Raw genomic sequence first — 57,671 nt, forward strand, 5'->3', positions numbered from 1 at the left:
GCCCAGCCCAGCCCAGCCGTCATCATTCCATTAAAAAATTACATATCTAGTGATAATTAATTCCCCTTATCAATGTAAGGAATTGTAAGTAATAAGTTGCACTAACTTGGGTAGCGTATCACTTACTGACAATTGTTTGACCGAAGACTTTAAGGCTCTAGCCCAACATGTTTCTTATTCATAAAGAATGTCGCCAATAAACTGCCTATATCATTAATTTAGCCAGAAAATAAAGGGCTTACAGTGGCTTACAAATTGAAAAAATCTATACCGTACAATCACTAAGGATTAAACGGAGGGTAAGACATGAAAGTAAAGCTTATTGCATTAGCTCTATTAACAACGAGTGTATATGCAGATGAAATTGAAGTAGATCTAGAACGTTTGAGTAATGTATCAACGGTACAGGCAATGAATTTGTCTATTGAAAGCGAATTTATTGGTTATGAATTAGACGAGGGTAAATACCGTTACGCAAGAGATGTTGAATTAGACGGTCTAGATTGGGCTTTTTGGTACGGTGATAAACAGTCGGTTAGTAAGCCAAGTACTTATATGATCAGTGATGCGGTTGAGGTAGGTGAAATAAAAACAGTCGTATCGGATAGCTCTAAAAATGCTACTTCGAACCGATACTTTTGGCAAGGAGGCGGATCGGAAGATTACCTGAATCAACTATCTTACGCAGGGCTAATACAGAGGAATGGCGGTTTTTCATTTCAAGTTCAGCCTGAATTTAACGGGAAATACTCACTTGAGCTTTACACACACAATTGGCTTTCTTCTGCTGATGTTACAGCTTGTGTAGCAAATGAATGTATCACTATTCAAAATGATATTTCATTTCATATGACCAGTATTAAAAACACCATTATTTTTGAAATTAAGAACCCCGATGAAGTGGTGGATATCACATTTAAAAGACATTATAGACAGTTTGATTTTGAAACCTCGCAGGGTTATCACGGCTTAGAAGCAATCCAACTAAAAGAGGTTCAGTAATATGAGAACAGTTATTCTTGCATCCGCTATTCTGACCGCTTTTTCTGCTCATGCTGGTTTAGGTAAAATGGACCGTTCTGTCAGCCAACATAAAGCATTTGCGCTGCAGAAGCAGTTTGATTTTGCATGTCACATGAACGCAGGTTCAGCTACTTTGATAGACCCTTACTGGGTTATTACCGCGAACCATGTGTCTGGGGCTAAAAGTGAAGGCTACGAAAATGCTGTGACTTGTTTTTCTTACGAGAAAGATGAAGAAGGTAAGTATAAAGTTGTTCATACATCACGCGCTACTACCGATCCGAAAGGGGAGTGGGGTGAGTATGAATTTACGGATGGATTTTATGATTTCGCACTTGTCCGTCTAGATACACCAATTACCGGTATTAAGCCCGCTAAGCTGCCTGAAAAAGGGATGTTTGATCACTCAGAAGTCTATGAAGTAAATAGTGTTGGTTTTGGTAATTATAATGGACGTAATGGTGGTCAAAAATTTGTTAAGTACAACGATACTGATAAAAAATGGCTAGCGGAGTACAAATATGATCCAGTGATTTTGCCTCAAAGTGATTTGCAATGGTTGATTATCCATGGTGATTCAGGTTCAGGTATCACCATTGAGCGAGAAGGTGAGTTCTATATCATCGGTGAAATTGGCTTACAATATTATGGTGAGCTTGGCTGGCAAGATACATTTGATGATGTAATTGGTCGGTTAGATTCACTGAACCATGATATGAAAAAACATGGTTTCAGCTACTCTGAATCGGTTGAACTACAGAAAGTGAAATGGACATCTACCACACAGAATGATGTTGAAAATCTTCATGCTTTCTATAGTTATTGGAAAGCGAAAAATATGGATTTCAATAATACATATTGGACGGAAGATGGAGGTATTTACAATACCGCTTACGCAACGTCAGGGGCGAAATACACTTTTGAAACTGTGATTCCTGCAAATCCGAAAGCACCTGCGTTTGATGTGTTTGTAAATGGACGACAAGTCGCTCATAACATTAAAGCAGATAAGGAAAGTTTATTCCTTAAAGTGAATGCTTTTGAGCAAAAGGGTGATCAAATGGTGATTGAGTTTAAACCGTTAGAAAAGACGAATGAGAAGATCTTGCTGGATCACTTCTTGATCCGTACTGCTGAGTAGACGTAGATTAAACCTCATTTTTAAGCTTGTATCATAGGCTTTTATTAAATAAGACGTATAAAAAACCTCCGTATAAACGGAGGTTTTTATTTATCTGTTACTGCCTTCTTTAGGTAAGAATCAGCCGATATTAGAAGTTCGCAGAGCGTGGTGTACGTGGGAACGGGATAACGTCACGAACGTTACCCATGCCAGTTACGTAAGACACTAGACGCTCAAAACCAAGACCGAAGCCTGCGTGAGGCACTGTGCCGTATTTACGTAGGTCGCGGTACCAGCTCATGTGCTCAGGGTCGATACCCATACCAATCATGCGCTCGTCTAGAATGTCTAGACGCTCTTCACGTTGTGCACCACCGATGATTTCACCGATACCTGGTGCAAGTACGTCCATAGCTGCAACTGTTTTGCCGTCATCGTTTAAGCGCATGTAGAAAGCTTTGATGTCTTTCGGGTAGTTCTTAACGATAACAGGAGCTTTAAAGTGCTCTTCAGCTAGGTAACGCTCATGCTCAGAAGACATGTCGATGCCCCACTCAACGTCAAATTCAAACTTCTTACCAGAGTCTAGTAGAATTTGGATTGCGTCAGTGTAGTCAACTTGTGCGAAATCAGCGTCTACGAATTGCTCTAGACGAGTAATTGCTTCTTTGTCGATGCGAGAAGCGAAGAACTCAAGGTCATCACGGCGCTCTTCAAGAACAGCGGCGAAAACGTACTTAAGCATGTCTTCAGCCAGCTTCGCTACATCGTCAAGGTCTGCAAACGCAACTTCAGGCTCAACCATCCAGAACTCAGCTAGGTGGCGGCTTGTGTTTGAGTTTTCAGCACGGAACGTAGGGCCGAACGTGTAAACCTTGCTTAGTGCACAAGCGTAAGCTTCAGCATTAAGTTGGCCAGATACTGTTAGGAAAGTTTCTTTACCGAAGAAATCTTCGTTGAAGTCCACTTTGCCTTCGTCAGTGCGAGGTAGGTTTTCCATGTCTAGCGTAGATACGCGGAACATTTCACCAGCGCCTTCTGCATCAGATGCAGTGATAAGCGGTGCTGAAGTCCAGAAGAAGCCTTGCTCGTGGTAGAAACGGTGAATCGCTTGAGATAAGCAGTTACGTACACGTGCTACTGCGCCGATCACGTTTGTACGTGGGCGTAGGTGAGCAACTTCACGAAGGTATTCGATAGAGTGACGTGTCTTAGCCATTGGGTAAGTGTCAGCGTCTTCAACCCAGCCAACAACTTTAACGTCAGTTGCTGCTAGTTCGAAGTCTTGACCTTTCGCAGGAGACTCAACAATCTTACCAGTTACTTCAACAGAGCAGCCAGTTGTTAGCTTTAATACTTCGTCTTCGTAATTATTAAGATTATTAGGAACCACGGCCTGAATCGGGTCGAAACAAGAGCCGTCATAAATGGCAAGGAAAGAGATTCCAGCTTTGGAATCACGACGTGAACGGATCCAGCCGCGAACAGTTACTTCACTGTCTACCGCTAGCTTGCCGCCAAGTACGTCTGTTACAGGCGCGTAAGTCATGTTGATTTCATTCTCCATTGAGGGACAAATTCAACCCAAAGTTTACAGCTCATCAGTAAATGCGATCACATTTGACCAAAAAAAAGCCGAAACATAGAGTTGTGTAAATATTTAAATCGATAGAACATATTACCTGTCATAACGATAGCTTCAACCTTTATTCTTGCTTGTCGAAAGAAATATTGTCTCTACAGGCGATAATAACCTTTAAGGGTTTGTTTTTTGTTCGATTTGGTTGTGGTATTGACGCTCGAACGGCTTGCAAAGAGCGCTAGCAAGATGAGCCGAGGACTAACTGGGTAAAATTCTCACAATGAGTTGTATCTTAAAGACTTAACCATTACACGCGTCAACGATATCTGAAACCTTTGTTTGCAACTTTGGATGTGTGATTAAACTAGGAGTCCCTCTATATTGTCCGCCATTCAAATGGTGTGATGAAATTATCCATAATTTCACACGAAAATTGGAAACTAAATAACAGAGGAGTTTAATATAAACGTGTTAATTACGCCGCCTTAACCCAAGCATTCTCTATATCTCCCGCATTTTTCGAGCACTCGCTCATCTATAAAAGCAGTTACCTAAATTATGTCTGAATAAGGCAGGGGCTACTGTACAAGTAAAAGAGAAATACATGCTTAAATATTTAAAAAATCACTGGTTATCAAATGTAAAAGGAGACGCTTTGTCTGGGGTTGTAGTCGCACTTGCACTTATCCCTGAGGCTATCGCATTTTCAATTATTGCAGGTGTTGACCCTAAAGTTGGTTTATACGCTTCCTTTTGTATCTGTGTTGTAACCGCGTTCGTTGGCAGCCGACCAGGAATGATCTCTGGAGCTACGGGCGCAATGGCGCTGTTGATGGTCACGCTAGTAAAAGATCACGGTTTAGAGTTTTTGCTTGCCGCATCATTCCTTGCTGGGGTTATTCAAATTGTGGCTGGATACCTTAAGCTCGGCAATCTCATGAACTTCGTTTCAAAATCAGTTATTACTGGTTTTGTTAACGCGTTAGCTATTCTCATATTTATGGCTCAGCTCCCCGAATTAATCAATGTATCCTCAAGCGTTTATCTTTTAGTTGCTCTAGGGTTAACCATTATTTATTTACTGCCGTATTTCCCCAAGCTTGGCAACTCAATACCTTCACCTTTGGTGGCAATTGTGGTGCTCACAATAATTAGCTTACTGTTTGATTTAGATGTTAGAACCATTGGTGACATGGGCAGCCTCCCTGACTCACTTCCCGTTTTCTTGATACCCAATATCCCTTTTAATTTGGAGACGCTAGCAATAATACTGCCTTATTCTATCGCTTTATCTGTAGTCGGTATTTTAGAATCGTTGATGACGGCCACTATAGTTGATGACATTACGGATACTGAAAGTAACAAGAACAATGAATGCAAAGGACAGGGCATAGCGAATATTGTGTCTTCATTATTCGGTGGGATGGCTGGTTGTGCGATGATCGGTCAATCGATTATTAATATTAAATCTGGAGGGTTAACGCGTCTTTCTAGCTTGATTGCGGGTGTTCTTTTGCTATTTATGGTGGTATTTGTCTCGGACTGGTTGCAATTGATACCGATGGCAGCCTTGGTATCTGTGATGATTATGGTTTCAATTGGCACGTTTTCATGGCGATCGATTGTTGAGCTTAAGGACCATACTCTTCCAACTAATATAACGATGATTTCGACGGTCGCTGTTGTGGTCTTTACACACAATTTAGCGATTGGTGTCGCAGTTGGAGTCGTGCTGTCGGCGTTGTTTTATGCACACACCAGTAAATCTATGGTCTTTATATCTGATGAAGTGGCAGGTAATGATTTACATACGATTCACCGAGTGAAAGGTCATGTTTTTTTCGCTTCTTCTGATGCTTTTGTAGAACTGTTTGAGTATGACAAAACGACCTCTTTAGTGACGATTGATATCACTGACGCATTCTTTCTTGATAACACTTCAGTTGAAGCGCTTGATAAAGTGGTCTTTAAGTTCCGGAAAAAAGGGGCTTATGTAGAAGTGGTTGGAATGAATACTGTCAGTGAAAATCTAATTTTTAAGCACGCTATGTACTATAAGCATAAAGACTTAACTGCGGTTTCGATCACCCATTAGGTTATTCTTTGATTAAAGATTAAAGATTAAAGATTAAAGATTAAAGATTAAAGATTAAAGCATAGGCTTGTTCTGAAAAAGCGCTCCGAGGAGCGCTTTGTTATGAGCTAGACATTTATTGCGTTGTCCATAACACGCTTATAAACCTAGTGTAAGCGTGTCGCTTCACTTATGATTTTTTCTGAATGTTCGAGAGCGTGAACTGGTTAATCAGTGATTCTAAGTGAACCGATAAATCTTCTAAGCTATGGCTGATGTCTCTTGTTTGGCTTGCCGACTGTGACGTGTTATCGGCATGGGAAGAAATCATCTTCACCTTATCTTGCACTTCCTTAGTAGCGTGAGTGGTTGACTGGGTTTGCGTTTGTATATTCTGCGCATGTTGAAGAACTTGCTGCATTTCATCGACCACATTGCTCATCTCTTGTGATAAAGCATCAATATCTGCCGAATTTGAATGAGCTTTAGCACATACATTGTCAGCTGAAACAAGTGATTCTTCACTTCCCTTTTGGAATTGCCCGATGATGGATTCAATACTTCCTGTCGCTTCTGCAGTGCGAGAAGCTAACTGTCGAACTTCATCTGCAACTACCGCAAACCCTCTGCCTTGTTCGCCTGCTCGAGCGGCTTCAATTGCAGCGTTCAATGCTAACAAATTTGTCTGTTCAGCAATGCCTCGAATGACGCTCAATATAGAAGATACTTCACTTGTTTGTTGATTGAGCGAAGTGATTTTATCTTTTACTTCCTCGATGTTACCTACTAAATCTTTAATATCTTTACTGGCATGCTGTGCTTGGCTGGAACTTTTTAATGCAACATCTGCTGTATGAGATATCAATTCAGAAGCGGTTACTGTTGCTTCTTCAACGTTAACCTGTTGAGCTTGAATACCTCCCATATTGCCTTGCACTTCACTGGTTTCTTCTTGTTGGTTGCTAGCTGCATTTTCTGTAATTTGAGCTACGCCAGTCAATTGATGAGCAGAAACATTGAGTTTGTGAGATGTATTTTGTACTTGTTTAAGGCTATCAGATACGGTTCCCATGAATGAATTAATCGAATTTGCTAGAGTGCCAAGTTCATCTTGTTGGGTCGCTTCTAAGCGCTGTGAGATATCTTTATCAACACTTACTTGGGTCATAAAGCGTGACGTTTTCTGAATAGGGCGGACAATTATTTTTCTAATTAAAGTCATCGTCAGAATAAACCCGACAAGAGAAATACCCGCCATGATGCCAATCGCAGTGACTGTTTGGGTATTGATCATTGAATTGACGTGGCTAAGGTTATATTCCAAGCGGATTGCGCCTAACACTTCACCTTCAGGTGCCATGTGGCAGGCCACACAGTTGGTACCCCGATAATTCTCACTCGACTTCATCGGCAAGGCGACAACAATTCCTTTACCCCATTCACCATTAAAAGGTTCAATGACCGTTTCGCCTGCTAGGGCTCGTCTGTCTATGTCATCTTGTGGTTGCTGGTTTGTGTTACCGGCTCCATAAAGCTTACTGACCGTGTCTGAACGTAGGACTCGAACTTGTTCAATACCATCTTGAACTAAGGCTTTTTGACGTAATGTTTCTTTTTGAGCCATAGTTCCGGTCAGCATCATCATATTGAGGCTGTCGAAATAATTACTGGCTTTGTCGTGCAATTGTTCACTTAGAACGGAGTTAACCAGCTCTTTTTGTTGGGTATATTGAAAATAAGTAGATATAACTAATAGAAGACTGAAAACGATGACGAGAGCCACCAAAATTTTTGACGTTATAGTTGAGCGCATAATAAGTTTTTATAAATGATATTTGACAAGCGATACTGTAGCCCTAAAAACACGTACTACCTAAGTACTAGTTTCATTACTGTGACCACACTCCCGTTGTGGTTATGTATATGTGATGTAGCAGTTATGTGATAATTATTTGACGATAATAGTGTCAAATAATTATGCCTAAATCGGAATGAATATCTCAGCTATCGTCAGTCTTGATATTTATAGATCTTGTAGTCATGACGGCTTTTACGTAAGATTGCGTGTCATTTTTTTAGCCTGAGAAACACAATGAGAACAGAGTTATATAAAGAGTTTATGTTTGAAGCTGCACACCATTTACCACATGTGCCAGAAGGGCATAAATGTGGTCGTTTGCATGGTCACTCTTTTCTTGTTCGTTTATATGTTGAAGGTGAAGTTGATCCGCATACAGGCTGGGTGATTGATTTTTCAGAAATTAAAGCGGTATTTAAACCTATTTACGATCGTTTAGACCATTACTACTTGAACGATATTGAAGGTTTAGAAAACCCAACAAGTGAAGTATTAGCGAAATGGATTTGGAACGAGCTAAAACCTTCTCTTCCTCTGCTTAGTAAAGTAGAGATTAAAGAAACATGTACTGCTGGTTGCATTTACCGCGGTGAGTAAAGTTTAAGGCTAGCCCTTATTTTTACATCAAATCTATAGTTCTTCTTATAGTCTGATAATAAAGCGCCAATTATTGGCGTTTTTTGTATCTAAATTAACCTGATTACTTATTAATAATTGTTAGCCTTTACCTTGAATGGGTTTTTATTCTGAATTGGCATGTTGAATAGTATTTAACAAAGTAGAAACCTGAGATGTTAACAAGAAAGTGAGAACTCAGGTGTTATACACTTTTTATTGTTTTGGCATTGTATTTCGGTGTTCCTTGTATAAGATAAAACGTCTTCCATAAGGGAGAGATGTGGCAATGGATTTGTCACCTGTAATAAAATGGAATGTGACAACTGGACACATACATGAAATTCAAGATAACGTCTCCAATTATTGAGCCTACAGAAGGTTCACCCCATCGACTAAGTCTAACCTCATTCGATACTCTACAACCTCGCTTCTCCCCTCTGCTTCATGCTTTATTTGCACGCTTTCTGCCTGCACACCATTCTTATTATCGGTCTTATTAACTTTATTACACTCTGAGTTTTCGGTATCTGCACGATAGCGATGCTGACGCACATTTAAAAATCAAATAAATAAGTTAAAGACTATGAATATTAAAATGATAGGGAGCTCCCTAATTATCGCTGGTACTGCTTTAGGTGCCGGTATGCTTGCCATTCCAATGGTTCTTGCTCAGTTTGGGCTAGTTTACGGAACCTCACTGATGGTTCTTATCTGTTTTGGAACAACTTATGCGGCGTTGCTTTTATTGGAAGCGACGCTGAAATCTGGTGGCGGTCTGGGTTTAAATTCTGTAGCAAGAGAGACGCTCGGAAAGAAAGGTCAATTCATCACTAACGGGTTACTGTACGCGTTACTTATCTGCTTATTAATGGCTTATATCTTAGGCGCCGGAGATTTGATCAGTAAGCTGGCAGCAAGTTTAGGTCTAACTCTTACGGCTGTTCAAAGCCAAGTGTTATTTACGGTATTAGCCGGCGCGATTGTCGCTTGTGGAACGGGAGCGGTAGACAAGCTCAATCGGCTGCTATTTTTAGTTATGCTATGTAGCTTAGTTTTGACATTGGTATTTCTTATGCCAGGTGTGTCTACCTATAACATGCAACAAGTAACGAATAATGACCACGTTGAATTAATCAAAACCAGTGCCATTCTATTTACCAGTTTTGGGTTTATGGTGGTTATCCCAACATTAGTTTCTTATAACCATGAAGCGACAGACAAGCAACTGCGCAATATGGTCATTATTGGATCTTTAATTCCTTTAGTCTGTTATTTATTCTGGCTATTTGCTGTTGTGGGTAATTTAAGCCCTGAACAGTTCAGAAGCTTTCACAATGTATCCGACTTAATGGCTGCGTTTGAAGCTCGTTCTCCTTGGGTTGGCAGTATATTAACTACGTTCACAGGTTTAGCGTTATTGACGTCATTTTTTGGTGTTGCGATGGCACTATTCAACCAAAACAAAGACATGTTTAACCAGAATACCGCTGTGACTTACGGTATTAGTTTTATATTGCCTTTGGCGGGGTCATTGCTGGCGGCGGATAAGTTTTTAGCAGTATTGAACTACGCAGGGATCATTTTAGTTTTCTTAGCGGTTTTTGTGCCGTTGGCTATGGTCCATAAGCAACGATTCATGAAAATAGCTGAAGACAAATACCGAGCAGAAGGGGGCAATGTAATGTTGATGTTCTCGTTGGCTTTTGGTTGTTTCCTGCTTATTTCGCAAGTGATTTAGCTAGCTACGGCAGTAAGCGTCTAAGAAAAAGTCATCTGTGATATTTAGACGCAAAACTATGCTATTTAGACACAAAAAGTTAGATACAAAAAAGGAACGCATCGGCGTTCCTTTTTATTATCTGCTCGTTATCAAGCAGACTGAGTTAAGTTTTGGCTTGTTAACTGATACTGGCCAATAAATTAATGCTGACTAGCAAACTAATGTTAACTAACAAACTAATGTTAACTAACAAACGAATGTTAATTAACAAACAACCTTAACAGCCAAGCCACCTTGAGAAGTCTCACGGTATTTAGCGTTCATGTCTTTACCTGTTTCTAGCATTGTTTCGATAACTTTATCTAGAGAAACAGTAGGAGCAGAAGAGCGACGAAGTGCCATACGAGTTGAGTTGATTGCTTTAACTGCAGCAATACCGTTACGCTCGATACATGGTACTTGTACTTGGCCAGCAACCGGGTCACACGTTAGACCTAGGTTGTGCTCCATGCCGATTTCTGCAGCCATACATACTTGTTCAGGGCTACCACCCATAAGCTCAGCAAGACCAGCAGCAGCCATAGAACATGCCACACCAACTTCACCCTGACAGCCAACTTCAGCGCCAGAGATAGAAGCGTTACGCTTGTAAAGACCACCGATCGCGCCAGAAGCTGCGAAGTAACGGATGTAGTCTTTCTCTGTAACCGTTTGGATGAACTTATCGTAGTAAGCCAATACCGCAGGGATGATGCCACATGCGCCGTTTGTTGGTGCCGTTACTACACGACCGCCAGCTGCGTTTTCTTCGTTTACTGCGAACGCAAACATGTTCACCCAGTCAACAACCGTCATTGGATCGTTGGTTGTTTTTTCTGAAGTGATCAGTTGTTGGCGAAGTGCTGCTGCACGACGAGGTACACGCAGTGGACCAGGCAGGATACCTTCAGTATTCATACCGCGATCCATACACTCACGCATCGTTTTCCAGATGTTAGCGAAGTAAGTGCGAGACTCTTCGTCTGAGTGGAAAGCCGCTTGGTTTTTCATAACCAATGTACTGATAGAAAGACCGCTTTCTTTACACTGATTAACCAGCTCTTCAGCTGTTGTGAATTCGTAAGGTGCTTTGATTGGGTTTTCTTCTTCTTTTCCGAAGTTTTCTTCGTCAACGATGAAACCGCCACCAATTGAGTAGTACGTTTTTGAGTAAGCTACTTCGTCGTCAACCCAAGCATGAATGCTCATGCCATTTTCATGCAATGAAAGGTTCGAAGTATGGAAATTCATTCCGCCATCTTTAGGGAACGAAACAGTATGACAGTGCATACCAACAGGTAGACGTTCAGTTTCTTCTACTCGAGCAATAAAGCCCGCAATAGAGTCGATATCTACTTTCTCAGGAGTATTGCCAGCAAGACCCATGATGATAGCGATATCTGTGTGGTGACCTTTCCCTGTCAGTGATAGTGATCCATATACGTCCACGGTGATTTTAGTGATGTCGCGCAATTTTCCCATTGAACGTAGGTCATCAATAAATTCTTTACCCGCTTTCATTGGTCCAACTGTATGTGAGCTCGATGGACCAACACCGATTTTATAGATATCAAATACACTAATCATAGCGATTACCTCAAAAAGAGAGCCTCCCAAGGGGAGTAGGGAGGCTCATTTATTATCATTATATTTTGTGTTTAATCTCGCGATATAAGATGAAGCTCATCTTATAAAAAGTGCTTTAGATTAAAGAGCGCCGTAGATTACAGAACTAATAGCCGCTAGACCACATAAAGCTGTAAAGATTTGCACAGGTGCTGATGTTTTGTACTTAGCCATTGCTGGTACTTTTTGCATCGCGAATACAGGCATTAGGAACAGGATAGCTGCAATCATTGGAGCACCCATTGTTTCAATCATACCTAGGATGCTTGGGTTAACTACCGCAACAATCCAAGTTGTAACAACGATGAACCCTAGAGAAGCTTTTTCAATCGTGCTGATTGAAGAACCAGAGCGAGACTTGATTAGACCAACAAGACCTTCATGAGCACCTAGGAAGTGACCGAAGTAGCTAGAAGTAATCGCTGCGAACGCTACAAGAGGACCCATGTAAGAGATAAGTGGAGACTCGTGAACGTTAGCTAGGTAAGAAAGTACAGAGATGTTTTGTGCTTGCGCTGTTGCTAGTTGCTCTGGAGATAGAGAAAGTACTACAGAGAAAACGAAGAACATTACAAAACCCATTAGCATCATTGCTGCGCCGCCAGTGATCGCGTCAGTTTTCTTAACTGCGTCTTCACCGTATACACGACGTTGCTCTTTAGAGAATTGTGAAATGATTGGGCTGTGGTTGAAAGAGAACACGATGATTGGAATCGCAAGCCAGATAATAGAAGGCATTGCTGACCATTCTGGGCTTGTTTCCATCATTGAAGTGTTCCAATCAGGAACTAGGTAGAAAGATAATGCTAGTAGGATGAATACTAGTGGGTAAACCATCGCTGAAGTTGCTTTAAGCATCAGCTCTTTACCGAATACAACACCAGCTGTCATAGCAAGGATTAGTGCACCAGAAAGAAGAGGACGTGGAATAGATTCCATACCCATTTGGTTTACAAGGAAAGAGTCAACTGTGTTGGTGATACCAACGCCGTAGATAAGAACGATTGGGTAGATAGCGAAGAAGTAAGCAAAAGTAATGATGTTTGCGCCAGTCTTACCGAAATGTTCTTCAACAGTATCTGTGATATCTGCTTCAGGGTTTTTAGCTGATAGTACAAAACGAGCTAAAGATTTATGTGCGAACCAAGTCATTGGTGCCGCAATAAGGGCTAGGATAACTAATGGCCAAAAACCACCTGCACCAGCTTTAATAGGAAGAAAAAGTACACCCGCACCTACGGCAGTACCGAAAAGTGAAAGACACCATGTAAAATCTTTATAATTAAACTTACTAGAAGTTTTAACGGCATTTGCCGAAGAAGTTGTTGTGTTCATGTTAAATTACTCATTTTTTGGGAACAGGAAATAAGTCAGGAGTGATTTTGCAGAATTTTCTTCGGCAAAAAATAGATCTAAATCATGTAATGGAACGGCTTGATACATGATATTGCAAAAACGGATTTTTGATCACGAAAATAGCGTGCTACAGGTGATTTCTATTTATGCTTACTATTAGTTTTATTAATGCGAGAGGTGATATTTTATATAATCATCACAAGAAAACGATTGCGCAAATTTGCATTAATAATTCTGTCCGATAAGAAAAGGCTAATTTGTTAACAGGGCATCAACAAGGTGTAGTTGCTGTGTGATTTGTTGCTTATTTATGCGGTGTGTTTTTTCATTTGCTGCTGCAAAGACTGAATGATTTGAGCTGTCATCCCCCAAATTAAATGCTGCTGGAAAGGCATAGCGAAAACTCGGTGCTTGTATTGGTTGAAATTAACGGTGTGGCTATAGAGGTGATCAGAGTTGAGCAAATGGCTAGCTGGTACTTCAAAAAGTGACTCGACTTCATTTTTATCGATAATAGCTTCATAGCCCGGGTCGATCATCGCAATAATCGGCGTGACTGAAAAAAGACTAATAGTTGGAAGTTCTGGCAGTTCACCAATAATTTTCACCTGAGATGAAAGAATACCGACCTCTTCTTCTAATTCCCGCAGTGCCGTGAAATGCAACGAAGGATCGGAGGGTTCAAATTTTCCGCCAGGGAAACTGATTTGACCGGGGTGATGCTTTAAATGTTTTGCCCGCTTAGTGAAAATAACATGCAGCCCTTCTTTTCGATCGACTAAACCCACTACAACGGCGGCTTTACGCAACTTACTATCATTCAGATGAGAAAGGCGTTTAATGGACTCTGGATGGTAGCCAACGGTCGTCTTTAACTGGAATTGCTGTAAAAAGTGCTGTCTATTCATATAGCCCCAGAACATTGATTAATATAATCATAAGTATAGCGGACTCTCACAATTAATTGTCTAAAGCCTTTTTCATATTATTGACTAAAATGTAATTAGCTAATTGACTAATGATTAAACAATCATGCTCTTTGAAGCCAATTCTTTACTTAAATGGATAGAAGAAAGTGATACATGAAGAGTTTTTAAAGACAACAATTTGATAAGTATGAAGATGTGGATCATTCTTATCTTAAAGTCATACAAAGTAAGGGATGGAATGAAAGGAATCATATTCACCGAATTTTTAGAGCTTGTAGAAGATAAGTTTGGACTTGAGTTATTAGATGAAGTTCTTGAAATGTCAGACGATGAGGGGGTTTATACTTCTGTCGGGAGTTATGATCATCACGATCTTGTTAAGCTGATTATTAACCTGAGTAAAAAAACTAAGGTTGACCCGGAAGCCCTACAACGAGTTTTTGGACAATCTGTGTTTAAAAACTTACTAGCTTCTGTTCCAAATAAAGCCAGTCTGAACCATTCATACAATACATTTCAATTTATTCAGCATGTAGAGCGTTACATTCATGTTGAAGTTAAAAAACTTTACCCAGATGCTCAACCTCCCGAATTCGATTTTATTACACAAAATGAAGCTAATTTAGTGTTTGATTATAAGAGTGCACGGTGCATGTCCCATGTTTGCCTTGGTTTAATTGAAGGTTGTGCGGAATATCATAATGAAACTATTTCAGTAGAAATGGCACCACAAACCGCAGATGGAAGTGTCGTTCGTTTTAATTTGAAAATAGAGCAACAGTAGTATGAGTTTAGTATCGGCTTTAGAGCATAAACTGAAGCGGCAAATTGCGGCGAGAAAGGAAGCTGAAAGACTACTGGAAGAGAAAAGCTTAGTTCTTTTTGAAACTAATCAGCACCTAGAACTCGCACTTAGACAGTTAGAGAAGAGCTCTAATGCCAATCTTCGAAAAATTGAGTTCCAAGAACAAATAGACAGTTTATTGATCGATTTTGGACGGGCATTTCTGAGAAAAAACCTCGATGATGTGATGCTGTCAGACTTAGCGCAGAGTGTGACGAATAGTTATCTGATCGAGTCAAGCCGTTTGATACTGCCTCAAAATTTGTTGCCTCAACTCAAAGTAAGCGATTTTGGCGATAAATCAATCCAAGGCAAAGTGGTTGATACCGTCGAAGAGCCTGAATGGGATGGTGAATTATTAACGATGCCGCTTGAAGTTGAGAAAGTCATTGTTGGCGTTCTAATACTTAAAGTTAACCTTCATGGGCAAGATCACGCTCTTATTGAAAGCCAATTATTACTTGTGACTGAGCTAATATGCAGCGCAATCACACATCAGTTAGCCATTAATCGAAATGTTGAATCTCGTAACCGAGCGGAAGAGTCAGAGAGAGCAACACGCGACTTTGTTGCCATGATTAACCATGAACTGAGAACCCCTTTAAACGGTTTATTAGGCAGCGCAGAATTATTAAATGATACGGTATTAACCGATTCTCAAAAAGAGATAGTGAACAACCTCAGCCAGTCGGGTGAGTTTTTAAGGATCATCATTAACGATTTACTGGATTACAGTAAAATTAATGCAGGTATGTTAGAACTTATTCCTAAGAAGTTTTCGCTGGATGAATTAAGGAACACCATCGAGAGTATTTTTGTAAATAGAGCTGCTGAGAAGCAACTGCAGTTTGATGTAACGATTAGCGGTCATGTCCCTCGCTATTTTGTTGGTGACTTAGAAAGAGTGACACAGCTATTTGTGAACTTAATTGGGAATGCGATTAAGTTTACGGAGCACGGTTATGTGAAGGTTGATATCGGCTGGAAACATGGACAGTTTGTTTTTTCGGTTGAAGATACAGGGATCGGTATATCGAAAAGCGCGAAAGAAACCTTATTTGAACCGTTTACTCAAGCTGATAGATCCAGTAGCCGAAACTATGAAGGAACAGGCTTGGGGCTTGCCATTTGCAAAAAACTAGTTGGCGTAATGGATGGTAATATAGAAGCAAAGAGCGAGATTGATAAAGGCACGACCTTTAGAGTCGAGATTCCCCTAGAGCTAGCTGAAGATCCGCAATCTACTAGTCATAGCAAGGAAGAGCTTGCCACTGAAGTGACTTTATCCTCATTGAAAATTTTAGTCGTTGATGACATCAAAATGAATCAAATTATTATTCAACAGATGCTGAAAAAATTTGAAATCATGCCTGAGATTGCGGTAAATGGTGTGGAAGGCTTTCAATACGCTAGCCAAAATTATTATGATGTTGTGTTTATGGATTGCCGGATGCCCATCATGGACGGTTTCGAAGCGACAGAGAAATTAAGGGAAGACGGTTATGATAGGACGATTGTTGCATTAACCGCTGGCACAACACTCGAAGAACGTGAACGATGCATTGAGTGCGGTATGGACGATATATTGAGTAAACCATATACAGCAAAAGATTTAAAAGAAATGCTGATTAAGTGGGGATAATTCTCAGCCAATATCAGTGTATCGTTATGATATAAAAATAGGCATAACACTTTTCAGTGTTGTGCCTATATTTTTCTGTCGTCTGTCGTCTGTCGTCTGTCGTTCAGTTGAAAGTACTTAGCACTCAGACAAAACTGGCAATATTCGGCTTAGCTTATCTAAGGTTTCCTGGTATTCAGAATCACACTCGCTATCCGCTACTACACCGCCACCCGCCCATGCATAGAGGTTGTTATTTTCTGCAACCAGAGTGCGAATAGTAATACTGGTGTCCATGTTTCCATTTCGACTTATATAACCAATACTTCCACAATAAGCAGAACGTCGATGAGGCTCTAGCTCTTCAATAATTTGCATAGCGCGGATTTTAGGTGCACCAGTAATTGAACCTCCAGGGAAACAAGCCCTTAATAAGTCGCTCGCACGATAAGAATCATCTAAATTTGCCCTAATAGTACTGACTAAATGATGCACCGCAGGAAAACTTTCAATATCGAATAACTTAGGGACATGAACAGTGCCTGGCTTAGCAACTCGGCCAATATCATTACGCAGCAGGTCAACGATCATAAGGTTTTCAGCTTGATCTTTCTCTGCAACAGAGAGATCTCTAGCATTCTCTAGATCTTGAGTGGTATCAAGAGATCTTGGTCTTGTACCTTTAATTGGCTTTGTTTCAATTGTATCGCTGTTTAATTTAAGAAAGCGTTCCGGTGAAATGCTCAAAATTGATGAATTAGCCATACGAATAAAGGCTGAAAATGGGGCAGAATTATATTGCTCTAGCGTATTGTACGCTTGCCACTCACTGCCTCTATATGAAGCTTTAAAGCGTTGAGCAAGGTTGATTTGGTAACAATCGCCAGACAATAAGTATTCTTGAACTTGCGCAAACTTATTCCCATAGTCTTCTTGAGACATATTGGAAACCCAAGGGCTGGTAAGTGTAAAATCTTGAAGGTCTTGCTGGTTTGTTGAACTGCCTTCACCTTGAGAAGTTAACCAGTCCCAATGTTTTTGAATGTTTAATCCTACTACACAAGCCGATTGAGTTTGGTGGTCTACGATAATAGCCCATTCATACAAGCCTACAGCCATATCTGGCGTTGCAATATCGTGAGTGGCGATATCAGGTAAGCTCTCTACTCGTCGCCCAAGATCATAACTGAAATACCCTAAGGCACCGCCGACGAATGGTAACTCTGGGAAAGCATCAATATCAGGAAGTAGTTGGCTTTGATAGTCATCTAATAGAGTGAATGGGTCAGCTTCTGAAACTTCAGAGTTTCCATTAACATTTACGGTTGTTTTTTCACCTATTGTTTCGAAAGTGGCGACAGGTTGAGCAACTAAAATGTCGAATCTACTGTCAATATGGCTTTCTGAAGCAGAGCGTAATAGCATTGCCCAAGGAAGGTTTTCAATACGTGAAAACAGTTGTTTAGCAAGGGTTGAATGATATTCAAGCGGCTTAATTTGGATAGAGTGAAATTCGTTGTTATTCATTTGTTTAATTTGTGACAAAGAGTTCGATCACTGCATGGCGTGTTAGAAGAAGCAAGAGTATCATAAATTCAAAATAAAGTGAGTTCTTGATTGAAGCGACAAACGCTAAAGCAATAGAACATGATTTTTATTTGCCTCTATTTATCGCCATTATTCGGTTGATACAACGGAGCAAATATCAAATTATGCAAGCGATTGCTTTTAGCAATAATAAAAGCTCATCAAAGTGGCAAAGTTAAGAACTCATCATGGAACTAGAACAATAAAGAGGCATGCAATGACGGTTATTCGTAAGCAAGATGTGATCAGCAGTGTCGCTGATGCACTTCAATATATTTCTTATTATCATCCTTTAGATTTCGTCCAAGCTCTTGAAAAAGCCTATGAGAAGGAAGAAAGCCAAGCAGCAAAAGATGCAATTGCTCAGATCTTGATTAACTCTCGAATGTCTGCTGAAGGGCATCGTCCAATTTGCCAAGATACGGGTATCGTAACGTGTTTCGTTAATATTGGTATGGAAGTGAAATGGGAAACGGACCAAACGGTTCAAGAAATGGTTGATGAAGGAGTTCGTCAAGCTTACAACAATCCTGATAACCCGCTGCGCGCATCTGTCTTAATGGATCCTGCCGGTAAGCGTATTAATACTAAAGACAACACACCAGCGGTTGTTCACATTAATATGGTTCCTGGTAACAAAGTTGAAATCCAAATCGCAGCGAAAGGCGGCGGTTCTGAAAATAAAACTAAAATGGTTATGCTTAACCCTTCTGATGACATTGCTGAATGGGTAGAGAAGACGCTACCAACTATGGGTGCGGGCTGGTGTCCACCGGGTATGCTAGGCATAGGTATTGGTGGTACGGCTGAGAAAGCTGCGGTACTTGCGAAAGAATCCTTGATGGAACACATTGATATTCAAGAGCTGATTGAAAAAGGCCCTGAAAATGCAGAAGAAGAGCTGCGTTTAGATATCTTCAATCGTGTTAATAAACTTGGGATTGGTGCCCAAGGTCTTGGCGGTCTCACGACTGTTGTTGATGTTAAAATCAAAAGTGCGCCAACCCACGCGGCGTCTAAGCCCGTTTGCTTAATTCCTAACTGTGCGGCGACGCGCCATGTTCACTTCACTCTTGATGGAAGTGGTCCTGCTGAACTTACGCCGCCTAAGCTAGAAGAATGGCCAGATATTACTTGGGAAGCGGGCGCGAATACTCGCCGAGTGAATCTTGATGAAGTTACCAAAGAAGATGTGCAAGAGTGGAAGACAGGTGAAACCGTTTTACTGTCTGGTAAAATCTTAACAGGTCGAGATGCTGCGCATAAGCGAATTCAAGGTATGCTAGAAAGTGGTGAAGGTTTACCTGATGGTGTCGATCTGAAAGGTAAATTCATCTACTACGTAGGTCCTGTTGATGCAGTAGGTGATGAAGCGGTAGGTCCTGCAGGTCCAACGACTTCAACTCGTATGGATAAGTTCACAGATATGATGCTAGAAGAAACAGGCATCATGGGTATGATTGGTAAAGCAGAGCGAGGCCCTGCAACTGTTGAATCTATCAAGCAGCATAAAGCGGTTTACCTAATGGCAGTGGGCGGCGCAGCATACTTGGTTGCTAAAGCAATTAAGAAAGCTCGTGTCGTGGCATTTGAAGACTTAGGTATGGAAGCGATTTACGAATTTGAAGTTGAAGACATGCCAGTGACGGTTGCGGTTGATTCAACTGGTGCAAACGCTCACCAAATCGGTCCTGATACTTGGAAAGTTAAGATTGCGGAAGCGGAAGCCGCGAAGTAAATAATAGAGATAAGGTAAAAAGTGCAGAATTAACTGCACTTTTTTCATTTTATCAATGATATAGTGAAACAAAGACCGTAATACTAATAACACTTAGTATTATGTAGACAGATATAAAAATTAGGAGAGAGGAATGCCTCGTTTTGTTCAAATCCTACAAATTATTTTAGCTGTGGTTGTTGGTGGCTTTGTCGGTTACGACTTGATTTTGCATGGAATCAGTATTTTTGATGAAAAGTACGTAACCATTAGTTTAGCGCTTTTAGCTGTAGTAGAAATTGCTTTGTTTGTTATCTATAAACTGATTGAAGAAGACTAGATAACGAATACTGAATGTTGAATAAATAACTGCGATTGAATACATCCTAAGAAACTAACAGGGGATGAAAGATCCAGTTAACTATCTTAAAAAGCCTCTGATTATGATTGTAATCAGAGGCTTTTATTCATCTAACATTAATATTGAATAGCCGATAATCATCAACGACGAAACGTTGGAGCGAAGTGAATGAAGAAGATTACCCAAGAAGTTAGCGATTTTATAAGCAGAGGAACCGACTCACATGTAAGAGTTGCTGTTACCGGGTTATCCCGTGCAGGCAAGACTGCGTTTATTACTTCATTGGTGAATCAGCTTTTACATACTTCAACGCACAGCAACCTGCCGCTATTGTCGTCAGCGCGAGAAGGTCGAATTATTGGTGCTAAACGCATCCCTCAAAACAATATGATGATTCCTCGCTTTTCTTACGACGAAGCGATGAACTCGTTGCAATCTGAACCTCCAGAGTGGCCAGTACCAACGAGAGATGTCAGTGAAATCCGTTTAGCTATTAAGTACCAGCCAACTAAAGGTGCAAAAAAGCTATTCTCTAAAAACAGTACACTTCATCTCGATATTGTTGATTATCCCGGCGAATGGTTACTTGATTTACCTTTGTTAGATATGGATTTTGACACATGGAGCCAAAACCAATTCGATACACTGAAAGGAAACAGAAAAGAGTTTGCAGGTGATTGGCTTTCGGTTCTTGATAGTTTTGATGCATTAGCGGATATCAATGAAAAGCAATTAGCTGATATCTCAGATATCTATACCCAATATTTATATACCTGCAAAAAAGAAGGGTTGCACTGGGTGCAACCTGGACGTTTTGTACTGCCTGGAGAATTGGCTGGAGCGCCTGTCTTGCAGTTTTTCCCTTGTATTGAACCAAGTGAAAAACCGAGTAAAGAGAGTAACTATTCGATGTTGAAATCGCGGTATGAAGAGTATCAACAGAAAGTGGTAAAAGCTTTTTATAAGAATCACTTCGCAACTTTTGATCGTCAAATTGTGCTGGTGGATTGTCTACAGCCTCTAAATGCAGGATATGACTCATTTATTGATATGAGAAACGCATTAGAGCAGCTATTAACGAGTTTTAAGTATGGGCGCAGTAACTTAGTAAAGCGTTTGTTTTCACCTAAAATAGATAAAATTTTGTTTGCTGCCTCGAAAGCAGATCACGTTACACCAGAGCAGCACCCTAATTTAGTGTCACTACTGCAACAAATGGTTCACCCTGCGTGGCAGCACGCTGCATTTGAGCATGTCGATATGAGCTGTATCAGCATTGCATCAATACAAGCGACGACATCGGGTTTTATTTCAAGAGGTGATGAAAATGTACCTGCACTTCAGGGTGTGAATTTAGAAGGTGTTTCGCAAACGCTTTACCCTGGAGAGGTGCCTAGGAGATTACCAAACAAGCAATATTGGCAGGATAATCACTTCGAGTTTACAAGTTTTAGACCATTAAGAACGGAATCGGATCAGCCTTGCAAACATGTTCGCTTAGATAAAGCGTTAGAGTTTTTGATTGGAGATAAACTGAAATGAGTGAATTTAAAACAAAACAAGTCTTTGATCAGCCTTTGAATACTAGCATGGGCTCTGATTCTAGTTTCCAGTCGGATACGACCGAAGCGCCTCAAGTGGATCTAAACACTCAGCAAATTTTTACTGAACAAGAAAAGTTTACGCCGGTTGTGACTGATGAAGTGGAAGTTGAAACTGAACAACAGTTAGAGCAAGTGATACGCCCAAGCAAACACAGTTCATGGTTTTGGACGGGGGTGCTTACTACGTTCACGGCATTAGTGGGCTGGCAAGCCGTTGACTCTGTTATTACTGCATTTCAAACGGCTGACTGGCTAACATTGGGTTGGACAGGCTTCATTGCTGGGATTGCTTCTCTTGGCTTAGGTGCTATTGGTAAAGAACTATGGAAATTACGCTCATTGAAAAAGCATTTCAGTGTGCAAGAGGTCAGTGAGAGCTTACTGACAAGTGATAGCGTAGGAAAAGGGAAAACATTTTGTGAAGATATAGCCAAGCAAGGTGGAATTAAAGAAGAAAGCCCAGCTTATGATAAGTGGAAAAACAGCGTAAACCCTTCACATAGTGATGCTGAAGTCCTTGATATGTACGATGCCATTGTCGTAAGCCAGCAAGATAAAGAAGCGACGCGGATTATCTCTAGATTTGCGACTGAATCTGCTGCGTTAGTGGCGGTTAGCCCACTTGCTGCAGTAGATATGCTGCTTGTCGCGTGGCGAAACTTCACCATGATCAATAAACTGGCACAAGTGTACGGTATTGAGTTGGGTTACTGGTCTCGTCTGAAATTATTCAAGCTCGTATTGCTTAATATGGCATTAGCAGGAGCAAGTGAGCTTGCGATTGATGCCAGTATGGATCTTATGTCCATGGACTTGGCTGGAAAAGTGTCTGCAAGAGCAGGGCAGGGGTTAGGAGTTGGAATTCTAACAGCTAGGGTTGGATTAAAAGCAATGTCATTACTGCGACCACTTCCTTGGCATAAAGATAGAAAAATTAAATTATCGGATTTTCGTAAAGCCATATTGTTAGAAGTGAAACGTATTACTTTGAAATAAATAAAACGCACCCATTTAGGGTGCGTTTATTGTATGCAGCTGACTTAGCCTACATTAAAAATGCATGATGAGTTGAGCAGATACACCGTAGTTATTGTCTGCACCGGCTTGTGCCGCTAAGTCGAAGCCAAAAATACCAAATGGTTTGAAACCTAAGCCTGCTGTGGCTAAGTCATCTGCATAGTCCGTTAAACTGTGCATATAGCCTAAACGAAGTTGAGCCCAGCTAAACGCATCCAATTCAGCCCCCACCTTCGCATACTGAGTTTTGTAGTCGTATTCTTTAAAGTGTTCTACTGCATTTAAATCTATGTCTGCTGTTAGGGTGTACCACGATTTATCATATGAGATGCCCAACACAAATTCTGGTTGAACAAGTACCGTTGCTTTTTGTCCGAAATGCGTTTTGGTTTTCAGTTCTTGCGATAGGATATTTTTAGCCGATAAACCGATGATTGCATGGTCTCCCCATTCATAAGCTGCGCCTAAGTCTATGTTGAATGCAGACTTCTCTACGTAATCCTCTTCAACATCAAAGTCGTCATCAAACTCATCCAGTGTTTCAACGTAGTTTAGACCGTAGATACGTTGGTATTTAGGTGAAATACCAAACATAAAGTCGTGCTCTTGAATGGTGAACGTATCAGCGAAGGTAAAACCCACGTCAACAATCGCGACTCCGACCGCCTGACCACTTGAAAGCAACTCTGAATCAGTAGGGTCATCATTGTGTAAGTCATCATCATGCACATTAAATCGAGCAATGGTGGCTATTTGAGACTTAATGAAGAAGTTGGTACTTACATGTCTATTTGGAATGGCGAATACAGTGCCTAAATTGGCTTCTACATTTACATTACCATTATCCAGTTGCTTTAATGCTTTACGCCATTCATCTAATAACTTGTCATTGTCAGGGTCAAATTGTAATTGGTCATCAATATCTTGGAAGTGATCCAATTTGTCTATCATGTCATCTCGGTCATGAACTCTTACCCCTATCACGGGAAGAATTAACCCGAAGTTATCCCCTTCTTTATAACGAGCCGCTAAAGCGGGATTATGAAAACTCGATGTAAGATAAGAGGCTGACGCCGCCCCAGTGCTGCCCATGCCAACACTTCTGGTATCGAAAGAAGTCATTGCAAAACTAGACGCTGAAAAGGTACTGATTAGCGTGAGGAATAGTTTAGAGTATTTCATATTTAAGCCGGGTGAGGTTTATACGGAATAATATAGGCTATGGGTGATTTGCTTTAAGTTCCATACAATAACCTTATTTTAAGTAAGTGGTTATTGCGAAATGTTACAGTTAGAAACCTTGATTGACGAGAGTAATGATAGATAAGCTTCTTAACTTGTTGATATTTAAAAGCTGAATAGATATAGACCGCTCTATGATGACTCTTTTCTTGACTGGTTCCATTGCTTAATTCAAACTAGTGTCAACTTTTCCTGACACCTTAATAGGACACATCTTGCGTCTTGAAGTATTGTGTGAAGATCGGCTTGGCTTAACGCGTGAGCTGCTCGATATTTTAGCCTCTAAAAGCATTGATTTACGTGGTATAGAAATTGATATTAAAGGCATCATTTATTTAAATTGTCCTGATATTGATTTTGATACCTTCAGTGAGTTGATGGCGGAAATTCGCCGCATTTCAGGTGTCAATGATGTCCGAAAAATTCAGTTTATGCCGAGCGAAAGGCACAACACTGAACTACTTGCACTATTAGCAAACCTTCCTGATCCAGTGATAGCTATTGACCTGAAAGGGTCTGTAGATATGGCAAACCACGCAGCCCTTAATCTATTCAATAAATTAGAAGAAGAAATTATTGGTGAGCCAGTGATTTCGTTTTTACCTACTTTTAATTTTTCACGTTGGATTGAAGGAGATGTTAATCGTCATCGTGAAGATGTGGTGTTAGATGGCCTAGACTACTCTATTGAGATTATTCCGGTTTATCTAGGTGGGGATGTATCTGAGCCAGTACTAGCAAGTGCAGTTATGACGATTCGTTCAAGCCGCCAGCAAGATGCCAATGCCCATGATTCCTTACCTGAAAAAAATAACCTAGGTTTTGAGCACTTTGTTGGTATTTCAAACCGCCATAAAGCTCTTATTAGTCAAGCAAAGAAACTAGCAATGCTTGACCAGCCCCTATTAATTGAAGGGGATACTGGTACTGGCAAAGAAATGCTAGCAAAAGCGTGTCATAACCGTTCCAACCGTGCTTCTTTTCCTTTTTTGATTTTAAGCTGTGCTTCAATGCCTGATGACGTGGCTGAAACCGAATTATTTGGTCATGCACCTGGCTCGTTTAATCATGAGCAAGGGCATAAAGGTATCTTTGAGCAGGCTAACGGCGGGACTGTATTCCTGGATGAGATTGGTGAAATGAGCCCTCATCTTCAAATCAAATTACTACGTTTTCTTCAAGATGGCACTTTCCGTCGTGTTGGGGAAGAAGAAGAAATGCATGTTGATGTGCGTATCATAGCTTCAACTCGTCATAAGCTAGGAGAACTGGCTGACTCTGGTTCTTTCCGTGAAGATCTCTTCTATAGATTGAATGTTTTGACTCTATCGATTCCAGCTTTAAAAGAAAGATCAAATGATGTTGGACCGTTACTAGAATTATTTACTGCCAAATATGCGCACCAGTTAGGTATGCTAAAACCAAAGCTAACGGAAGAGTTAGTCGTTCAATTAGGTAACTATCAATGGCCAGGTAATATTAGGCAGCTTGATAACATGGTACTAAGGGCACTGACGGAGCTTGATGGCGATACACTTTCTATTGAACAGTTCCATTTACCTAAGCTTGAAGCCGTTGCTTCAGGGATGGCGAGCATGAATATTGACGGCTCACTAGATGAAATTATGAAAGACTATGAATCTCAGATATTAGAGAAACTTTATCAGTCTTTCCCATCAAGTCGTAAACTCGCAAAGCGCTTAAATGTTTCTCATACTTCTATTGCAAATAAATTGCGTGATTATGGAATTCGTAAAAATTGATTGAAGATACCAGTACTAAAGAAAAAGTATTTAAACGGGATGGCGATTTAATATTACGCACTGCTGCACCTGGTGATGCTGAAATGATCAGCCAATACTTTATTACGAATCGTCAATATCTAAAGCCCTGGGAGCCTGCTAGAGAAGAACTTTTCTTTAGCGTCGAAGGGTGGAGCCAAAGGTTAATTAAGTTGCATGAGTTGCATAAAATGGGCTTGGGATATTATTGCGTTCTAATCAATGCTGAAACTAATGAAATGTTAGGAACGGTGTCTTTCAGTAATCTCTCCCGCTTTCCTTTTCATGCCTGTAATGTTGGTTATTCTTTGGCTGAAAGTGCACAAGGGCATGGCTATATGCGAAGAGGCTTAACCTTAGCCAAAGACTATATGTTTGATGTTCAGAATGTTCATCGATTGATGGCTGGTTATATGCCACGTAATAAACGCAGTGAAAATGTTTTAAACCACCTTGGCTTTGAACGCGAAGGTTATGCTAAAGATTATTTGCAGATAAACGGTAAATGGGAAGACCATATACTTACTGCCTTGGTTAATCCTAATTGGCAAGATACTCGAATAAGTTAAGGATTGGCTCACTAACCGATTCAGCTAATTTAATACGTAAATAAGAATTAAGAATATATAATATTAGAAGCATAGCGTTCTAATAATTTAGTTAAGGATATTTGATGTCATATACAACTTTGGATGAATACCAAAGAAAATGGATTTTCACTCACCAATCTATGCCTTTACCAGCTGAAGATTTAGAGAAGATCAAACCAATGACTCAGGCTCGTGCTGCGCAGTTTTGGAAAGAGAACGTGAGCCCACAAAGCCCAGATTCAGAACGCCTAAGCACACAAGACTGGCCAAGCAAAGCTTCCAATTGGAAAGATGAAATCAAGTGGATGAGCTGTTGGGATTCCGATGAACCAGAGCTTCCAGAAGGTATTTTGGAACATATTGACTGGCAAGATGATGTAACGGTTTACTTCTGTTACGAGAAATACAATGTGCTAGAAACCAAATGGTCAGTATTTAAAAAGCATTGGAAGAACTTTTTGTTTTACGATGATGGACCTATCCTGCTTGGTCGACGTCGTACAGAAACGCTATGGTTTTCTACCAAAGGTACAGTTAAGTTAGGTAACAGAACCTAGCTTCAATACGTATTCAGACTCATAGACGTTATATATTAAAGCGGGCAGTAGCTCGCTTTTTCTTTTATCAGTCCATATCGTGCTTCCTTCCGTATCTCTTTGTCTTGCTTAACGTCTTAATTCACCTCCTTCTTCAGTATTAATTTTTGACCAGTTGTAAGCCTTCATCAATATTTAATATGCATCATGTATATCTAAGTAAGATCTATATGTGGATGATATTTAATCAATCATCATATTAAGTTAATAAGTGTAATATCTTGCAGAATCGTATTTTGTTTGTTGAATGTAATTAAATTTAGACTATATTTAAGGTACGACCCTGTGTGGAGGTGCCGTATGATTTGGGAAACTCTCGAACGTGTAAATAAACTTCGCAAGGCAGCGTTAGAAGATCCAGAGTTTTTGGACTCGGCTAGAGTTCATGAGGAATGGATTTTAAATCAAACAAACAATAAAGGAGGGAAAACCACAGAAAAACGTAAAGAAAAGAAATTATCTGATATATATGAGCACACTGATTTTTCAATTAACCCTAGCGGTTCCAAACATTAAGTTTAACTAAATAATGAACACATTTGTAATTAACAAAAAATGCCACTATAAAATCTAAAGCTAAGATTTATAGTGGCATTTTCATTTATGTAACCATCATTAAAGCTAAAGCTAAAGCTAAAGCTAAAGCTAAAGCTAAAGTTAGAAAGCTTAAGGAAGGTTCTTTAATTATTAATGAGGCTTAACCCACTTGGTAAGGCATCACCAAATACTCTCTTAGATTCACTTTCCGAAAGCTCTTTCACTTCAGAAACGAGGCTAACCCAAGAATCAGGCACTTTACTCTGCTGTAATTTATTTAATACTTGCTCACGATAATCGTCTGAAATATCAAATAATCTATCACCGGTTTTGCGGCAGATCATAACAGCTGCAAACGCTATCATTGGTTCTTTTTGCCAGTTTTGTTCCAGTAGTTTTGGTAGCCATTGTTCAGCTTGTTCGCGAGGAATGACATTATGCTGGCTGCCATATAATGGAGTACGACAGGCTAGGCGACCGAGTGCCCACCAGTGCGCTTGACCAAATTGTGTTTGATTAAGTGCTTTGTTTAAAAACCAGGTGGATAGCAGAGACTTATCTTCTACGTCTAGGTGTTCAAGTGATGCAGCTAATCGAACCATAGATTCATAGCCTTTGTCTTGAGCTTCCTGTACAGATTTAGGGTTCTTTGCAGCCCCAGGATGAAGATACTTTGCTATGTCAGCTAGGATAGTTTCTTGCTGATCTTGAGATAGACCGCCTGAAATCCTTCTCCAGAATACCCACCAATCTGTCCAACCTTGGTGGTTTTGGAATTGAATAGTTTGCTGATATAGACCCCAGATCTGCTCGATACGCCAAGAATCTGTTGGATCACCAAAACCAGGTCTCATTGAGAAACCAGCTAGGCGCAGCCAATTTTTTTCATGTGCTTCAGAGCGGCGGCGACGTTTACGTCCAAGAGAGAAGCTATCAAACAGTTGGCGCAAGGTAGAGAAGTCCCATTCGTCTTTTTTGCCTAAACGTTTTTCAAGTTCTTTCGAAATAGTTTTAATCTCTTTTGTATCTGCGCTTTTTTTATTTCCGCTGTATAGCCTAGAGATCAGCTCTTTACATTCAGCAAGGCGAGGGTGAAGTTGCTCTTCTTCTGAGTCATCACTTTGCTTATTACGTACTTCAAATTCAAGTAACCAACGTTTACTTTCGTCTTCAACGCTGACGCATTCCATTTTCAATGTACCGACTTCTGTGAGCTGGCAAGCCAGTTGAACTTCAACACGTTCTTTTTGGTTTGCTTGTAGTGCAATAGAATCAGTGCTGTCTAGTGTTGAAATATACGGAGGAAGAGGAGAAAAAAGATCAGGGTTTACATTGACCATCACACCGTTTTGAATTGCAGTGTCATGGGCGATTTGATCATGCGTGGAGGTAAGTAAGTTAAAACGAACTGGCTCACCCAGCGTTAGGGAGAAGCGTCGACCATTCAATCGAATTTCTTGACCTTCTTCTGTCCCTTTCGCTAATAAGCATAATGCCTTACCCATTTTATTCTTTTCTTGAAGATGTAAGAAATAAGAACGAGCAGCGCCTCCACCAATTTTCAGTTGAGCACCACGTCGGGCTTTACCAAAGGCAACCGCACCTAATGCAACAGACCAATCTGGGTGAGGGTTATCTAAAACAGTGACTGGTGAACCTTTCCAGTTCCCCAGTAATTGAGTGACACGCTGCGTTACAAGGTCACTATTAAATACGCCACCATTTAGCAGCACACCTACGGGTACGGCTGGTTGCGATGGATCGAAATTAATTTGGTCGGAATTTTCTAATGCTGCTTGTGATACTTGTTGATGCTGAGTTAAAAATTCAGCGACATGTTTACTCACCGCAGGATCAGCTACATAGGGCAAACCGAACTCAACAACGGCACTTCGGCGTTTGTCTGGAACGTCATTAAAATCTGACAATGGGAAAAAGCCATCTAACGCGATGTTGTGAACTTCTTGTTTGGTCAAGCCTATGCTTTTAGTACCACCAAGCAACTTGGAACCGCTGCCTAACATGGTGATCTTTACTTCTTCAGGTGCATTTGAGGACAGTAAGTTTTCTTTTGCTTTACGAGTTTGCTGGATTAATTTTGTCAGGCTTGCTGCATTAAGCTTTTTACCTTGGTTGAATCGTTGTTCAGCAAGGTGAGCTAAGGCTAAATCAAGGTTATCACCACCCAACATTAAGTGCTCACCAACCCCAATTCGATCTAATGCTAATTCATCTTTTTCAAATTTGGCTTCAATTAAGCTTAAATCGGTCGTACCACCACCTACATCACAAACCAGAATAAGCGGGAGCTGCTTTAACTCATCTGATGCTGTTTGTTGGTGTCTTGCATACCAGTCATAACAAACTGCCTGTGGTTCTTCGAGTAAAATGATTTTGCCTAAACCTGCCAGTTCAGCTGATTCAAGTGTCAGCTTACGTGCTGTTTCATCAAATGATGCAGGCACGGTGACGACAACATCTTGATTTTCAAGTTTATTGCTTGGATTACGGTAATTCCACGCTTGGCGGATATGGTTAAGGTAGCTAGCACTTGCGACTACTGGAGAAACCTTATCTACATCTTGAGCACCAGCCCAAGGTAGAATTTCTGAATTTCGGTCAACTGCCTGATGCGACAGCCAGCTTTTCGCACTGGATACTTGGCGACCTTCTACTTTAGCACCAAGCTCACGCGCCCATTCACCCACAATAACATTTGAAGTGTCACCTTCGACTAATGCTGTATCCCAAGGCAGGGTTAAGTCTGAGTCTGATATTTGGCTTTGTGCTGGGTGGTAACGAAAAGAGGGAAGCAGGGGTTTACGAACGACTTCTCCAGGACCAATGAGTTGGTCTATATCGAATAATGAAACGGGAGAGTGTTGTAAGTCATCGGTGATTTCACAGTATGCGACAACAGTATTCGTTGTGCCTAAATCAATGCCGACGAGAAAACGAGGAGATGCCATTACTGAACCTCACAAGATATATGGATTAAAAAACGGCACCAATTAGGTGCCGTTAAATATATGTGTATTAGTGTTGATGATGGTGAGATTGAGTACTGTCTTGCTGAACATTTTCAGAGTCAGAACTTGTCTCTTCACGGACATCAAATTCAACGTGCCATTTTTGACCGTTATCAGTTGCGATAGCTTCTAAATATAAAGTGCCAAGCTCAGTCACACGTGATGCCAAAGTTACAGGAACCACTTCACCTTCACGGCGACCTTCAGAAACAGGTAAAGTCACTTGAATCTCAGGTAGCTCATCTAAATCTTCTGGGGCCCAATGATCCAAATGTGTCCCAGCTTCATCTTCACGACGAGTCGTTGAACCAAAGAATTGGAAGTGAACCGGTTGACCAATAACTAGACCAAACTCTTGGCTAGGTACTTGAACACTTGAGCCTTCTTCCATTCCGAAAGGCGCTACACAAAGTGCTTCCATTGGTGGAGCCATTCCTGGAATTGCAGGCATCGCACTTTCTATACCGACGTAGTAGCTTGAAGCAATACCACCGCGGATGCGAACGCCTTGACCACGGCGAACAGAGCCATAGTATGAAGCACCACTTGCTACGGCTAAGTCTAAGTCCAGACCTGATAATTGCTTCGCAGATTCAGCTTCTGCTGAAATTAGCCATGCATTGATGGTTGAAGATAAGCGCTCAGAAAGTAATGGAGACTTAAGCACACCACCATTGAATAAAATAGCGCTTGGCTTGATGAAATCAGCAGTTGGTGCATCTGCTCCTGGCATGCCAGGCATATTAGCAAACGGGTTAAAGTCTTGCTGTTGTTCAGACGCGCCGCCCAATGCATTTGCTTGCTTTGAAAGGAAAGCTGCGATGTGACGAGTGATACCCGCATCTTGCGCGTAAGGTAGACCCATCTGAGTAAGTGCGCCACGAGCTTTTTGTACAGGGTGCTCTGTAACAGCAATTTGTGGGAAGAAACCATCAACCAATGTTTGCTGAACTTCTTGCTGAGTGAGCTCTGTTTTTAGTGTTGCGCCAAGTAGTTTGGAGCCACGACTAGGCACAACAATGGGTACAGCTTGCAGTTCTGCGTCGTTCAATAGTGCTTCTTTTGCATCACGGCAAGCATGAGTCATTGCTTGAACTTGCCAAGGGGCTAATTCTTTACCATCTTGAGCGAGCTTCATCTTTAGGCGATAAGCAAGAGCAAGGTCCATGTTGTCACCGCCAAGTAGGATGTGCTCACCTACTGCAATACGGCTTAAAGTCAGGTTACCTTCGTCTTCTTTTACTTCAACTAAAGAAAGGTCAGTTGTACCACCACCAATATCGACAACGAGTACTACATCACCGACATTTACTTCATCACGCCAAGTGTCGTTGCTATTGTCGATCCAGCTATAAAGTGCGGCTTGTGGTTCTTCTAGTAGTGTTAAGTGTTCAAAACCAACATTACGAGCGGCTTCGGCTGTTAAATCACGAGCAGCAGGGTCAAATGAAGCTGGAACAGTAATAGTGACATCTTGATCAGCAAGTTTGTGTTCAGGATGGGTATGATTCCAAGCATCTTTTAGATGTTCAAGGTATAGCTCAGTCGTTTTTAGAGGCGATACTTTTTCGACTTCTTCAGGGCTGCCCGCCGGTAGGAATGCATCACGGCGGTTTACACCAGAATGACATAACCAAGACTTAGCACTCGCGATCAAACGAATCGGTGTCTTTGAACCAAGGTTACGAGCGATAGCGCCAACAAGTGCTTTTGGCTCAGAAGACCAAGGTAAAACACGTGAATTACTGTTCATTTCATGTTCGTGAGGTTGATACAAGAATGAACCGAGTTGGCTGCGTGTTTCAACCGTACCTGGAGCCGTAAGCTGCGGGATTGGCATAACTTCAACACGTGCATCTTCATCTGTTGTATCTAGAAATGACAGTACGCAGTGAGTCGTACCTAAGTCAATTCCCACACTGAATTTTGGTCCAGTGTTCAGCTCATCGGCATTAAGTGTATTGTTCTGATCCATTAAAGTTCAACCTCTGCTGGAGCAATAACTGAAGCGTCGTAGTTTTCAGCTAGCTTAGGTAAGTTCATGCCAGTCGCTTTCCAACCTTTGTGAACTAGAGTGCCACTAAATGGGGCATTACCCGTTACATTACCAGTTAAGCGTACTTCTTGAGGATTGAAGCCTTCAGCAATAGTGATTCGTGTTTCTTCATCTTCAGAGCGGATATGAGCTAACGTTACGTAATCGCCCAATACCTTTTTACCGCCAGTATGAATAACGCGAGCTGCAGCGCCCACTTCTTCATCAGAGAATGAGGTTAAGTCTTCTTGAAGGAAGTCAATTAGGCGAGCTTCTTGCTGCATGATTGACAATAACTGCATTGCAGAGTCGGTTGATGCAGTTGCAAGTTTAGATTCAACTTCGACAACTTTTTCGATGACCTTTTCAACTTCAACGACTTTCTCAACTTCTACAATTTTTTCTACTGGTTTTTCAACTTCAACGATTTTTTCAACAGGTTTTTCTACAACTTTTTCGATAACTTTCGACTTACGTGAAACAGCAATCAAAAGTAGCAAAACGCTTGAAGAAGCAAGACCTGCATGCAGCATGTCAAACGTTTGTGGAATTAGGTTTAAATCAAAGTTCATTGTGATGTCTCTATAGATTGATTTAACGGTATATTCATTTCATCAGATACAAATCATAGATTGAAAGGATATACAGATTGGAAAGAATGAACTGATACATGCGGCATCAGGTTTCTTTCAAGCTTTAAATATGGGGTAGATACTAGCATATTCAAGGCTTAAGGGCTTATTTTCTAGTTTTTTTCGACTTCAAATTAGGTCTGTTTGCTTTATTTTTAATCAATGATTTGATGCTTTTTATGTCATATTTTGGGTGAATTACTCAGAATGCCTACTTAGTACACATTTGGAGCTAATGATTGTTCGTGAATGGAGTTTGCCGTGTGTATAATTTAATTATCAAAAGATTTTATTTGGAATGCTAATGCCTAACAGTGCAGACCCTATTACAGGGCTGAAGAAACGAACACTTCCTTTGCTGACTTTCGCTGCTTCTATCGCTGTTACTGTGTTATGCCTTGTTTTCATTGCGATAAACCAAAAAGAATCCATGTTATCTAATATGGACAATATCGCTGAGCGTCAAGTTCAAAGCTTACGAATGTTCATCAAAAATGATGTGGCATATATTGGTTCTGGTGCTAATTTCTTCTCGTCAACTGAAAGGCAGTATTGGGATAAGTTCAATACATTTGCCAAACGAACCATTCAGGGTTCAAAAAGTTTGATTGGCTTACAGTGGATGGAAAAAGTATCGAGTGACCAAATTGAAGCTCATACCCAAAGGCTAAAATCATTACACCCTTCTTATCAATTATTCACCGTTCCTAAAGATGGTCCCAAAACTCTAGGGTATATAATGGGTGACCAGCCCGTATTCATTGCTTCAGATATACACCCACGTACATCTGAAAACATTAATTTGTTAGGCTTCTACTCTTCACGCGAGCGCTTCCAACTTATTATCGACAACATCCTTGAAACGCGAGAAGCAAATCTCTCTGATAAAGTTCGTTTGCTACAAGATGGTCTAGATAAACACTTAGAAAAAACTGGAATGTTGGTTTATCACCCAGTTTTTGACTCCGATGACAAGGAGTTACTTGGCGTCGTCATTGGTGTGGTTCGTACCACTTACTATTTTGAGAATTTGCTAGCCTCGACGTTAGTCGATCTTGATATTTTCATTCGTGTGACTGACTTGGGTTTTGATGCCGAAGACGATCCTATTTTATTTGAAACAGAAGGTTTTGCAGAAGTATCTGGGCACCAAATTAGTAAGGTGATTAGCTTACCTAACCGTGATTGGGTTGTTGAATTTAGGATTGGGTCGCTGATCTCTAATGGTGGTTACTTGGTTTTAGTTGGCATGGCATCCGTTGGGGTGATGATTTCATTTTTACTTGCTTATATTGTGAATTTGCAAGTTCGTGAAAAAGAGCGCTTATCAGATATGCTAGACAAGAAAACGGAAGAGCTTCGCTTTCTTGTTGAGCACGATAGTTTGACTGAGCTTTTAAATCGAAGAGCTTTTAATACCAAGCTTAAGGGGTGGTTAAAATCAAAGCCTAGATTTAGTCTAGTGGGTTTTGATATTGATAAATTCAAAGGCATCAATGATAAATTTGGTCATCCAGCAGGGGATGCACTGCTTAAGCATGTAAGTCAAATCATCGGTAATCAATTGCACTCGTCTGATTACCTATTCCGATTGGGTGGTGATGAGTTTTGCATTCTTACTGAAGTTTATGAATATGATGACTTACACGATTACCTTAATGAAATCCTAGAACTTGTAAGTAGTACACCGATAGATTATCGAGGTGAAAGCTTACACTGCACTTTGAGTGTAGGTGCGGGTATTTATGATGGTGAAACTGCTGAGCAATTATTGCAGAAAGCCGATAGCCATTTATATGAAAGTAAGATGAATGGTCGAAATCAAGTCACAATTGCAGGCTAATTGAACACTTGGCAGCGATAGGGTCGAGTTATTGAGTCGTGTCAGGTACAATTTGTTCAAATTTTAAAAAGAGATAATTAGGCAACGTATGAATCACAATCGAGTGGTATGTTTCGATTTGGAAATGTGCTGTTGGAGCGAAAATGGCGTAGGTACGACAGGCGAAATCATAGAAGTGGGTTTGGCTGAAATCGATCTTTCGTCAGGAAAAATCGTGAAGCGAGCACAATACTACGTAAAGCCTGAGAAAGATGAAGTCTCTTTGTTTTGTGCCGAACTGACAGGTATTACTCCTCGTAAGATTGAGAAGCAAGGTCGGCCACTAGAATCCGTGATTCAATCTATGTTGAAAAACTTTGGTGGACCTAAAAAGATCTATGCAGCGTGGGGAAGGGACGACCTTATCTTACATAACGAATGTAAAGAGAAAGGCATTGAACCTCTTTTTTCTGAGTTTATTAACTTAGCGACGTTGTATCGTATTCAGAATCGTCTTAAAGAAAAGCGCATTGGCCACCGTGCAGCCCAAGAAGCTCAAGACATTGAGTGGGAAGGTAGACAACATTCGGGCTATGTTGATGCGTACAATTTAGCAAAGTTGGCACTGACTATGTTGTGATATTAAAGCTTTGCTTTGCTCAGTTTGGTTGTTGCAAAATAAAAGGTCGCTTAAATGCGACCTTTTTAGTTTTCGACTTGCTTGGGTTATGGCGTATTGATCGGTTTTTACAATCGTCACACCATTTATCGTACTTTTGGTATTACAAGCCGTAAGCTGTTTACCATACTTTAGCGTTTACTGGTGATAGGAACCAACTGGCATTGTTGGCTCCGCCAGACTCAGCCCAATCTACAATGTTAGGGTAAGCTTGACAGGTATCTGTTCTTTCATATGGATGTGACCATTGAGTTGGGATATCCAAAGCCCAAGGCAAGCCGCTCACTGTTTGGTAATATTCATTGTTATCGACACTCGAGTCATCAGCGCCTACTCCAAAAATATTCGTATTTGCTAAGTCGGTATTCGGGTAGTTCATTAAATGAATTTCTTTATTACGAGAGTCTGATTTATAAATGAATGGATTTAGTGCAGTTCCACTTAAGCTTGGCATTGAACCATCAATTATAAGAGAGAGACTGTAGTCAACGGCATCTCGTACATCACCAGATTCAGTATTGTAGAAATTTGAGTTTCCATTACTTGGTAGCATGTCAGAAATACTTTCAATCGCGACAATGACTAACTCACCACTGTGACCACTTTCTGGGGCAATTGCTTCAGTTGAGCCGTTATATGTTTTAGTTAACGAACTGACATTTGAAGCTTCAATACCTGAAAGAGACAGAGCGAAACTGTTGTCTTGACTAGCGCCACGAGCGACAGCTTGTCCGTAATAATCAAAGCGGGTTATTTGGTTGCTCGCATTTGTATATACGCCGTATGCATAACGTGTAATGAAGTCGTTTAGGTCATAATCTCCTTCATATGGCCACATATCTTCGAATGCAAGTGTGTACCAGCCTGAAGTTGGCGTTCTGCTGTAGAAGGCAATGGTAGGATCATTGGGTGCATAATCATCACTGTCGGCGATCCCATCACCATCACTATCTCCAATTTCTGGCCAAGTAATTTCTGCAATATCACTAATTAGACCATTTGAATCAATTGCTGTGACTTGAACCTTCCAAAATTCACCAGCGACAGTTTCGCTTGAGTCAAGAGTCGCCCCTGTGTTGTTACTCTTTCCTACAAACTCATCATCTACATAGAACCCTTGGCCTACATCGACGAACCAGCGGTAGCTATAAGTCACTGAATCACCATCTGAATCAGCAGGGGTAGGACCGGTTACTGTTACGACTAAATTATCGTCAGAACCTAAACCTGTGCTGCGGCTTAGCGTAGGTAAATTGGGTGCTGCGTTGTTTATTTGTGTGTAAGTTACACTGATTAAACTGTAATCAAGAGTTGTTAACCAGCCGTCATTATTCACATCTATATCAAGGTCAACGTTGACTAGATTATCACTCAGCGTTGAGGTAGGCAGGTCAAAAACGGTGGTAGACCAGTTACCATTTGTTCCTTGTAAAAAGCCTGGGGTTAAAGCGGTTCCATCCACGGTTACGCTATCGTATTCACCATTCTCTCCATGGTGCGCTTCTGAATCTACATCATATGCATAGATTGTCAGGGTAGCTTCTGTAATTTGGGAGCCTTCTGGAACACTAATGTTATGCTGCCAAGAGTAATCTTGATTAGCATTACTGTATATATCAAAACCATACCCTGATGGTGCAACATAATGTGGGCTGGTACTGCTGCTGTTGATTTTCTGAGTAACCGTTATAGACCCGTCGCTGTTGGTTGTTGAAGTGTTTTCAGATGCTGCAGATAGCGCATAATGTGGAAAATTACTGGCAACAAATGAACTCATGACTAATATCGATTTCTTTAAATTATTCATAGCGTCTCTTCCTTAATCCGCATCTAACATAATGTCACAAGCAACACTTAAACTTGCTTCCAACTCGTTTAAGCTAAATTGGGATTCGCAATTTTGCTTTCTAACGCTTGCAACAATTTTTATGCTTTCCCAATGAGCTGGAATGCTGAACTCATTATTTAACACGCCCTCTTTATTCGTGATGCCGGAATAGAAGGGAGTCGCATCGATACCGTCAGAGGTGATGCTATAAAACTTGACTATGTGGGCTCCTCGAATTGGGGATGCATTGCCATTTTTCTGTGAGTAGCTACTTACGATGTTCACAGCTAAATCATGACTGTTAACGCCTCTCCACTCAAAGTTGTTGGGTACTGAAATTTCATTAAATGATGTTTCTGAAACTGTGGTTACTGAGCCGCCGGAGCTTGAACCACCACTGTCACCACCACAACCAATGAGCGAAGTAGCGATAACTGACGTTAGAAATAAGGGAGTGAGTGTTTTCATCTTAATCGTCCTTAATTGTCTGGGATGCTTAAGATTTAGCAATCAACGTGCCATGTTTAAGGTGTTGATTTTAAAGTGTTTATTTGAGCTTCTTATAATGGGGAGATCAGTTTTAGGGTTGTTCTCAATAAGAGAATCGATTTGAAAGTAGATTAGTTACACGTATTGAATGTAACTAATCTGGATGAAGAGACGATAAAGGGGCTGTGTTCTTAGTGGTTATGGTTTATTACAAACAAGTTAAAGTAAGTTTTGAGAGGAAAGCTTCGCTCTTATGAATTCACTATGATCAACGTACAAAAGCTCAGCTGTTTTTCTAATTACGGCGTCTTCTAACGGATCTATTTCACCGTCTGCGTGCGCGACTTCCCACATTCCTTTGATTAAATCGAAGCGAACGGGCTGTGATAGTTCGCGTAGCTGTGATGTAAAATCATAAAGTGAAACCGATTGTTTGACTTGTTGTTCAGCTTCTATGAGTAATGTTTTAGAAGCTTCTTCAGAAAGCCCTAGTAGCCTTTCAAGTAAGTGTAGTTTTGCTTGCTGTTCTGCTGGGTTAATTGCATGGTCAGCTCCTGCGACTTCACACAATAGACTTGCTATCGCTAAGTTAGGGGAAGATACAGGGTTCTTACCAAGATCTTGCCCATCGATTAATTGTTTAAAAAGTGATGTGAGTGAATTAAACATGCAAAGCTCCAAATGTGTCATCTTGATAATACTATTAGGGTGATTACTCACAATAACAAGCAAGTTGACACAACATTTACATTGCTCTTTATTGAATACATTCATGAAGGTGATGTATTCATGAGAGCATGTACTCCGCATTAAGGAAATTTAGGGTGCGGGAAAGTGGGTGTTTTCACCCGTACCGCTTAACGTTGAAATTTCAGTTGGCTTCCCTTCATCATCGAGTCTTAATTCACCAATAGCACTCCGGTTCGATAATCGATAGAAGCTTTGGTTATCTGGGCTACGTTTTTCAATTTTAAGACGTTTTCTTTTCGTGAAATAGTTCAATACCGAATGTGGGCTATACAAGAGGCGGTCGAAAATATCACAGAACTTTAGCAGTGGTGCAGGGAACTCATTCTTAATTCCACTACAAGTTATTTGATAAATATTAGGGCTGTTTTTTCTATATCTAAGCTTGATGTCGTAAGCAAAGGAATAGTGAACATCACCAGATAAAACGACAAAGTTAGTGGGCGTCTTAGTATGAGTGAAAATACTGATCAATGTGTTGGCACTGCCTGGGTGCGCCATCCAGTTCTCAGCATCAATGACTAAAGGCTGTCCTAGTGAAGTCATCATTTTTTGTAATGTTTCAATGAACTTGACCCCGAACATGGGCGCCGCAGAAACAATAATGACTTTGTCTAAACCCATCAACTGGTGCTGAAGCTCAATTAGTGCTTCCCAATCCATTAATCCAGACGGTTTATTCATACGTGATTCAGAGCGCCAACGACGAGTGCGAGTATCGAGTACGATGACCTTTGGAGACGTTTCAATGGTGTAGTGCCAATCTTCAAATCGATTCAATGACTGCAGTAATATCTGTTGATGACTATGGTTGAGTTCTGCTGTATTGGTATTTATTGCAAAAGTGTTCGTTACTCTTTCTATGAATGCTCTATCAAATTTCTCTGGCGTATTTCCCCAACCTTGGCATAACCAATAAGCAGCCAGACCATTTCCAATCACTTGACTGGCAAATGCATTTTGGTCTGCGGCATGTTCCCAGCCGACGGTTAAGTTCCAGTCATCTGTTACATCATGATCATCAAAAATCATATAAGTTGGAATATGAGCCAGTAAACGCTGAACTTGAGGTAGACCTTGTACAAAGTCGTCAATAGCGGCATTTTCTTCACGCCATTGCTGCTGCTCTTCGGGAGTTAATGTGTAGTGACCATGCCTGAAGTTTTGGTCTCTTAACTGCTCTTTATTGACCAAAGCCCACAGCGTTGGAGACCATACCAGTAAGTACATAGCAATAAATTCAGAAAGGGTCACTAAGTGATTTTCATTTTCCCTAGAGCTGAATATAGGGACTCGTCGCTGTGGAAATAGTTTATCTAAAAACGAATCTGAACCTGTGTGATGGGGTAGAACCTTGTCGCGTTGGTAAAAATTAAAGTCACTCGTGTATAGATCTTCCGCACTAGAAATATGACTTTGTTGGGAGTCAGTTGGTAGCGTTTCATTAGGGAGCCCTAATAATGATATGACCTGTCCAATTGCATCCAGTGTAGGACCTGCAACGTGATCTGCATAAATTTGGTCACCACTCATCATGAGAATGTTAGGGCGTTCTAGTGGAGTTTGGCTTTGAACTTTACTATCGACTGCGACTAAGCTGTCTTTACTTGAATGGTGAGGGTTACGGCAAGAACCATGTAAGACATAATCGGCTTTAGTTGGGATAACAAAGTTAAGCCTTGATTGACCCTGGTAAAGTAAATGGGGAGCGAGGTCAGTAATGTCACCTTGATCCGTTTTAATTTTATATTCAATAGGAGTATCAGTAGGAAACTCACCTTGAATTGAAGCCAGTGTTACCCATGCATGTATACCTACTCGAATGGATTCGGCTTGGGCTGCATCATAATGAAAAAAAGCTTCACGTTCACTAGGGTGGAAAAATAACACTTCTCCCTTAATTGGTTGGCTGGTCACAAGCCATAAAGCAACTTCATTGACAGTTGTTTTTCGTAAAATAGGACCGGCAATTAATAAGGGCAATTGTGAGGTTTTTGAAAGCTTCAATCTGAGTCCTACATTATCTAAATGGAAACGGTGATTCGCGCAGTAGTTAAGGTGGCATTGCTAGCGAGAGCGAGAAGTGGTGAGCTGAACAATGCGACTAATTGGCAGTAGTAACGTGAGAAGGCGACTATTCGCTATCTGCGTTTGGGTCTTCCAGTATTTCGATGACTTCGGAGCTCGAAAGTTCATGCCCCATTAGGAATAATGCCAACATAGCGTCAGCTTTTGTTTTTGTATCTGAGCTGTCATCTAATATTTGTTCGAACTTTTTACGAATCATTGTGATTTCATGTTCAACGAATCCACGTCCTTCTTCATCCCCTTGATTTTCTTCTGGGGCATTATCAAAACCTAAAAATAGCAGGTCACCATCCAGTTTAGTCTCTATCAAACGTTCAGGTAGCCACTCTTCTCCCATTACGATTTCGGGATCAGCGCCATTTGGTAAATTATTTATGATGTTTTGTAATTCTGAGACTTTCACATTACTTTCATTTATCAGAGAATATGCTTTATTGTAACGGTCAATTGCTAACGAATCTAAACCTAGTTCAGATAAAATGGTTAATAATTGTCAATTCAGTCACTTTATTTTCATACAAAGAGCTATCCCATAAGAATGAAGTACAAAATTTTATCACCTTTAATGACCACGGCAGCAGTATTGTCATCTGCTAATGTTTGGGCAACCCAAGAGCAAGAGTGGGGTATTGCGGCAATGTATCGTGTTGCAACTATCCCTTTTAATACAGCAGAAGGTGATCAAACCGTCAGTTCATTTGTTCCTATGTTGTTTTTCAAAAATGACTATGTGTACATCGATGGTACTGAAATGGGTGCATACATTTATCAAACTGAAGATGAATTGTGGTCTTTAAACGCCATTTCTCGCATGCGATTTATTGATATCCCATCATCGGAACAAAATGCAATTGAAGGTGATACTGCTGACTTTGGTGCTCAACTTGCTTATCAGTTAGATGACACTTGGGAAATAGAAACCGAAGTGATGAGTGACGATGGATATCGTTTCCATGGTAATTTGCGAGCAAAAGGTTACTACCAGTCTGGTGATTGGGAGCTTACGCCTAGTGCCACGTTACGATATAAAAGCTCGGACTTTAATAGCTATTACTTTGCATTAGAAGGCGACAATGTAGGCGCTGGTGCTGACTTGAATATCGGGTTAGATGCTCGTTATCATGTCGTTTCGAACCTGTATTTATTAGGCTCAACCAGCATTACTCGCTTAGACGACAATGCTTATGACTCCAGGATCATTAATGACCGTTACCAAAGTGAATTTTTCATTGGTTTCGGTTTCTTTAATGATAAAGAAAAGGCACCAAAACCACAGTTAAGCAACGCCCCTTATTTAAGAGTTGCTCATGGCTGGGCAACGCCATCTAATATTGGCGATATTCTGAAACTTAATACTGAGAAAGATGAATACAGTAACCAGCTCACTTCATTCTTCTACGGTCACCCTTTAACCGATGAGTTATTTGGTGTGCCGATTGATATCTATTTAACACCAGGTATTGTCCACCACTGGAACTCAGATGTTCAGTCTAGTAGTACAGAATATGTGGTCGCGATAAAAGCATTTTATACATTTGATTGGCCAACTCAGTGGAGATTTGGTTTAGCTGAAGGTATGTCTTATGTTGATTCTATCACTTACATTGAAGCGAAAGAGATGGAAGAAAAAGGCTACACCGCAAGTCACTTATTGAATTACCTCGATATCTCATTGGATGTCAATGTAGGGGATTTGATTAACGAAAAAGACTTAGACAATCTGTGGGTTGGGTATTCTATACACCATCGCTCGGCTATCTTTGAAAATGCCTCTCAATTTGGACGCATCAAAGGCGGCAGTAACTACAATACTATTTATGTTCAATATGAGTTTTAAGCCGTTCTAGTCATGAGTTACATGATGAGAAGTAAACAATAAGAACCAGAACATACAAAAGTAACTATTGCGAACGCCCTAAACCTTGAACATTAAGGTCTAGGGCGTTTTTACTTCACAGCAGTAATAGTTCATGGTAACAATAGTCTACTGCAACAATAGTCTACTGCAACAATAGTCTACTGCAACAGTAGTCCATGAAAGTCATAGTCTATAGAAGCAATAGCCAACGGTACCAATAGTTCGCGGACATAAAGGTGAGTCAATGTTGTACTCTAAATGTAGAGACGAGGTGAAATAAGTAAACCTATCACCCTAGCTTTTTTATTCTTCACTTATGGTACAATCGCGCGAGATTTTTTAGGTAAAGAATAGGACACGTTTTGACTTCGTCCCCAAATAATAAAGCGAAATCAGCTAATTCCAAGGCTGATTCAAACGCTCCTGCACATACAGCAGCCTCACAGTCTAAAACAACAAACAGCCCAGCATCACTTCGCAAAGCCTTAAATGATTGCATGATGCGAGATCGTTTCCGATTGAGTAAGCGGATTTCAGGCGCTAGCCGAATTAAAAACGAACAATCAAAGAATGCTGTTTTTGATGAAATAGCGTTAGATATTGCTAAGTCTATGATGACGGCAACTCAGCGCGCGTCACACAAACCGACGATCGAATATCCTGAGATATTACCAGTCAGCCAAAAGCGTGATGAAATCGCTAAAGCCATTGCAGAAAACCAAGTGGTTATAGTGGCAGGTGAAACGGGTTCAGGTAAAACCACTCAGCTGCCTAAGATTTGTTCTGAGCTTGGCCGTGGTCGTTTTGGTTTAATTGGTCATACTCAGCCAAGAAGGCTTGCTGCGCGCTCAGTTGCAAACCGCATTGCTGAAGAAATGGAAACGCCACTTGGCGAGTTTGTGGGCTATAAAGTTCGATTTAACGATCAAATTTCTGATAACACTCAAATCAAGCTAATGACAGACGGTATTTTACTGGCTGAAATTCAACACGACCGTTTCTTAAATCAGTATGACACCATCATTATCGATGAAGCGCATGAGCGCAGTTTAAATATTGACTTCATCATGGGTTATTTACGTGAGCTTCTTCCTCGCCGCCCAGATCTTAAAGTCATCATTACTTCGGCAACTATCGATCCTGAACGTTTCTCAAAACACTTCAATAATGCACCAATTATCGAAGTTTCTGGCAGAACTTATCCGGTTGATACACGTTACCGCCCATTAGGTGGAGACGAAAGTAGTGATAACGATCGCGATCAAATGGAAGGCATTTTTGAAGCGGTGGATGAACTTTGCGATGAAGGGCTAGGTGACATCCTAATCTTCATGAATGGTGAACGTGAGATCCGTGATACGGCTGACGCGCTTAGTAAGCGTAATTTGCGAGACACTGAGATTGTGCCTTTGTACGCACGTTTGTCATCAGGCGAGCAGAATCGTATTTTCCAATCTCATACTGGACGTCGAATAGTACTGGCAACCAATGTCGCGGAAACGTCATTAACTGTTCCGGGCATTCGCTATGTTATTGACCCAGGTACTGCTCGAATTAGCCGTTATAGTTACCGAACCAAGGTACAGCGCTTACCGATTGAAGCTATCTCTCAGGCAAGTGCGAATCAGCGTAAAGGTCGTTGTGGTCGTGTTGCCGAAGGTATTTGTATTCGCCTATATTCAGAGGAAGATTTCGAGTCTCGTCCTGAATTTACCGATCCGGAAATATTAAGAACAAACTTAGCTTCAGTTATTTTACAAATGACAGCGCTAGGTTTAGGTGACATTCAAGCTTTCCCATTCGTAGAAGCACCAGATAAACGCAACATTCAAGATGGTGTGAGACTACTGGAAGAATTAGGTGCGATTGCAACCGATACGAAGAAAGCCAACACTGAATCGGATTCGAAAAAGCGCCTGACGCCAATTGGTCGTCAACTGGCTAAGCTGCCTATTGACCCTCGTTTAGCTCGTATGGTTATAGAAGCACCAAACAATAACTGTTTACACGAAGTGATGGTCATTGCCTCTGCATTGTCGATTCAAGACCCACGTGAGCGTCCTTCAGAAAAAAAACAGTCTTCAGATGACAAGCATAAACGTTTCTTTGATAAAGAATCGGATTTTGTCACGCTGGTTAACTTATGGAACTACATCAAAGAGCAGCAAAAGTCGCTGTCTAGTAATCAATTCCGCAAGCTGTGTAAACAAGACTTTTTAAACTATTTGCGTATTCGTGAATGGCAAGATGTGTACTTCCAAATCCATCAAGCCATGCGTGAAATGGATACCAAACTCAATAGTGAGCCGGGTAGCTACCAAGGGATCCATGTTTCTCTATTGTCTGGTTTGTTATCGCATGTTGGTATTAAAGATCAAGAGAAGAATGAATACCAAGGCGCTCGAAATGCTCGTTTTCATATCTTCCCAGCTTCCGGTTTATTTAAGAAACAGCCCAAATGGATTATGTCAGCTGAGCTGGTGGAAACCTCTAAACTTTGGGGGCGTATCATTGCCAAGATTCAGCCAGAATGGATTGAGCCTTTAGCAAAGCACCTTATTAAGCGCAGCTACAGCGAACCGCATTGGTCAAAGAAACAAGCCGCAGTTATGGCTCATGAAAAAGTGATGCTATATGGAATTCCAATTGTTCCTAAGCGCCTTGTGAATTACAGCACAATCGATGCTACGGTCTGTCGTGAAATCTTTGTTCGTAGCGCTTTGGTCGAAGGTGAATGGGAAACCAAACATTCTTTCTTCAAGCAAAATCGCAAATTATTGCAAGAAGTGGAAGAGTTAGAGCATAAGTCTCGTCGTCGCGATATTCTAATTGATGACGATGAACTGTTTGATTTTTATGATCAACGTGTCAGCGAAAGTGCAGTTTCTGGTCGCCATTTTGATACGTGGTGGAAAAAAGAGAGCAAGCAAACACCTGAATTACTGAACTTCGAAAAAGCCATGCTATTTCGAGGGGATGCAAGCCATGTAACTGACCTTGATTATCCTAACTTCTGGCATCAATCAGGCTTAAAACTCAAGTTGAGCTATCAATTTGAGCCAGGTGATAATGATGATGGTGTGACTGTTCATATCCCATTACCTATTTTAAACCAAATTGAACAGGCTGGTTTTGACTGGCAAATTCCAGGGCTTCGCCATGAATTGGTCGTGAGTTTAATTAAATCATTGCCGAAAACATTGCGCCGTAACTTTGTACCAGCACCGAATTATGCTGATGCATTTTTGTCACGTGTCACGCCATTAGAAGCACCGTTATTAGATTCTTTAGAAAAAGAATTACGAAGAATGACAGGTGTTGAAGTGTTGCGTGAAGACTGGAAGTTAGAGCAGATACCTGAGCACTTGAAAGTCACTTTCCGCGCGGTAGATCACCGTAAACGTAAGCTTAAAGAACATAAAGATCTGCATGAACTGAAAGAAAGCCTTAAAGGTAAGGTTCAAGAAACACTTTCCAAAGTTGCAGATGATGATATCGAACAGCAAAATCTGCACACATGGAGTTTTGGTGAGTTGCCAAAAGTGTATCAGCAGAAACGTGGCGGCTACGATATGAAGGCTTTCCCTGCTTTGGTTGATACCAAAGACAGTGTCGAGATTAAATTGTTCGAAACCGAGCAAGAACAAGTCTCAGCGATGAAAGCGGGTCAGCGCCGTTTAATTTTATTGAATGTGCCGTCACCAATTAAGTACCTTCATTCCAACCTTCCTAATAAATCTAAGCTAGGTTTGTACTTTAACTCGTACGGCAAAGTATTAGATTTGATCGATGACTGTATCGCTTGTGGTATTGATAAGTTAATTGAAGAGAAGGGCGGTATTGTTTGGCAACCTGAAGAGTTCGAGGCGTTGAAAGAACACGTTCGAGCTGAATTAGGCGATGCAGTTGTTGATATTGCAAAGCAGGTCGAAACGATTCTTACAACGGCATTCAATATCAATAAGAAATTGAAAGGTCGAGTTGATCTTTCAATGGCGTTCGCTTTATCGGATATCAAAGCTCAGATTGAAGGGCTAATATTTAAAGGTTTTGCAACGGAATGTGGCTGGCAACGTCTACCTGATATTCTTCGCTATATGAAAGCGATTGAGCGTCGTATGGAGAAGCTGCCGATTGACCCAAATAAAGATCGATTACATATGATTAAAGTTGAGTCGGTAATGAAGGATTACAAAGAACTCCTGAATAAAGTGCCGAAAGGGATCGCCATTCCAGAAAACGTAAAAGAAGTGCGTTGGATGATTGAAGAGCTTCGTGTAAGCTTTTTTGCACAACAGTTAGGTACGCCTTATCCTGTATCGGACAAACGAGTAAGAAACGCAATTGATGCTTGCTAAAGCGTGAGCGTAAGGTAGATATAAACTAACTAGTGGACTAACCACTTATACATTTTGTTGATGTGCAAAAGCTTATCATCATAGAGCCATGGTTCTATAACTTAGGTATAATCTTTGCATATGAACGGGTAAGACAAAATTATGGCAGTCTGGTGGCAATTTATGTCCACTTAAGGAAGCCAAAAAGCAGACTAAGAAGGTCAAACATGAAAAAAACTTTATTAGCATTAGCACTATTAGGTGCATCTTCTACAGCGATGGCTGATTCGTGGATCTATGGTGGTGCAATGGGTGGTCAAAACTCATTTGGCAACAGCGATGAAACTGCAATGGGTATCCACGCTGGTACTGGTATCTTGCCATTTATCGGTGTTGAAGCTGGCTACTGGGATCTAGGCTCATTTGGTAGCGTTAATTATAATGGTGTTGACCGTAAGAATTTAGATGCAAGTACAGCTTACTTGGCTATTAAGCCAAGTATCGATTTTGGTCCACTACATATCTACGCAAAAGCAGGTCTTCATTCATACGACTTAAAAGGCGATAGCTTTAAAGAAAGCAGCGAAGACGTGATGTACGGTGTTGGTGCTGAATACTTCATCTTTGGTCCTGTATCTGTAGGTGCAAGTTACCAGAACTTTAAAATGAAGCATGATGATTCAGGTGTTTTCTCACTGAACGCGACTATTCACTTACTATAAGTGAATCATCGAAAATCATAAGCTGAAGCCGGTTGATATTAGCCAAAAGCGGATTGATTTAAGATTAGTCATAAAAAATGCCAGCGTAATTGCTGGCATTTTTGTATTTATAAGTGTGGGTTTATCAACTTAAATCAATCGTCTGCTTTCTAGCATTTAGAATTTGTTGAATACGTGGATTAAGCGCTTTTCCATGTTTAGATTCGTACTCTTCACGTTGTAAATCATTGAGATTTTTTACTGAGTTAGCCGCTAGCAAATGTTGAGGTAATTCTGTTTGCAGCATGCCTTTTTCGTCTAATCTCTTTGCTTCTAGATAGTACTTTTTAAACAGCCCATCTAACTTGTTTTCAGCTACACGTTTTAGGTCGTACAATTTATTCTGAACAAGCCACTTTTCTATCAGGTTGACAGGTGTACGTGAAAGTACGCGAATACGGCTATCCAGCAGTTCTTCTTCAGTTAATGAATCTTTGAGGATCCAAAGCTCACCCATTTGTGGTGGCCAACTGTTTCCAAGTTGGATGCGTTCATGACAATGCATTAAGACGCGGTTCAAGCCATCAGAATCAACGGAATTAGCAAATTCGATAAACTTACCACTTGGTTCACTACCGTATTGATATTCCCATTGAGTTTCATAAACGCTAAGGAATGACCCAAACACGTGAATACACCAATCAGTTAACTCAAGCTCTGCCGGATCTTGGTCAATAATCGGTACTTGTTGTGAAGCTGATGGCTCAACGACCGTGCTAGAAACTGCGTTATTAGGGGTGTTAGTCTCTGGTGCAGTCACTTCTAGCTGAACATTTTTAGCTGGCTCAGAAGGTTGGCTTTTTGCCTTTTTGGATAAGCTGCTGTCTGAAGCGCTCAGATGGGCTAAGCTTTTGTCGATACCCATTAGCTTGAGCTTGTCCTGCATTTCCTGAATATTGAGAGGTCTTCTGTTGTTGTCTTTCATTTTGCTTCTCGTTAACTAGCCAGTACTGCAATTTAGATTCAATACGTGATATCGGCATTAATTCATTCGCTTTGGCTTTATACCAGAGCACAAATTTCTTCCATACTAAATTATGGTCCCCAGACAAACCAGAGAACTTAAATGCTCGCTCCGCCCAAGTCGGTATGATTTCTTCATCGAGATCATGAGTAGAAACTGTATTACCGTTCATCTGACCTCTGCTTTGAGGACGCGGAGCATTAGATACTGCTTGCATTTGATTCGGAGCTGGATGAAAAGTCGGCGGTGCAGGTGCAGGTGCAGGTGCAGGTGCAGGTGCAGGTGCAGGTGCAGTAGAGTAGACCGGAATACTATTGGTCGGTTGAGCTTCAACCTGAACCGTAGCTTGCTCTTGCTCAATGAGCATTTTGAAAACGTGGATCTCTTTCTTATCTCGATAATCTACTTTAACTTTATCGAGAAAACCTTGGTCGACTAAACACTTAAGGCAGTCGGCTAAACCAAACGTAGAGAGAGCACAAAGTTGGCCTGCTGATTGTAGGCACACATTGGTGTAGCCGAATTCGTCAGCACCGTCTGCAAGCATCAATAAAACAAGCTTTTCTGCAGGGCTAGAAGTATTCACTTGCCAAGCTAAATAAGAATATTTGGCGCTCAATATCGTGTTCTCAAAAAAGGTAGGTCGTTGACTCTATTGTAAGTCACCGCTTGCTGAATTTATAGCAACTTAACAGAAAACGACATTAGTGAGACAAATATTAACCATAAGGAGAGATCTGACCCAGAAAGGAGCCCCAAGCCGACAATTTTTTAGTAGCACGCTCGCATGATTGTTATGTTCAAATGAGTACGTTTAAAGGTTGTTGTTAAAACAGCACACCCAGTTTGCTCAACAATAAACCCATCACCAAGCCTTAACTGAACTGAAAAAAAGCCAACACGATATATCCTTTTCCAATACTGAGCAGGGCGACGTCGTCCAGTTGATGTTCTCGATTGTAACCGACGTCCTCCTAAGTCGTTCGCAGAAAAAGACTGCGTTCTTATCGGTACGCTACCACTTCTAAATCGATAATGCCCCTTTCTAAGTTACAGGCATCTTCTGTTCTTTTTATGTGATTAAACTAATTGTTTAGCCTGATAATTAAGAAGAAAAAGAAGGCTAAGTAACTTATAAATATCATGCTTACAGGTAAATATTTCATTATCAATCCTCTTTGTTAATAGGGTGATTATGAATAGTGTTGTGAATATGGAGTAGGAATTAGAGAAATTCATTATTGCTGCTTATTTACAACCAAATTTGAATTTCTCTAATTCATATTGCCAATGGATTAGGTCGTGAATAATAGCCTCAGTTCGCCAATCACGGCTTTTAGATTCGTTACCGGAGTTACTATGAAAACCAAATCACTGCGCACTGTTATCCCTGCATTGCTACTTAGCTTATTGAGCACTGCGGCGTTTTCTGGAATGAGCCTACAAGAACGAACCGTTCTGACCCCTGCTGGAGTATCGACAGAGTTTGCTCAGTTATTTGAGAACAGAGTTATTCCACCAGTCATTCCAACTCCTAGCACCACAGCAGAGTGGTTGGCGTTACAAGCTCAATTTGATGCACCGGGTATAAAAATGGCTCAACAAGCTCTAGAGCGTTTAGATGTTACTTATGAAGCTAAGCAGTTTGCCGGGGTCGATACTTTCTTTGTTACGCCGAAAAATATCGCTCCTGAATATAAAGATAAGTGGCTAGTACATATCCATGGTGGTGCGTTTGTTTTTGGTGGGGGTGAATCGGCTTTACGAGAAGCTATTTGGGTTGCCAACGGGCTAGGTGCTCAAGTGATCTCTATTGATTATCGTCAACCGCCGCTGCACCCATTCCCAGCAGCAATTGATGATGCCGTTGCAGTATGGAAAGCGCTAATAAAAACTCAGTCACCGGAATCGACAGCGATTTTTGGCACGTCTGCAGGCGGTAACTTAACGTTGGCAACGACACTTAAGCTGCAAGAACTCGATCTTCCCGCACCTGGTGCACTGTTTGTTGGCACACCTGCTGTTGACCTTAAAGAGACATCGGATTCTTGGCTAACGCTGCAAGGCTTAGACCCTTTAGGTCAACGCGAAGGGTTGATTAACGGTACGTTCGACGCATATGCAGATGGAGAGTCGCTTGATAATCCTCTTATTTCACCAATATACGCTGATATTGATGAATTCCCGCCAACGATATTTATTTCAGGAACTCGAGACCTCTTGTTAAGTGATACGGTTCGTATGCATCGATTATTACGTGGTGCAGGCGTAGAAACTGACCTGCATATATATGATGGTCAATCTCATGGAGACTATTTGAATGGTATATTGTTCGACATGCCAGAATCTGAAGATGCTATTAATGAATTAGACCAGTTCTTTAGTAAATATATCAACTAGCTTATTTAAGAAAGCAAATATTGAATCACACGGATGTGGATTTTTATTTGGAGGGTATAATAATGATAAAGTTATTTACTTCACTTCTAAAATGTATATCAACGTCACTGCAAGCTAACTATCATTATGCTCAACATCAGTCTGTCTTAGATCATTCTTATTCGCTACCTCCTATTTTTGTATTGAAACAAAGTGATGAAGGAGGCTCATAGTGATAAGACGTTTTTATTCGATGTTAGTCGCAGTATTTCTTGCCATACCTTTATATCTAGCCATACCTAACGCGCTAGCCATGCCAAATATTGCTTTAGAGCTTGCCGACACGTCTAGCCCCAAACATACTCTTTCGAGTTTCATCAGAGATTCGAGTGTAGTTATCGAGCACTGGCAAAATGAAACACTGCATCTTAAAGAAGTGCAGCATGCTTATTCACAAGTGATCAGAACGATGGACTTATCTATGGTTCCGAATCGTAGCCGAACTGTTGTCGTGATGGAGAAAATAATTCTTCTTCGTGAGTTGTTAGATCGAATTGATCAAGGTACTCATCAGTTGGTCCCAAATATCGAGCAAATAAGGGAAGAGGAGATTGACCACTGGCGCTTAGGCAACACTGAGGTCGTATTGTCTCGCCAAACTTTAGGCGATCGAACCGATCAGTTCTTATTTAGTTCTAACACCGTTCAAAGCCTATCTCGGTGGTATAGAACGATGTCAGCTCTTCCTTACTATACCGAAGTACGTCCAGACTATTATCAGGAATTTCTGATTAGCCCCGGACCTATGTTCTCTAAGCAATTTGTTCTTTCTTTACCTTCATCTTTTAATCAACTCTATGGACCGCTTCCTTTATGGCAATGGCTTGCGCTGATTGGAGTTTTGTCACTATGTAAGATCATGATAAAAATTAGCTTTTTGCTTGGTGAGCGTTGGAATAGTCGCTGGGAAGGAAAAGGGTTGAAATGGCGGGCTGGTCGACTGTTGTCGCTGGTGGGCGTAGTGAACTTGCTGTTTATAGCAAGATGGGTGATTGATGATGGGATATGGATTACTGGTGGTGTTTATCAGCTGTTCACCACCTTATTTCTACTCGCTCAGTTCTTCTTTGTCTCCTGGCTTATTATGGCCATTTTCAATTATTTCGCTGATATTTATGTATTCAAAAAGCACAACGGAAAGCACGTAGATTCGTCACTGATTACTGTATTAGCGCGTATTTTTGGCGGGTTGACGATCGTGATTCTTGGTATTTACGTCATCGAATTTATGGGCTTTTCAATCTCCCCCATATTGGCAGGTTTGGGTGTGGGTGGTTTAGCGGTTGCACTGGCCATTCGCCCTATATTAGAGAACGTAATCAACGGACTAACGCTCTATGCTGACGGGGGAGTAAAGATCGGTGAGTTTTGCCGTTATGGGGATAAACTCGGAACCATTGAAAGTATTGGTTTACGTTCGACTCGAGTCCGGACTCTAGAGCGATCTTTAATTACCATTCCCAATTCTGAGTTTGCCAATATGGAGATTGATAACTTAGAGCGACGTGATAAACGACGTATGGATCATATTATTCGACTCCGCTCAGAAACGACACTCGATCAGTTGCGGGTACTCATTGTAAATATTCGACGTTTGTTATTGCAGCATCCTATGATTGAAGAAGATCCGGTTCGGGTTAGATTGATGGGAGTAGGGGAATACTCAATTAATATCAATATGATGGCTTACATTAGTTGCCGTGACCATGAAGAGTTTATGGCTGTCCAAGAGGACATTCTTTTTTCTGTGTTGACCCAAGTTGACAGCATTGGTGCGAAGATAGCCCACTCTACGCAATATCAATTGTTCGATATGGTCTCGGCGGATAACCGAGAACAGGAACAGAAAGCAGAGCAAGTAGTCGCTCAGTGGCATGAAGAGCGAGCTTTCCCGTTCCCTGACTTTAGTTACGAATATAAATTCGAAATCAAAGACTCCATTATGTACCCTTCGGCAACGTCTGCAGTGCGTCCGTCTTCCACTTCAAGCTAATCTAATCGATAGATACTCTCTAGCCCCTAAAGCGACTAATCATCGCTTTAGGGGCTAGAGCTCGGGAGATTTTTAACTGAGAACTAAGCACTAAGGTTAGTACTCAGCTCGCTATCGGACGTCAGGTTGAACAACGCTATCAAAGTAACTCTGCATGGTTTGATGAAGTAGTTGATGAAGTGGAAAGCCTCTCTTCGATTGAAGGTAGCCGCCCTCGACACCAATTTGGCGCATTTCTTTTGGCAAGTTGGGTAATGGGTAACAGCTTAATTCAGGATCATTTTCGGTCATATAACTGCTACCAAAAGAGAAAGCGTCTGAATTCTTAAGCTTACTTCGCAATACTGTGAGGCTATGTGTCGCTAACACAACATTCGCGGTGTAGCCTTTTGATATATAGAGATCTTCGATTGGCGCTCGTTTGGTGTTGATACCATCAATCAAGATTCTTGTGATTGGTAGGTGATGAATATCTTCCCATTCGCAGCTCCTACTCAGGACAGGATGATCTTTGCGTGCAATGAGGCTCAACTTTACTTCGGTGAGCTTATGCTGGTAGATATCTTGAGGCAATGGAATGCCCGAAAGTTGCAATAAGTAATCGACTTGTCCACTTAGCACTTCAGCTAAGCTTTTGTCTTGCCAGTAGACTAATTTAAAGCTCGCTTGTGGAAGTGCTTCATGTAGAACCTTAAAAATCCCTTCACCGTATTGTTCAATTAGAAATATGTTCAAAGCGATGGTGACTTCACCGGTAAACATTTTTGGATCAAAGTTGTGGTAGGACTCAACCACCTTTATCAAAGGGGAGTACATTTCATCGGCCGCTTCGGCGAGTTTCTCTGCTAGTTCAGAAGGCTCAACGCCGTGTGCTTTACGAAGGAAAAGTTGGTCGCCAAAGGTTTCTCTTAACTTCGCCATCCCTCTGCTGACACTGGTTTGCGATATACCAAGCTTGTCAGCTGCCGCGTGAGTATTACGAGTTTCGACAACCGCTTTAAGTAACTTGAGCAGATTTAGGTCTAAGTCTTGAAGTTCTTTCATGGGTTACCTTTTCGTAATGAAGTTCTAAAGTATCATTTAAGAATAAGGGAAATTGGCTTTTGTTCAATAGCTTAGGAATGATATGTGTTGAAGAATGTTTGATAAGATTCGCAGGAATACGTTGTGAGCAGAGATTAGCTTTTAACCCAATGAGTTCTATGCAGCAAGGATAAGCAGAGCAGACCTGGCAACATCCGTGTTGCTAAAGACGATTAGGCTTGATGTTAGATAAAGGCTCAAGTTTGAGTGTGAATATAGTTTGAAAGTGAAAAGACATATTTAAAGAGTATAGCTAGAACGCTTAATTGCAGTTACAGCGGCTAAGTATAGTTGAAGCGCCTAGGCATAGTTAAAGCGCGTAAGTGTAGTTAAGACCAAGCTTGTTGTCCGAGTTGTCATAAATACCATAGTTGATTGAAACATTTTGATTATCTGATACTCGATAAGAGAAGCTACTTTCCCATTCTAACGTATTGATTTTAAGCGCCTGATTTCTTAGTGATGTCGTATAGATTGGTGCGAACATTATAGAGGCTTGTTCTGTAATGGTCACCACACTGTATAACTGCGCCATGGCGATAGGCACTTTCTTATCAAGGTTGTCACTAGAGATGGCACCGGCGCCAATAACCGGAGCGATAATGAGCCGTTCATGCAGTGGCAGGACTTGCATCGCGTTCAACACGAAAGTGTGTGTATCACTACGGTCATCATATAAATAATCGCCCATCACGCCACTGCCGAAATTGGTGCTCAGTGCCGCGGCTCTTACTCTGTATGTGTCAAAATTGTTTAGAGACTGAGCAAAAAGTAATGCTGCCCAGTTGTCAGTGATTGTTCTAGCATAACCAAATCCGGTATCAAAGCCTTCGCTGTTGTAGCCTAACTGAAGGGAGCTATAAGCTGCCGTTGGGTCGGTGAAATCAACGGGTGCTGTTTCTATGGTCGCTTCGGTAAATTCTTCGACGGCGGATTCAAAGTCGATCATGTTTTCATCAGCGATTGAATAGGTGCTGATCATAAAGCTTAGTAATAATAGTTTAGTTTTCAAAATAGCCAACTTATTTAAATGTTTTAGACTAGGTATTAAAAAGTGAGCTGCCTTTTTGTTGGCAGCCCTAATCATTTAGAATGAATGTTTAAAAGCGAATAATGAGAGGTTGTTACCATCATCATATTGGTAGCTATATACGAACGCGCTTGTACTATTAAATTGATAACCAAGTTCTGCCGTGTAATCCCAATCTCTTAGCGTCGATTGATTGCTATTCTTTTCTTTTACTTTACCTAAGCTGTAAGTATATTCCGGCGTGAATCCTACCCACATGTTAGGGTTCAGGTTGTAAGTCATATCAAGTGATGCACTGGTGTAGTAAACACTGCTGCTCATCTGTTGATGTTTCAGGTTGCCAAGCGATATTTGAGGTACAACAGAAAACTGTTCGTTAACTGTATTGTCCTTGTAGAGACTGAAGCTATAGTCATTCGCGCGTAAATTATCTGATTGGAAGTTGGTATCATGATGATACTCAAAAACAAGCCCTAAGCCATCGCCTCTTTGAAAATCGAATCCCAATTCGTGGTTATCAAAATTGTCGTCACTGCTGTATGAACTGAGTAAACTCCAATCGTTATTTAGTGGTTTGGCATATTGAAGCCCAATATCAAAATCGTTGCTGCCGTAACCGATATCAAACCCCGAATAATGTTGTTTAGAATCAGAGAAATTAACATTGGTATTTGCAAGCACTAACGATGAAGAAATAAGTGATGCAATTAATAGAGATGTTTGAGTTAGTTTCATAAATATAAATCCAAGTTGTGTTTGTTTATGCCGCTATTTTATTTATTGCCCGGGGAATAGACTATGAATTACAGCGATTCATATTTGCTTGCTAAACGCATCGATATAAAAAAGCCCCAAACAAAAATGTCTGAGGCTAAAAATAGGGTTGTAGTGGCAGAGAGCGTGAAATCAGAGTAAGAAAGCGTGAGCTAAATACAGAACACTGAAGAATGAAATAGCGTCGGTTAAGGTTGTCAGCATTGGGCTTGATAGCATGGCTGGATCGAACTTGAGCCGCTTTAATAGCAAAGGCAATGCCCCGCCAATCACGACGGCAAGAGTGGAAGATAGCGTGTAAGCGATGGCGATAATCAATGGCAATCCAGAGTGATCCCCACCCAGCGTGAACAGCGTAAGCAGAGCCAAAACGGTACCAATTAGTAACCCATTGAGCGCCCCGATGGGGATCTCTTTCGCGACTACATACAGCAGATCTTTAGCCGAGATTTGCCCGATGGATAATTCACGTATCGACACAGCAACGGATTGATTCCCTGCTGCACCAGAAAGGTTGGCGACTAGCGGCAACACTGCGGCTAATACCGCAATTTGTTCTATGATGGGTTCGTAGATGGCAATGATCGAAATCGCAGCGTAACTTAAGGCGACTGAAGGCAGTAAAAAGGCGAGTCGGCGTAGGTTACGTTTAAGAACCGGCATGGTGCGAGATTCATCGCCCCCAAATACGCCAGATTGTTCTAGCATTTGCTGTTTAGATCGTTGGTATAAAGCGTCATTGAGGTGCTTAAAACCGACGATTCCTATTTGGAAGCCTTGTTCATCAACGATGGGGATGACCGGGTGCAAAGTAGTGTCCAGCGTACTTTTAACCGTATTTAGATCAGCGTCAGGGCTGATGACGGGAACAGTGTTGTCTATGTATTCTTTTAGTAATACACCACGTGGTAACAGCAGTACATCACGGATCTTCAGCCCACCTAAATAGCTACCTTCAGTGTCGTGCAAGTAAACGTAACGCCATTCTAATCGATCCAAGCTGTGTTCTTCTGTGCTTAATATTGTGTTCAAACTGTCGATGGTAGCCTCTTCTGTTAGCTTGAGAACTTCGCTTTTACAAATCCCTCCGGCAGAATCTTGTGGGTAGATTAAGGCTGCCTGCTCTTCGTCTTTCCATGCTGAAGGTAGGGCTTGCCTGAGCTGTTTTTGTAAGTCGTTTGGCAGTTCATTGAGTAGCAGACGGCGGTCTGCGGAATGCAAATATTGAAATAGCATTATGGTGTTGTTTTCAGAGAGTTGACTGATCAGCCATAGAAGTTCGGGATCAGATAAGTGATCAAGTAAGTTGGCAGCAAGGCTCGGGTTTACTTCGCTGAGTAGAGTCCAAGTGACGATACGCTGCTGATCAGAGAGCTTCCTTAGTACTGATGGAAGTTCAACAGGTTCAGCCTCTAGAAGCGTTTGATTCAGCCGTTTAGGCTTTCTTAGAGTTAGGCACTCCAGTATTTTTAGGTACAGCTTTTCCGCGCCTTCCGATGAAAAAGATAATGTAATTAATGTCATATGCTAGACCTTTGACAAGAAGTGAGAATACGATAGAAGCGATTTTTATGCGGATGTCTGTGGTTGTCGCTTCTTGGTCGCAAGCCGAACAAAGAGAGCGATAAATGCGGTGAC

Annotated in this window: 43 protein-coding genes and 1 pseudogene (1 of these 44 running past the window's edge); 22 read left to right on the plus strand and 22 right to left on the minus strand. The window is 41.0% G+C overall.

Going from position 1 to position 57,671, the window contains the following annotated elements:
* Positions 1 to 306 precede the first annotated feature (306 nt).
* Positions 307 to 1,002, plus strand: a complete 696-nt coding sequence (locus L4C37_RS11815; RefSeq protein WP_429768688.1) for a hypothetical protein — start codon at positions 307 to 309, stop codon at positions 1,000 to 1,002.
* Between the two features lies 1 nt (position 1,003).
* Positions 1,004 to 2,164, plus strand: a complete 1,161-nt coding sequence (locus L4C37_RS11820; RefSeq protein ID WP_429768689.1) for a trypsin-like serine peptidase — start codon at positions 1,004 to 1,006, stop codon at positions 2,162 to 2,164.
* 130 nt (positions 2,165 to 2,294) lie between these two features.
* Here the strand turns inward: L4C37_RS11820 and asnS are convergent, their stop codons facing one another.
* Positions 2,295 to 3,695 carry an asparagine--tRNA ligase gene (asnS, locus tag L4C37_RS11825; protein ID WP_004734710.1) on the minus strand — a complete coding sequence of 467 codons (1,401 nt, stop codon included), beginning with the start codon at positions 3,693 to 3,695 and terminating at the stop codon, positions 2,295 to 2,297.
* 637 nt (positions 3,696 to 4,332) lie between these two features.
* Between asnS and L4C37_RS11830 the strand changes: the two genes are divergently transcribed.
* A complete protein-coding gene (locus L4C37_RS11830) occupies positions 4,333 to 5,823 on the plus strand; it encodes a SulP family inorganic anion transporter (protein WP_273294575.1) in 1,491 nt (496 codons plus the stop codon).
* Positions 5,824 to 5,992: 169 nt separating this feature from the next.
* Here L4C37_RS11830 and L4C37_RS11835 read toward each other — a convergent pair whose 3' ends face one another.
* Entirely contained in the window at positions 5,993 to 7,615 is a 1,623-nt protein-coding gene (locus L4C37_RS11835) for a methyl-accepting chemotaxis protein (protein ID WP_429768690.1), read from the minus strand.
* Positions 7,616 to 7,894: 279 nt separating this feature from the next.
* Between L4C37_RS11835 and queD the strand changes: the two genes are divergently transcribed.
* Together queD and L4C37_RS11845 are read left to right on the plus strand one after the other, a co-directional pair.
* Positions 7,895 to 8,257, plus strand: a complete 363-nt coding sequence (gene queD / locus L4C37_RS11840; RefSeq protein WP_009847038.1) for a 6-carboxytetrahydropterin synthase QueD — start codon at positions 7,895 to 7,897, stop codon at positions 8,255 to 8,257.
* A gap of 604 nt (positions 8,258 to 8,861) precedes the next feature.
* A complete protein-coding gene (locus L4C37_RS11845; RefSeq protein WP_273294566.1) occupies positions 8,862 to 10,016 on the plus strand; it encodes an amino acid permease in 1,155 nt (384 codons plus the stop codon).
* A gap of 246 nt (positions 10,017 to 10,262) precedes the next feature.
* Here L4C37_RS11845 and L4C37_RS11850 read toward each other — a convergent pair whose 3' ends face one another.
* The 3 genes from L4C37_RS11850 to L4C37_RS11860 form a co-directional block, all read right to left on the minus strand.
* Complete coding sequence (locus tag L4C37_RS11850) at positions 10,263 to 11,624, minus strand: L-serine ammonia-lyase (protein ID WP_137372611.1); 1,362 nt, start codon at positions 11,622 to 11,624, stop codon at positions 10,263 to 10,265.
* Positions 11,625 to 11,744: 120 nt separating this feature from the next.
* Positions 11,745 to 12,998 (minus strand): aromatic amino acid transport family protein, encoded by a 1,254-nt coding sequence (locus L4C37_RS11855; RefSeq protein WP_137372612.1) that lies wholly within the window; start codon positions 12,996 to 12,998, stop codon positions 11,745 to 11,747.
* A 329-nt stretch (positions 12,999 to 13,327) separates the two neighbouring features.
* The gene (locus L4C37_RS11860) at positions 13,328 to 13,927 is read right to left on the minus strand and encodes a CoA pyrophosphatase (RefSeq protein ID WP_137372613.1); all 600 of its coding nucleotides are present in this window, start codon (positions 13,925 to 13,927) and stop codon (positions 13,328 to 13,330) included.
* A 259-nt stretch (positions 13,928 to 14,186) separates the two neighbouring features.
* Between L4C37_RS11860 and L4C37_RS11865 the strand changes: the two genes are divergently transcribed.
* Together L4C37_RS11865 and L4C37_RS11870 are read left to right on the plus strand one after the other, a co-directional pair.
* Entirely contained in the window at positions 14,187 to 14,732 is a 546-nt protein-coding gene (locus L4C37_RS11865; protein ID WP_137372614.1) for a heme NO-binding domain-containing protein, read from the plus strand.
* Between the two features lies 1 nt (position 14,733).
* Positions 14,734 to 16,434, plus strand: a complete 1,701-nt coding sequence (locus L4C37_RS11870; protein ID WP_429768691.1) for an ATP-binding protein — start codon at positions 14,734 to 14,736, stop codon at positions 16,432 to 16,434.
* 117 nt (positions 16,435 to 16,551) lie between these two features.
* On the opposite strand, the gene pabB is transcribed toward L4C37_RS11870, so the two are convergent.
* A complete protein-coding gene (gene pabB, locus L4C37_RS11875) occupies positions 16,552 to 17,940 on the minus strand; it encodes an aminodeoxychorismate synthase component I (protein ID WP_429768692.1) in 1,389 nt (462 codons plus the stop codon).
* A gap of 277 nt (positions 17,941 to 18,217) precedes the next feature.
* On the opposite strand from pabB, the gene L4C37_RS11880 reads away from it, so the two are divergent.
* The 4 genes from L4C37_RS11880 to L4C37_RS11895 all read left to right on the plus strand — a co-directional run bounded on the left by L4C37_RS11880 (position 18,218) and on the right by L4C37_RS11895 (position 22,678).
* Positions 18,218 to 19,738, plus strand: a complete 1,521-nt coding sequence (locus tag L4C37_RS11880; protein WP_137372617.1) for a fumarate hydratase — start codon at positions 18,218 to 18,220, stop codon at positions 19,736 to 19,738.
* Positions 19,739 to 19,871: 133 nt separating this feature from the next.
* Complete coding sequence (locus L4C37_RS11885) at positions 19,872 to 20,057, plus strand: hypothetical protein (protein ID WP_137372618.1); 186 nt, start codon at positions 19,872 to 19,874, stop codon at positions 20,055 to 20,057.
* Positions 20,058 to 20,246: 189 nt separating this feature from the next.
* Positions 20,247 to 21,620 carry a YcjX family GTP-binding protein gene (locus tag L4C37_RS11890; protein ID WP_429768693.1) on the plus strand — a complete coding sequence of 458 codons (1,374 nt, stop codon included), beginning with the start codon at positions 20,247 to 20,249 and terminating at the stop codon, positions 21,618 to 21,620.
* The gene (locus L4C37_RS11895) at positions 21,617 to 22,678 is read left to right on the plus strand and encodes a YcjF family protein (RefSeq protein WP_429768694.1); all 1,062 of its coding nucleotides are present in this window, start codon (positions 21,617 to 21,619) and stop codon (positions 22,676 to 22,678) included. The genes L4C37_RS11890 and L4C37_RS11895 overlap by 4 nt, the downstream gene beginning before the upstream one ends.
* Before the next feature lie 54 nt (positions 22,679 to 22,732).
* Here L4C37_RS11895 and L4C37_RS11900 read toward each other — a convergent pair whose 3' ends face one another.
* Positions 22,733 to 23,881 (minus strand): conjugal transfer protein TraF, encoded by a 1,149-nt coding sequence (locus L4C37_RS11900; RefSeq protein WP_429768696.1) that lies wholly within the window; start codon positions 23,879 to 23,881, stop codon positions 22,733 to 22,735.
* Positions 23,882 to 24,156: 275 nt separating this feature from the next.
* Between L4C37_RS11900 and tyrR the strand changes: the two genes are divergently transcribed.
* The 4 genes from tyrR to L4C37_RS11920 all read left to right on the plus strand — a co-directional run bounded on the left by tyrR (position 24,157) and on the right by L4C37_RS11920 (position 27,424).
* Complete coding sequence (gene tyrR, locus L4C37_RS11905) at positions 24,157 to 25,704, plus strand: transcriptional regulator TyrR (RefSeq protein ID WP_273295282.1); 1,548 nt, start codon at positions 24,157 to 24,159, stop codon at positions 25,702 to 25,704.
* Complete coding sequence (gene rimJ, locus L4C37_RS11910; protein WP_273295290.1) at positions 25,704 to 26,291, plus strand: ribosomal protein S5-alanine N-acetyltransferase; 588 nt, start codon at positions 25,704 to 25,706, stop codon at positions 26,289 to 26,291. Before tyrR ends, rimJ begins: the two co-directional genes overlap by 1 nt.
* 104 nt (positions 26,292 to 26,395) lie before the next feature.
* Positions 26,396 to 26,869: a DUF2947 domain-containing protein gene (locus L4C37_RS11915; RefSeq protein ID WP_137372623.1), complete on the plus strand. Its 474-nt coding sequence runs from the start codon at positions 26,396 to 26,398 to the stop codon at positions 26,867 to 26,869.
* A 339-nt stretch (positions 26,870 to 27,208) separates the two neighbouring features.
* Positions 27,209 to 27,424 (plus strand): hypothetical protein, encoded by a 216-nt coding sequence (locus L4C37_RS11920; protein ID WP_137372624.1) that lies wholly within the window; start codon positions 27,209 to 27,211, stop codon positions 27,422 to 27,424.
* A gap of 164 nt (positions 27,425 to 27,588) precedes the next feature.
* Here the strand turns inward: L4C37_RS11920 and L4C37_RS11925 are convergent, their stop codons facing one another.
* The 3 genes from L4C37_RS11925 to L4C37_RS11935 all read right to left on the minus strand — a co-directional run bounded on the left by L4C37_RS11925 (position 27,589) and on the right by L4C37_RS11935 (position 33,081).
* Positions 27,589 to 30,414: an Hsp70 family protein gene (locus tag L4C37_RS11925; RefSeq protein ID WP_429768698.1), complete on the minus strand. Its 2,826-nt coding sequence runs from the start codon at positions 30,412 to 30,414 to the stop codon at positions 27,589 to 27,591.
* Between the two features lie 67 nt (positions 30,415 to 30,481).
* Positions 30,482 to 32,449, minus strand: coding sequence for an Hsp70 family protein (locus L4C37_RS11930; protein ID WP_429768699.1), 1,968 nt, complete (start codon positions 32,447 to 32,449; stop codon positions 30,482 to 30,484).
* Positions 32,449 to 33,081 (minus strand): DUF2760 domain-containing protein, encoded by a 633-nt coding sequence (locus tag L4C37_RS11935; protein ID WP_137372627.1) that lies wholly within the window; start codon positions 33,079 to 33,081, stop codon positions 32,449 to 32,451. Before L4C37_RS11935 ends, L4C37_RS11930 begins: the two co-directional genes overlap by 1 nt.
* 364 nt (positions 33,082 to 33,445) lie before the next feature.
* Between L4C37_RS11935 and L4C37_RS11940 the strand changes: the two genes are divergently transcribed.
* Together L4C37_RS11940 and L4C37_RS11945 are read left to right on the plus strand one after the other, a co-directional pair.
* Positions 33,446 to 34,984, plus strand: a complete 1,539-nt coding sequence (locus tag L4C37_RS11940; RefSeq protein ID WP_429768701.1) for a sensor domain-containing diguanylate cyclase — start codon at positions 33,446 to 33,448, stop codon at positions 34,982 to 34,984.
* A gap of 88 nt (positions 34,985 to 35,072) precedes the next feature.
* A complete protein-coding gene (locus tag L4C37_RS11945; protein ID WP_137372629.1) occupies positions 35,073 to 35,603 on the plus strand; it encodes a 3'-5' exonuclease in 531 nt (176 codons plus the stop codon).
* A gap of 160 nt (positions 35,604 to 35,763) precedes the next feature.
* Here the strand turns inward: L4C37_RS11945 and L4C37_RS11950 are convergent, their stop codons facing one another.
* From L4C37_RS11950 to L4C37_RS11970, 5 genes are all read right to left on the minus strand, one after another.
* Entirely contained in the window at positions 35,764 to 37,449 is a 1,686-nt protein-coding gene (locus L4C37_RS11950; RefSeq protein ID WP_273294788.1) for an LruC domain-containing protein, read from the minus strand.
* A 12-nt stretch (positions 37,450 to 37,461) separates the two neighbouring features.
* Positions 37,462 to 37,938: a hypothetical protein gene (locus L4C37_RS11955; RefSeq protein ID WP_429768702.1), complete on the minus strand. Its 477-nt coding sequence runs from the start codon at positions 37,936 to 37,938 to the stop codon at positions 37,462 to 37,464.
* Positions 37,939 to 38,178: 240 nt separating this feature from the next.
* Complete coding sequence (locus L4C37_RS11960) at positions 38,179 to 38,628, minus strand: tellurite resistance TerB family protein (RefSeq protein WP_273294790.1); 450 nt, start codon at positions 38,626 to 38,628, stop codon at positions 38,179 to 38,181.
* Positions 38,629 to 38,778: 150 nt separating this feature from the next.
* Complete coding sequence (locus L4C37_RS11965) at positions 38,779 to 40,713, minus strand: alkaline phosphatase D family protein (RefSeq protein WP_429768704.1); 1,935 nt, start codon at positions 40,711 to 40,713, stop codon at positions 38,779 to 38,781.
* Positions 40,714 to 40,840: 127 nt separating this feature from the next.
* The gene (locus L4C37_RS11970; protein ID WP_137372634.1) at positions 40,841 to 41,275 is read right to left on the minus strand and encodes a VC1380 family protein; all 435 of its coding nucleotides are present in this window, start codon (positions 41,273 to 41,275) and stop codon (positions 40,841 to 40,843) included.
* A 57-nt stretch (positions 41,276 to 41,332) separates the two neighbouring features.
* Here L4C37_RS11970 and L4C37_RS11975 point away from each other — a divergent pair, with 57 nt between their 5' ends.
* The 3 genes from L4C37_RS11975 to L4C37_RS11985 all read left to right on the plus strand — a co-directional run bounded on the left by L4C37_RS11975 (position 41,333) and on the right by L4C37_RS11985 (position 47,711).
* Entirely contained in the window at positions 41,333 to 42,631 is a 1,299-nt protein-coding gene (locus L4C37_RS11975) for a MipA/OmpV family protein (RefSeq protein ID WP_429768705.1), read from the plus strand.
* Positions 42,632 to 43,014: 383 nt separating this feature from the next.
* Positions 43,015 to 47,010 (plus strand): ATP-dependent RNA helicase HrpA, encoded by a 3,996-nt coding sequence (gene hrpA, locus L4C37_RS11980; RefSeq protein WP_429768706.1) that lies wholly within the window; start codon positions 43,015 to 43,017, stop codon positions 47,008 to 47,010.
* Between the two features lie 206 nt (positions 47,011 to 47,216).
* The gene (locus tag L4C37_RS11985; RefSeq protein WP_137372637.1) at positions 47,217 to 47,711 is read left to right on the plus strand and encodes an outer membrane beta-barrel protein; all 495 of its coding nucleotides are present in this window, start codon (positions 47,217 to 47,219) and stop codon (positions 47,709 to 47,711) included.
* Positions 47,712 to 47,835: 124 nt separating this feature from the next.
* Here L4C37_RS11985 and L4C37_RS11990 read toward each other — a convergent pair.
* A pseudogene (locus L4C37_RS11990) lies at positions 47,836 to 48,450 on the minus strand (hypothetical protein); the annotation flags it as partial.
* An 85-nt stretch (positions 48,451 to 48,535) separates the two neighbouring features.
* Positions 48,536 to 49,333: a hypothetical protein gene (locus tag L4C37_RS11995; protein ID WP_429768707.1), complete on the minus strand. Its 798-nt coding sequence runs from the start codon at positions 49,331 to 49,333 to the stop codon at positions 48,536 to 48,538.
* A gap of 740 nt (positions 49,334 to 50,073) precedes the next feature.
* Between L4C37_RS11995 and L4C37_RS12000 the strand changes: the two genes are divergently transcribed.
* Both L4C37_RS12000 and L4C37_RS12005 read left to right on the plus strand, forming a co-directional pair.
* On the plus strand, positions 50,074 to 51,114 hold the full coding sequence (locus L4C37_RS12000) for an alpha/beta hydrolase (RefSeq protein WP_429768710.1): 1,041 nt from the start codon (positions 50,074 to 50,076) through the stop codon (positions 51,112 to 51,114).
* 211 nt (positions 51,115 to 51,325) lie between these two features.
* Positions 51,326 to 53,146, plus strand: a complete 1,821-nt coding sequence (locus L4C37_RS12005) for a mechanosensitive ion channel family protein (RefSeq protein WP_429768711.1) — start codon at positions 51,326 to 51,328, stop codon at positions 53,144 to 53,146.
* A 111-nt stretch (positions 53,147 to 53,257) separates the two neighbouring features.
* Here the strand turns inward: L4C37_RS12005 and L4C37_RS12010 are convergent, their stop codons facing one another.
* The 5 genes from L4C37_RS12010 to L4C37_RS12030 form a co-directional block, all read right to left on the minus strand.
* Positions 53,258 to 54,190, minus strand: a complete 933-nt coding sequence (locus L4C37_RS12010) for a LysR family transcriptional regulator (RefSeq protein ID WP_429768712.1) — start codon at positions 54,188 to 54,190, stop codon at positions 53,258 to 53,260.
* A gap of 349 nt (positions 54,191 to 54,539) precedes the next feature.
* Positions 54,540 to 55,241: a hypothetical protein gene (locus tag L4C37_RS12015; RefSeq protein ID WP_429768713.1), complete on the minus strand. Its 702-nt coding sequence runs from the start codon at positions 55,239 to 55,241 to the stop codon at positions 54,540 to 54,542.
* A gap of 75 nt (positions 55,242 to 55,316) precedes the next feature.
* Positions 55,317 to 55,994 carry a hypothetical protein gene (locus L4C37_RS12020; RefSeq protein WP_429768714.1) on the minus strand — a complete coding sequence of 226 codons (678 nt, stop codon included), beginning with the start codon at positions 55,992 to 55,994 and terminating at the stop codon, positions 55,317 to 55,319.
* A gap of 171 nt (positions 55,995 to 56,165) precedes the next feature.
* Positions 56,166 to 57,557 carry a magnesium transporter gene (locus L4C37_RS12025; RefSeq protein ID WP_429768715.1) on the minus strand — a complete coding sequence of 464 codons (1,392 nt, stop codon included), beginning with the start codon at positions 57,555 to 57,557 and terminating at the stop codon, positions 56,166 to 56,168.
* A 45-nt stretch (positions 57,558 to 57,602) separates the two neighbouring features.
* On the minus strand, positions 57,603 to 57,671 hold the final stretch of the coding sequence (locus L4C37_RS12030) for a DedA family protein (protein ID WP_429768716.1). It continues 588 nt past the right edge of the window; 69 of the gene's 657 nt are visible here — the last part of the coding sequence; its start codon lies beyond the right edge, outside the window; the stop codon is at positions 57,603 to 57,605.

The organism is Vibrio kagoshimensis, from assembly GCF_050337535.1.
Lineage (GTDB): Bacteria > Pseudomonadota > Gammaproteobacteria > Enterobacterales > Vibrionaceae > Vibrio > Vibrio gallaecicus.

Coding starts and splice junctions, on each gene's coding strand:
- L4C37_RS11815 (WP_429768688.1), top strand. CDS start 307: ATGAAAGTAAAGCTTATTGCATTAGCTCTATTAACAACGAGTGTATAT.
- L4C37_RS11945 (WP_137372629.1), top strand. CDS start 35,073: ATGAATCACAATCGAGTGGTATGTTTCGATTTGGAAATGTGCTGTTGG.
- L4C37_RS11935 (WP_137372627.1), bottom strand. CDS start 33,081: ATGAACTTTGATTTAAACCTAATTCCACAAACGTTTGACATGCTGCAT.
- L4C37_RS11865 (WP_137372614.1), top strand. CDS start 14,187: ATGAAAGGAATCATATTCACCGAATTTTTAGAGCTTGTAGAAGATAAG.
- L4C37_RS11820 (WP_429768689.1), top strand. CDS start 1,004: ATGAGAACAGTTATTCTTGCATCCGCTATTCTGACCGCTTTTTCTGCT.
- L4C37_RS12000 (WP_429768710.1), top strand. CDS start 50,074: ATGAAAACCAAATCACTGCGCACTGTTATCCCTGCATTGCTACTTAGC.
- L4C37_RS12025 (WP_429768715.1), bottom strand. CDS start 57,557: ATGACATTAATTACATTATCTTTTTCATCGGAAGGCGCGGAAAAGCTG.
- L4C37_RS11860 (WP_137372613.1), bottom strand. CDS start 13,927: ATGAATAGACAGCACTTTTTACAGCAATTCCAGTTAAAGACGACCGTT.
- L4C37_RS11835 (WP_429768690.1), bottom strand. CDS start 7,615: ATGCGCTCAACTATAACGTCAAAAATTTTGGTGGCTCTCGTCATCGTT.
- L4C37_RS11915 (WP_137372623.1), top strand. CDS start 26,396: ATGTCATATACAACTTTGGATGAATACCAAAGAAAATGGATTTTCACT.
- asnS (WP_004734710.1), bottom strand. CDS start 3,695: ATGACTTACGCGCCTGTAACAGACGTACTTGGCGGCAAGCTAGCGGTA.
- L4C37_RS11870 (WP_429768691.1), top strand. CDS start 14,734: ATGAGTTTAGTATCGGCTTTAGAGCATAAACTGAAGCGGCAAATTGCG.
- L4C37_RS11955 (WP_429768702.1), bottom strand. CDS start 37,938: ATGAAAACACTCACTCCCTTATTTCTAACGTCAGTTATCGCTACTTCG.
- L4C37_RS11885 (WP_137372618.1), top strand. CDS start 19,872: ATGCCTCGTTTTGTTCAAATCCTACAAATTATTTTAGCTGTGGTTGTT.
- L4C37_RS11950 (WP_273294788.1), bottom strand. CDS start 37,449: ATGAATAATTTAAAGAAATCGATATTAGTCATGAGTTCATTTGTTGCC.
- L4C37_RS11855 (WP_137372612.1), bottom strand. CDS start 12,998: ATGAACACAACAACTTCTTCGGCAAATGCCGTTAAAACTTCTAGTAAG.
- queD (WP_009847038.1), top strand. CDS start 7,895: ATGAGAACAGAGTTATATAAAGAGTTTATGTTTGAAGCTGCACACCAT.
- L4C37_RS12020 (WP_429768714.1), bottom strand. CDS start 55,994: ATGAAACTAACTCAAACATCTCTATTAATTGCATCACTTATTTCTTCA.
- L4C37_RS11920 (WP_137372624.1), top strand. CDS start 27,209: ATGATTTGGGAAACTCTCGAACGTGTAAATAAACTTCGCAAGGCAGCG.
- L4C37_RS11845 (WP_273294566.1), top strand. CDS start 8,862: ATGAATATTAAAATGATAGGGAGCTCCCTAATTATCGCTGGTACTGCT.
- L4C37_RS11940 (WP_429768701.1), top strand. CDS start 33,446: ATGCCTAACAGTGCAGACCCTATTACAGGGCTGAAGAAACGAACACTT.
- pabB (WP_429768692.1), bottom strand. CDS start 17,940: ATGAATAACAACGAATTTCACTCTATCCAAATTAAGCCGCTTGAATAT.
- L4C37_RS11890 (WP_429768693.1), top strand. CDS start 20,247: ATGAAGAAGATTACCCAAGAAGTTAGCGATTTTATAAGCAGAGGAACC.
- L4C37_RS11960 (WP_273294790.1), bottom strand. CDS start 38,628: ATGTTTAATTCACTCACATCACTTTTTAAACAATTAATCGATGGGCAA.
- L4C37_RS11830 (WP_273294575.1), top strand. CDS start 4,333: ATGCTTAAATATTTAAAAAATCACTGGTTATCAAATGTAAAAGGAGAC.
- L4C37_RS11930 (WP_429768699.1), bottom strand. CDS start 32,449: ATGGATCAGAACAATACACTTAATGCCGATGAGCTGAACACTGGACCA.
- L4C37_RS11975 (WP_429768705.1), top strand. CDS start 41,333: ATGAAGTACAAAATTTTATCACCTTTAATGACCACGGCAGCAGTATTG.
- L4C37_RS11880 (WP_137372617.1), top strand. CDS start 18,218: ATGACGGTTATTCGTAAGCAAGATGTGATCAGCAGTGTCGCTGATGCA.
- L4C37_RS12010 (WP_429768712.1), bottom strand. CDS start 54,190: ATGAAAGAACTTCAAGACTTAGACCTAAATCTGCTCAAGTTACTTAAA.
- L4C37_RS11925 (WP_429768698.1), bottom strand. CDS start 30,414: ATGGCATCTCCTCGTTTTCTCGTCGGCATTGATTTAGGCACAACGAAT.
- L4C37_RS11900 (WP_429768696.1), bottom strand. CDS start 23,881: ATGAAATACTCTAAACTATTCCTCACGCTAATCAGTACCTTTTCAGCG.
- L4C37_RS11850 (WP_137372611.1), bottom strand. CDS start 11,624: ATGATTAGTGTATTTGATATCTATAAAATCGGTGTTGGTCCATCGAGC.
- L4C37_RS11985 (WP_137372637.1), top strand. CDS start 47,217: ATGAAAAAAACTTTATTAGCATTAGCACTATTAGGTGCATCTTCTACA.
- L4C37_RS11895 (WP_429768694.1), top strand. CDS start 21,617: ATGAGTGAATTTAAAACAAAACAAGTCTTTGATCAGCCTTTGAATACT.